General features: G+C 65.8%; 27 protein-coding genes. 17 read left to right on the top strand and 10 right to left on the bottom strand.

Features of this window, described 5'->3' with window-relative positions; translation table 11 throughout:
* The 8 genes from PO768_RS10580 to gspG all read right to left on the bottom strand — a co-directional run.
* The coding region (locus tag PO768_RS10580; RefSeq protein WP_272646041.1) for a secretin N-terminal domain-containing protein at nt 1–1,870 on the bottom strand (1,870 nt) is incomplete at its 3' end.
* The gene (locus tag PO768_RS10575; protein ID WP_262973455.1) at nt 1,863–2,396 is read right to left on the bottom strand and encodes a hypothetical protein; all 534 of its coding nucleotides are present in this window, start codon (nt 2,394–2,396) and stop codon (nt 1,863–1,865) included. The genes PO768_RS10580 and PO768_RS10575, both read right to left, overlap by 8 nt.
* Nucleotides 2,393–2,959 carry a hypothetical protein gene (locus PO768_RS10570; RefSeq protein ID WP_272646040.1) on the bottom strand — a complete coding sequence of 189 codons (567 nt, stop codon included), beginning with the start codon at nt 2,957–2,959 and terminating at the stop codon, nt 2,393–2,395. Before PO768_RS10570 ends, PO768_RS10575 begins: the two co-directional genes overlap by 4 nt.
* Complete coding sequence (locus PO768_RS10565) at nt 2,956–3,477, bottom strand: hypothetical protein (protein ID WP_272646039.1); 522 nt, start codon at nt 3,475–3,477, stop codon at nt 2,956–2,958. The genes PO768_RS10570 and PO768_RS10565 overlap by 4 nt, the downstream gene beginning before the upstream one ends.
* On the bottom strand, nt 3,474–4,223 hold the full coding sequence (locus PO768_RS10560; RefSeq protein WP_272646038.1) for a hypothetical protein: 750 nt from the start codon (nt 4,221–4,223) through the stop codon (nt 3,474–3,476). The genes PO768_RS10565 and PO768_RS10560 overlap by 4 nt, the downstream gene beginning before the upstream one ends.
* 4 nt (nt 4,224–4,227) lie before the next feature.
* Nucleotides 4,228–5,934 carry a GspE/PulE family protein gene (locus tag PO768_RS10555; protein ID WP_272646037.1) on the bottom strand — a complete coding sequence of 569 codons (1,707 nt, stop codon included), beginning with the start codon at nt 5,932–5,934 and terminating at the stop codon, nt 4,228–4,230.
* Complete coding sequence (locus tag PO768_RS10550; protein ID WP_272646036.1) at nt 5,931–7,115, bottom strand: type II secretion system F family protein; 1,185 nt, start codon at nt 7,113–7,115, stop codon at nt 5,931–5,933. Before PO768_RS10550 ends, PO768_RS10555 begins: the two co-directional genes overlap by 4 nt.
* Nucleotides 7,116–7,132: 17 nt before the next feature.
* Nucleotides 7,133–7,564: a type II secretion system major pseudopilin GspG gene (gspG, locus tag PO768_RS10545; protein WP_262973449.1), complete on the bottom strand. Its 432-nt coding sequence runs from the start codon at nt 7,562–7,564 to the stop codon at nt 7,133–7,135.
* Between the two features lie 234 nt (nt 7,565–7,798).
* On the opposite strand from gspG, the gene PO768_RS10540 reads away from it, so the two are divergent.
* The 17 genes from PO768_RS10540 to PO768_RS10460 all read left to right on the top strand — a co-directional run bounded on the left by PO768_RS10540 (nt 7,799) and on the right by PO768_RS10460 (nt 45,966).
* A complete protein-coding gene (locus PO768_RS10540; protein WP_272646035.1) occupies nt 7,799–8,335 on the top strand; it encodes a hypothetical protein in 537 nt (178 codons plus the stop codon).
* A 23-nt stretch (nt 8,336–8,358) separates the two neighbouring features.
* Nucleotides 8,359–25,656 carry a CARDB domain-containing protein gene (locus PO768_RS10535; RefSeq protein WP_272646034.1) on the top strand — a complete coding sequence of 5,766 codons (17,298 nt, stop codon included), beginning with the start codon at nt 8,359–8,361 and terminating at the stop codon, nt 25,654–25,656.
* Nucleotides 25,653–26,519 carry a choice-of-anchor A family protein gene (locus PO768_RS10530; protein WP_272646033.1) on the top strand — a complete coding sequence of 289 codons (867 nt, stop codon included), beginning with the start codon at nt 25,653–25,655 and terminating at the stop codon, nt 26,517–26,519. Before PO768_RS10535 ends, PO768_RS10530 begins: the two co-directional genes overlap by 4 nt.
* Before the next feature lie 39 nt (nt 26,520–26,558).
* Nucleotides 26,559–37,130 carry an RHS repeat-associated core domain-containing protein gene (locus tag PO768_RS10525; RefSeq protein WP_272646032.1) on the top strand — a complete coding sequence of 3,524 codons (10,572 nt, stop codon included), beginning with the start codon at nt 26,559–26,561 and terminating at the stop codon, nt 37,128–37,130.
* A gap of 13 nt (nt 37,131–37,143) precedes the next feature.
* Complete coding sequence (locus PO768_RS10520; protein ID WP_272646031.1) at nt 37,144–37,665, top strand: hypothetical protein; 522 nt, start codon at nt 37,144–37,146, stop codon at nt 37,663–37,665.
* Between the two features lie 171 nt (nt 37,666–37,836).
* Nucleotides 37,837–38,019, top strand: coding sequence for a hypothetical protein (locus PO768_RS10515; protein ID WP_272646030.1), 183 nt, complete (start codon nt 37,837–37,839; stop codon nt 38,017–38,019).
* Nucleotides 37,962–38,816: a hypothetical protein gene (locus PO768_RS10510; RefSeq protein ID WP_272646029.1), complete on the top strand. Its 855-nt coding sequence runs from the start codon at nt 37,962–37,964 to the stop codon at nt 38,814–38,816. Before PO768_RS10515 ends, PO768_RS10510 begins: the two co-directional genes overlap by 58 nt.
* Complete coding sequence (locus tag PO768_RS10505; RefSeq protein WP_272646028.1) at nt 38,813–39,538, top strand: hypothetical protein; 726 nt, start codon at nt 38,813–38,815, stop codon at nt 39,536–39,538. The genes PO768_RS10510 and PO768_RS10505 overlap by 4 nt, the downstream gene beginning before the upstream one ends.
* Before the next feature lie 230 nt (nt 39,539–39,768).
* Nucleotides 39,769–40,821, top strand: coding sequence for a hypothetical protein (locus tag PO768_RS10500; RefSeq protein ID WP_272646027.1), 1,053 nt, complete (start codon nt 39,769–39,771; stop codon nt 40,819–40,821).
* On the top strand, nt 40,818–41,462 hold the full coding sequence (locus tag PO768_RS10495) for a hypothetical protein (protein ID WP_272646026.1): 645 nt from the start codon (nt 40,818–40,820) through the stop codon (nt 41,460–41,462). Before PO768_RS10500 ends, PO768_RS10495 begins: the two co-directional genes overlap by 4 nt.
* A gap of 97 nt (nt 41,463–41,559) precedes the next feature.
* The gene (locus PO768_RS10490) at nt 41,560–41,718 is read left to right on the top strand and encodes a hypothetical protein (protein ID WP_272646025.1); all 159 of its coding nucleotides are present in this window, start codon (nt 41,560–41,562) and stop codon (nt 41,716–41,718) included.
* Entirely contained in the window at nt 41,719–42,039 is a 321-nt protein-coding gene (locus tag PO768_RS10485) for a hypothetical protein (RefSeq protein ID WP_272646024.1), read from the top strand.
* Between the two features lie 364 nt (nt 42,040–42,403).
* Nucleotides 42,404–43,360, top strand: coding sequence for a hypothetical protein (locus PO768_RS10480; protein WP_272646023.1), 957 nt, complete (start codon nt 42,404–42,406; stop codon nt 43,358–43,360).
* A gap of 18 nt (nt 43,361–43,378) precedes the next feature.
* Nucleotides 43,379–44,146 (top strand): hypothetical protein, encoded by a 768-nt coding sequence (locus PO768_RS10475; RefSeq protein WP_272646022.1) that lies wholly within the window; start codon nt 43,379–43,381, stop codon nt 44,144–44,146.
* Nucleotides 44,147–44,152: 6 nt separating this feature from the next.
* Entirely contained in the window at nt 44,153–44,398 is a 246-nt protein-coding gene (locus tag PO768_RS10470) for a hypothetical protein (RefSeq protein ID WP_272646021.1), read from the top strand.
* Between the two features lie 141 nt (nt 44,399–44,539).
* On the top strand, nt 44,540–45,565 hold the full coding sequence (locus PO768_RS10465; RefSeq protein WP_272646020.1) for an HNH endonuclease: 1,026 nt from the start codon (nt 44,540–44,542) through the stop codon (nt 45,563–45,565).
* On the top strand, nt 45,565–45,966 hold the full coding sequence (locus PO768_RS10460) for a hypothetical protein (protein ID WP_272646019.1): 402 nt from the start codon (nt 45,565–45,567) through the stop codon (nt 45,964–45,966). Before PO768_RS10465 ends, PO768_RS10460 begins: the two co-directional genes overlap by 1 nt.
* A 633-nt stretch (nt 45,967–46,599) precedes the next feature.
* Here the strand turns inward: PO768_RS10460 and PO768_RS10455 are convergent.
* Nucleotides 46,600–47,616 (bottom strand): IS110 family transposase, encoded by a 1,017-nt coding sequence (locus tag PO768_RS10455; protein WP_442953213.1) that lies wholly within the window; start codon nt 47,614–47,616, stop codon nt 46,600–46,602.
* Nucleotides 47,594–47,837 (bottom strand): integrase core domain-containing protein (locus PO768_RS10450; protein WP_272646017.1); only part of this gene is annotated, 244 nt, incomplete at its 5' end. The genes PO768_RS10455 and PO768_RS10450, both read right to left, overlap by 23 nt.

Raw genomic sequence — 47,837 nt, 5'->3', positions numbered from 1 at the left:
CGGCCGGCGTGGGCGCCGCCGCATTGCCCTCGGTCGCTGCCGCAGGCTTGGCCGCCGGCCCGGCGGGTGCGGCCGATGCAGGCCCGGCGCCCAGTTCCGCCCCGCGCGTGCGCAGATTCGCCTCGGTGCCGGACAGGAACTCGCCGATCACCAGGTCCGGCCGGAAGGCGGAGCGGATGATGCGCGGGGTGATGGACAGCACGATCTCCGACTTCTGGTAGTCGTTGTTGGTGTTGCCGAACAGCGTGCCGCCCAGGCCCGGTGTGTTCACCAGGCCCGGCAGGCCGGTGAGGGTGCGCCTGTCCTCATCGTTGATCAGGCCGGCCAGCACCTGGTTCTCGCCGTCGCGCAGGCGCAGCACGGTGTTGGCATTGCGGGTGCCGATCTCGTAGGCGATGGAGCCGCCCTTGGTCTGCACCTGGCGCAGGATGTTGCTGACCTCCAGCCCCACCTTGATGGCCACCTCGCCGTCGGGGGAAACGGTGGGCTCCACCTCCAGCTTCAGGCCTACCTCCACATACTGCACGGTCTCGGCCACGAAGCCGGTGGAGGTGGAGGTGGAGGTGATGTTGGGCACGCGCTGGCCGACCTGGATCTTGGCCTTCTCTCGGTTGCGCGAGCGGATGCGGGGATTGGCCAGCACATTCACATCGGAGTTGGTCTGGGTGGCCTGCAGACCCACGTTGACGCCGGTCACGGAGGTGGTGGAACCGCGCAGATGGCGCAGATCGCTGAGCGAGAGCTGCGCGCCGCTGGCCGCCGTCATCGGCGCCAGCGCCACCTGCGACGGGTATTGCACCCCCATCTGGATCAGGCGCGAGCGCTTCACCTCCAGGATTTCCACGTCCAGCATCACCTCGGCCTCGGGCTGGTCATGCAGGGCCACCACCTTCTCGGCCAGCTCGATGGCCTCGGGCGAGTCGCGCATCACGATCATGTTCTGCTTCTCATCCACCACCAGATCCTTGGCCTTGAGCAGGGTCTTGAGGCTGTTGGCCACCGTCTTGGTGTCGGAGGAGGAGAGCACAAAGGCTTTGACCGTGAGCTGCTGGTACTCGCGCACCTTGGCCGGCGTGTTGGGGAAGATCAGCACCGAATTGGCGTCCAGCACGCGCTGCTCCAGCTGATTGGTCAGCAGCGCCAGCGCGAGCGCGTCGGCGATCGTGCTGTGGCGCAGGAACAGGGTGGTGCGCTGATCGCCGCGCACATCCTTGTCCAGCACGAAGTTCAAGCCGGAAGAGCGCGACAGCACCTCGAACACCTGCTTGAGCTGGGCGTCACGGAACTCCAGCGAGATCGGGCGGCGAAAGGCTTCGGCCAGCTTGGCGTCGGCCGTGGTCTTGGGTTTGTTCTTCTGCTCCAGCAGCTGTGCCTGCAGGGCCAGCGCCTGGGCATGTTGCGGCCGGTCGATGAGTACGCTGCGCAGGCCGGCAAGGGCCAGGGTGGTGCTGCCCTGGGCGGCATCGGCGCGGGCGCGTGCCATCGATTCGGCGACGCGCTGCTCGCGCTCCACCTCCACCAGGCCTTCGCGGGCGCGGCTATTGTCCGGGTCTAGGTTCAGAGCGCGCTGGTAGAGGGCCCGTGCCTCGTTGCCGCGCTGCACATCGGGGCGCAGCTTTTCGGCCTGGTCCAGCCACTGCTGCACCGACTTGTCGCGCGCCGTCAGGTAGGCGATGCGGTAGCGCGCATTGGTGGGTTCATCCCGCAGCGCCTGCTGGTACTGGCTGAGCGCGTCTTCCATGCGATTCGCCTTGAGCAGGTCCTCGGCGCTGCGGAAGTTCTTTTCTGCAGCGCAGCCGGCCAGCACCAGCAGCGCGGCCAGCAGGCCCAGCGAGGGCGCCAGCAATCTCTGTTTCAGGGTCCTAGTCATGGAAGCCTGCCCCGATCTGCAGCGTCTGTTGTTCATTGAGTGGCACATAGACCAAGGTCATTTGCGTGGCCGTGATGGCCCGCACCAGATAGTCGTCCGACAGCCGCTGGCCCACAGTGGCAATAAAGTTCTGCTCGCCCTTGGCCAGATAGACCTCCCACTGGCCGCGCTCGAATTTCTTGCCGATCACCGTGAAGGGCAGGGCGGGTGCGACCGGCTTGGGCGGCTCGACCGGCGGGAGTTGCGTCTGCGGGGGCTGGGGCACCGGCGCTACGGTGGCCGGGAATACATCGGCGCCGGGGCGCTGGTAGTCGTCGCGTGGCCGTAAGGTCTGGATCTCGGACGGGCTGGTACCGGTGCTGGTCGGGCTCTGCGCGGGCTGCGCCGAACTTGGCGGCGCCGGCCGCTCCACCGCGCCGCTGATGGCCAGGGCGGGCGGCGAGGCCCGCAGCCGGTCCCAGGCCACCGCCACAGCGCTGGCAGCGAGCAGGCCGAACAGCAGAAACTTGCGAGTGCTCGGGCTCATGGCGTGGCGGGCAGGCGCTGCAGCAGCACCAGATGGGCGGTGGTCTCGACCAGGGGGCTGCTGCCCTGCTCGCGCTTCATGTCCAGCTTGAGTAGGGCCAGGCTGGGGTAGTCCGCCATCAGGCCGAAGACAAAATGCCGCACCGCCGGATAGGGCCCGGTCATGGGCAGGGTGATGGCCACGCGCCGGAAGCGACCGTTCAGGTCGATCTCATGCTTGTAGTCCACTTTATTGAATTGCAGGCCCGCGATGGAGCCCTGGGACCAGAGCTGGCGCATCAATAAAGCCAGGTCCTCGTCGCTGGCCAGGCTGGCCTCGAAGGCGGCGAGCTGTTCGGCGCTGCTCACCGTGCGCGGCGGCGCCGAAGCGAGGGGCGCCTTGGCCGCCTCCTCCAGCCGCTGGCGCTCCTGCGACAGGCCGCGCTCGACCAGCGGCAGCAGCAACAGCCACTGCAGCAGCACCAGCAGTCCCAGCAGGGTCAGCCCCAGGGTCCAGCGGTCCAGCCGGCCTAGCAGCAGTTGCAGGCGCAGCGGCCAGTTGTTGAGCGCGCGGGCCTGGCTCATGGCATCACGCTCCAGCGCAGCTCGAAACTGGCCTGGCTGCGTAAGCCGGCCGGCGTCATCACCAGTTCCTGGCGCAGTGGCGCGGCTTGTTCGAAGGGCGCCGTGCGGGCTAGCGTCTGCATGAAGGACACCAGCGCATCCATGCCCTCGGACTGGGCGGTGATCAGCACCAGCCTGTCCTTGGGGCGGGGCTCCAGATGGGTGAGCACGATCTCGGCGCCGCGCACCGATTCGATGGTGCCGAGCAGGGTGGGCCAGGGCATGTTGAGCGTGTCGATGGCCTCGTTCACCGCCGCCACCCGCTCCTTGGCCGGTAGCGGGCTGCTGGGCGCTGGTTTCTGCTCGGCGCGCAGGCGCTGCTGGCCGTGCAGGCGCTGGGCCTTCTCGGCCTTGGCTCGCTGCAGCTCCGCATAACGCAGGCCGCCCCAGGCCAGCAGGCCCAGGGCCAGCAGCAGCAGGGGCACAAACCAGACCGGCAGGCGCGCGCCGGGGCCGAAGTCCAGGCGGCTGAAGCTCATGCGCTAACCTCCTGGGCGCCCCAGAGCGCTCCACCGCTGGCCGCATGGATGGGATGGGCGGATGGCGTGCCGTCCGGCAGTAGGCCATGGCCGGCCAGCCAGACGCGGGCGCCAGGGTCGGCCTCGGCAATGAAGGCGCTTTCGCGAGCCAGCGCCGCCCGTACGCTCAGGCCGGGCGTGACGCGGATGCTGCGCGCCAGGTGGCAGTTGCCGTCACGCACATAGCCGATGGCGCCGGATTCACCGTCGCTGGCGATCAGCCAATGCGCACCCTTGCGGGTATGGCTGCGCCATTGCTCGGCCCAGGCCAACCAGTGCGGCCGTACCGAGCGCAGCCGCCAGCCGCTGCTGCGGCTGAAGCGCTTCAGCTCGTCCAGCAATTGCTGGTCGGCGCCCACCACGAAGTCCAGGTCGCCCAGGGGCGCGGTGGCCTGGCGCAGCGTCCAGCGGTCCGCGCCGAAGACGGCCTGGAAACGCCCGCGCAGCACCGCCGACAGCTCGCTGGCATTGCGCACGCCCTGCGGCCGGGGCAGCACCAGGTAGCGGCAGTAGGCGTCGGAGATCAGCACATCCATGGCATCGCCGCGCCACCATCGGCCACGCCGTGCCTGCAAGGCCTGTTGCGCCTGTGCCAGGTCCGGCCAGGCGCCCAGGCGAATGCGGCTGCGCTGGTCATACACCAGCACTTGGCTGGGTTGTAGGTAGAGGCCTAGGGACTGGCCCAGGCGTGGCGGGGTCTTGATCATGTGGCTAACCCTGCAGCGTCACGCGCAGCACTTCTTCCAGGGTGGTGTGGCCGCGCCGGGCCAGGTCCAGCGCCGCATCGCGCAGCAGCCGGGTGCCACCGCGCTTGGCCTCGGCCTTGATGTTGAGCACCGAGGCTTTGTTCACGATCAGCTCGCGCAGCCGGTCATTCAGCACCAGGATCTCGGCGATGGCCTTGCGACCGCGATAGCCGGTGCCGCGGCAGTCGCCGCAGCCCCGGCCGGTGCGCAGCGTGGCGCCGGACAGGAACTCCGCATCTAGACTCAGCAGCTCGATCTCCTCCGGGCTCGCCGGGTGTGGCTCGGCGCAGTTGTTGCACACGGTGCGCACCAGGCGCTGGGCCCAGATGCCGTTGAGCGCGGCGGTGAGCGCATGCGGATCGATGCCCATGTGGGTGAAGCGCGAGAACACATCGAACACGCTGTTGGCATGCACTGTAGAAAGCACCAGATGGCCGGTGAGGGCGGACTGCACCGCGATCTCGGCGGTCTCGGCATCGCGGATTTCTCCCACCATGATGCGGTCCGGATCGTGGCGCAGGATGGAGCGCAGGCCGCGCGCGAAGCTCAAGCCTTTTTTCTCGTTCACCGGGATCTGCAGCACGCCGGGTAGCTCGTATTCCACCGGGTCTTCGATGGTCACGACCTTGTCGTGGCCGGTCAGGGTCTCGGAGATAGCGGCATACAGGGTGGTGGTCTTGCCGCTGCCGGTAGGGCCGGTTACCAGCAGCATGCCGTAGGGCTCGGCGGCGAGCCGGCGCACCAGCTTGAGCGAGGGCGCGTCAAAGCCCAGCAGGTCCAGCGTGAGCTTGGCGCCCGAGGGCACCAGCTGGCGCTTGTCCAGGATGCGCAGCACCGCGTCCTCGCCATGGATGCTGGGCATCACCGAGACCCGCAGGTCGGTGGTGCGCCCCCCCACCGAGACGCGAAAGCGCCCATCCTGCGGCACGCGGCGCTCGGCGATGTCCAGCTCGGCCAGCACCTTGATGCGGGAGATGGCCTGCTCGGCGGCCTCCGGGCTGGCCACCGAGGTGGCAAGATTGAGCACGCCATCGATGCGGTACTTGACCTCGATACCGCCGGGGGTGGATTCGAAGTGGATGTCGCTGGCACCGGACTTGAGGCCGTCGTAGAGCGTGGAGTTGACCAGACGCACCACCGGGCTGGCGTCCTCCGCAATGCCCACCAGCGAGATCTCCTCGCCGCGTTGCTCGCCCTGGGCCTCGCCACCAGCCTGGGCAGGCGCGCTGTCCATCGCCTTGGCGGCCAGTTCGGCGCGGCCCAGCAGGGCCTTGAGGTCGCCATCGGTGCACAGGGCCAGGGCTACCGAGGCCGGCAGGTGATGCTCCAGCCAATTCAGCAAGTCCTGGTCGAAGGGATCGGCCAGCACCACATAGAGCTGCTCCTGCCAGCGCAGGCCCATGCAGGCGCGCTGCAGCGCGCGCGACAGGCTGATGTGGCTGAAGTCCGGCGTGGCGGCGATCAGGTCGCCGGTTTCCAGAAAGGGATAGTGCAGGCCACGCGCCAGCGCGCGTGCGGCCTCGCGTACATCGCCGCCCAAGGTCTCGGCCCAGGCGTCCAGCAGGCGGCTGCCGGCGCGCCGGGCCTGGGCGCGAGCGCCCTCCAGCAGTCGGGCGAAGTCCTGGCCCTGTTGGTGGTCTGGGCCGGGCAGGGTGGAGGTCGGCGCATTCATCGGAAGCTGCCCGCCAGGTCAAAGATGGGCATGTAGAGCAGGATCACGATGCCGCCGATGACGATGCCGATGGCGGCCATCAGGATGGGCTCGAACAGGCGCGAGAAGCGATCTACCCAGCGGCCCAGCTCGTTGTCGTGATAGCGGCCGGCACGTATGAACAGGTCGCCGATGCGGCCGGTGCCCTCGCCTGCGCGCAGCAGCCGCAGCGACACCGCAGTGGTGAGCTGATGCCGCTCCAGCGAGTCGCCGATGGCACCGCCGCGCTTGAGCGCATCGATGGTGGCGTCCAGCAGCGCCCGATGCTTGCCTCCCACCACGCCCTGAGCCAAGCCCAGCGCCTGCACCAGCGGCATGCCGCCGTTAAGCAGGGTGCCCACGGTGAGATAAAGGCGCGAGAGCCGGAACAGATGGATGCGCCGCTCCACACCGGGGAGGAGGGCCGCCGCGCGCTCCAGCGTGCCGCGTCGGTGCGCGCGCAGGGCCAGCAGCGCGATCAGCGCCAGCAGCATCAATGCGCCGATCACCAGCGGCTGCGCATTGCGCGAGGCAAAGGCGCCCCAGTCCAGCAGCAGCGAGGACAGCAGCGGCAGCTCGCGCCCGCCGCCGCGATAGACGCTGGCAAAACGTGGCACCACAAAGCTGAGCAGGAACACCACCACGCCGCCGCCCACCACCAGCAGGATGCTGGGATAGATGAGCGCGCTGACAATCTTGTTGCGCAGCGCGTCCAGCCGACCGCTGTATTCCATGTAGCGCTGCAGCGCGCCATGCAGATCGCTGGTGCGCTCGGCCGCGCGTATCAAGCCCACGAACAGGGCCGGAAAGCGCTGCGGCATGTGCTCCAGCGCCGCCGAGAAGGTCAGACCTTGGCGCAGCGAGCGCACCAAGTCCTGATAGACCTTGGCGACGTCATTGTGGCCACTGTGGCCTTGCTGATGCGCCAGGGTGTCGACAGCCTCCACCACCGACAGGCCGGCATCCAGCAGCTCTGCCAGCTCCTGCGCGAACAGGCTCAGGTCAAAGCGCTGCGGCTGCCGCCATGCGGTCTCGGCGCCGCGCACGGACAGCACTTCGAGGCGGCGCTCCAGGCCCAGTTGGCGCGCCTCGTCGGCACTCTGCGCCTCGACGGACAGCGTATCCACGACGCCCTCCCGCAGCACCCGCAGCTCATAGTTCATGGCAGCGCGCCGCCGCGTCAGTTGCTCAGGTCGGCGTCTTCGTCGGCGCCGCCGGGACGCCCGTCGCGACCATACGAGGTGATTTCGTAATCGCGATTGCCGTTGGTGCCGGGCCGCTTATAGACATAGGCCTGGCCCCAGGGATCCAGCGGCACTTCCTTTTGCAGGTAGGGGCCATTCCATTTGGGGCTGTCGGTCGGGCGCACCACCAGCGCCTGAAGACCCTGCGCCGGGTCGGGGAACCGCCCGGTATCGAGCCGGAAAGACTCGATGGCACGTGAAAAGGCCTCGATTTGGGCCCGCGCCGTGGTCACTTCCGACTTGCTCACATTGCCAAACAGACGGGGCCCGACAAAGGCCGCCAGCAGCCCGATGATCGCCACCACCACCAGCAATTCCAGCAGAGTGAATCCCCTCAAATGCCTGCGTTTCCAATCTTGTTTTGACATGGGCCTGCCATCAAATTTCGGCGTAGTGTAGCGGCGAGGGCTTGCATCCCGATGTGTGGAAACTACCCCCTTTGTGGGGGGCTCCAGACTTGGATGACTTGCCTAGAATCCGGCCGCAATAGCAAAAAGTAATAGGCAGGGAGTGGACATGGCAAAGATAAATTTGCTGGCTCTGTGGCTGCGCAATGCAGGTCTGACCGCAGGGCTGGTGGCAGGTNTAGGCAGGGAGTGGACATGGCAAAGATAAATTTGCTGGCTCTGTGGCTGCGCAATGCAGGTCTGACCGCAGGGCTGGTGGCAGGTCTGGCGCTGTTGGCGGTAGGCCCTGCCCAGGCGCAGCAGGGCCCGAAAACATCACCCCAAAAGACACTGTCTGCGGCGGCTTCCGCTCCCCAGGCTCAGCCGCAGGCGGCCGCCTCGGCGCCAGCGGCGGCATCCACCCGGCTGGAAGACTATGTGGTGCTGGCCCAGTCCCCCTCCGAAGGCGTGGTCGTGCTGCGCGGACCGGACCAGCGCCTGGTGACGCTGCGGGTGGGCACGGTGCTGACGCCGGCGCGCGCCCGGCTGGTCCAGATCCAGGGCGGCAAGCTCAAATTCGATACCGTGGATGGCAAGGGCGCGCGACAGACCGCCTGGATGACGCCAGCCGCCTCGCCCGACAAGCCTAGCGAAGTGCAACGCATCAGCTTTGAAGGCCCGCCGCCGCGCACTGCTGCGGCCCTGGTGCCGCTGAACGTGCCGCCGCCCTCAAACAGCAAGAGCTCCAAGTAACCGGCCTGCGCCAAGGGGATCCTATGGTCAAGGCCTGCGTGTCTGCTGCAGTGGGTGAGGTGCGTCGCTGGACGGCTCGTTTGCTGATGGGTCTGGGTGTCTTGGCCGCCGGTCTGGCGCTGGCCGATGCGCCATCGCCCACGCAATTCCCCAACACCGGCGCCTTCAGCGCCAAGCTCAAGCAGACTCGCAACAACGTCGCCGTGGTCGAGTTGACCGGCGATTACTCGCGCGACCTGCCGGCCGGCGGCGTGAACGTCGAGCCGCGCACCGTCATCGCCAAGGAGTTCTACCGCAGTTTCGCGGACAAGTACGACTTCATCGTTGCCTTCTCCAGCTTCGAGTTCAACACCGGCGATGCCAAGGCCTTTTACCTGGGCGTGAGAAATGACACCAAGGGCCTGGGCGAGCGCCTGTTCGACAACAGCGCCTATTTCGGCAGCAAGGGCGTGCTGCAGGGCTATGTGGATATGGCGGCGCTGAGCCGCTACAACCTGGACCCCAGCGACCCGCGCTTCGAGGAAGCGATGCGGGTGCTGTCGCACGAGATCATGCACCGCTGGGCGGCGCACATTCGCTACATCGACGGCAGCGGCCAGGCCAGCAGCGCGATGCTGGGGCGCGACGGCTCGCACTGGTCCTTCCTGCTGGACACTGGCGGCTCGGTGCAATACGGCAACCGCTGGCAGGACAACGGCAACGGCAGCTTCACCTCCAAGGCGGACCGCCAGTTCTTCAGCCCGCTGGACCTCTACCTGATGGGCATGCTGAAGAAGGAAGAGGTGCCGCCTTTCTTCCTGATTCGCAGCCCCGGCGTGGATGCGACCCGGTTGGGTGAACCCGGCGTGACCATCCAGGGCCAGCGCGAGGACATCAGCATCGATCAGGTGATCGCGGCCAACGGGCCGCGTGAACCGAATGCCGACGCCAGCCAGAAGCAGTTCCGCATCGGCTTTGTGCTGCTGACCCGGCCCGGCGAGGCCGCCAGCGACCTGCAGATTCAGCAGGTCAATGCGGTGCGCCAGGCTTTCGAGACGCGCCTGATCGCCCTCACCGGTGGTCGGGCGATGGCGCATGTGTTCATCGAACCCAAGGGCACGGCGCGTGCCGACGAGCCCACGCTGCCCGGTCCCCCGCCGGGCGCGCCCGGTACCACGGCCAGCCTGGTCTCGGCATTGGACTGGCTGCGTGCGCGCCAGCAGGCGCAGGGCTCCTGGTTCGACAACCCGCTTACCCGCATGCGCGATACCGCGGTGGCGACCGCAGCGCTGGCTGACCTCGGCTCGGCCGACCAGCCCAATATCGATCGCGCGCTCGCCTGGCTGAGCGCGCAGACCGTTCACAACACCGACTATGTGGCGCGCCGCACCCTGGCGCTGGGCAGCCGTGCCGCCGAGGCCGACTGGGCGCGCCTGGCCAGCCTGCAGAACGCCGATGGTGGTTGGGGCGTGGCCGCCGGCTACCAGTCCACGCCGCTGGACACCGCACTGGCGGTGAGCGCCTTCGCGCTCGACCCCAACAGCGCGCGCCAGACCGCGCTGCGGGCCAAGGCCAAGACTTTCCTGCTGGGCAAGCAGAACGCCGATGGCGGCTGGTCGCATGCCGTCAACGGCTCCAGTCGCACCGCCACCACCACCCAGGTGATGCGCGCGCTGGCCAGCCTGGATGCCGCGCCGCAATTGCAAGCTGCAGCCCTGTTCCTGGCCGGTCGCCAGAACATCGACGGCGGCTTTGGCGACAGTCCCAGCACCACCCACGACACCGCCAATGTGATGCTGACCCTGGCCGCCGCCGGGCAGCTCAGTGCGGTGCGCTCGCTGGACGCCTTCAATTTCCTCAACGCCACTCAGCAGCCCGATGGCAGCTGGGACGGCAGCGTCTATGCCACCGGCCTGACGGCTCGCGCGCTGGGTGCCAGCCAGACCTACAACTGGGCGGTCACGACCCTGAACGCCACGCCCGACGCGGTGCGCGACGGCCAGCGCGTGGCGCTGACGGTGACGCTCAGCAACACCGGCACCGTGGCCGCACCGGCCAGCAACCTGCGCATCTATGACGGCGACCCCAGTGCCGGCGTGGTGGTGGCCGATCTGCCGGTGCCGCCGCTGGATCCTGGCCGCGCCGCCGTGCTGCGCGGCAGCTGGTCCACCACCGACAAGCAGGGCAACCACCTGCTCACCGCCGTGGCCGACCCCGCCGCCACCGGCACCGAGATGACGCGCAGCGACAACAGCGCCACCGCCCGCGTGGCCGTGGCCGCTGCGCCGGCCCAGGCCGATCTGTCCGTCGCTGCGGGCGATGTACAGGTCATGCCGGCCGTCATCAACCGTCTGCCCACCACGATCTCGGTGCTGGCCCAACTCAGCAACATCGGCCGCACCGACGCGGCCGGGGTCAAGGTGCGTCTGCTGTCCGGTCCCAGCGTCGATGCCATGACGGTGGTGGATGAAAAAATGGTCAATCTGCTGGGACGCAGCAGCGTGCCGGTCAGCACCTCCTTCCAGGTCACCAAGCCGGGCCGGCAATTGCTGGCTGTGGTGCTGGACCCGGACGGCGCGGTGGCGGACATCGACCGCAGCAACAACCGCGCCGATCTGGTGATCGACACCGTCAGCTCCTACGACCCCGCCGTCGCCGCCAGCGACCTGGTGGTGCCGGCCCAGCCGGTGACGCAGGGCTCGGACATCCAGCTCAAGGCCACGCTGCACAACTACGGCACCGCCGATGCGCCGCCGTTCCAGGCGGTGTTCACCGTCAGTGACGGCACCACGGTGCGCGAGATCGATCGCCAGTCGGTGCAACTGCAGGCCGGCGCATCGCGCACGCTGTCGCTGCCCTGGCGTGTGGACCTGACCGGCGCCCTGACCTTCAAGGTGGTGCTGGACCCGGCCGCCACGGTGGTGGATCTGGATCGCAGCAACAACGAGGCAAGCTCAAGCTTCACCGCCACCGCGCCGCCCAGCGGCCCGAACCTGGCGGTCAACTTCCGCGACTTCAGCATTTCGCCGGACCCGGCCAGCGAAGGTCGTCCGCTCACGCTCAAGGCGCTGGTGCGCAACACCGGCTCGTTGCCGGCCAACCTGGTCGAAATCGGCTTCTATGAAGGCGATCCGGCCAGCGGCGGCGTGCTGCTGGCGCCGCTGCAGACCCTGCCCATCTTGGCCGCCGGTGCCTCGGTGGAAGTGACGACGCAGGTGCCCAACATCAGTGGCACGGCGCAGCGCCTGTATTTCGTGGCGCTGGATCCGGCCAACAAGATCACCGAGGCCAACAAGGAAGACAACAAGGCTTTCCGCGATGTGCTGGTGAACGCCATGGCCGACCTGGCCGTCTCCAGCGGCAGCATCGTGCTAACCCCGGTGATGCCGCGCCCTGGCGATGCGCTGAGCATCGCAGTCGAGGTGCAGAACCTGGGCCAGCAGGCCGCCAATGCGGTGCTGGTGCGCCTGCTGGACGGCGCCACGGTGCTGGGCGAGCAGACTCTGGCCACGGTCGCGCCGCAGGCCAAGAGCACGGCGCGCTTCAGCCTCAACCTGCCGGCGCAGTCGGCCGCGCGTTCGCTCACTGTCCTTGTCGATCCCGACAACGCGGTGCAGGAAACGAACAAGGGCAACAATAGCGCCACCCGCCTGCTGGCCGTGCAGGAGGGCAATGCCTATGTGACCGAGCCCTTCTTCTCGCCCAATGGCGACGGAGTGAAGGACACGGTGGGCTTTGCCTTCCGCGTTGACAGCCCGGCCGTCACCCGCGTGGTGGTGGTCGATGGCAATCAGCAGGTGCAGCGCAGCTTTGGCAATCTGGGTCAGGGTCCGGTGTCCGAGGGCAGCATCAACTGGGACGGCCGTGATGACGACCAGCGCCTGGTCAAGGATGGTGCCTACCGCGTCCGCGCCTTGGGCGTCGATGGCACGGTGCTGGCCGAGTCCGGCACCGTGCTGGACACCAACCGCACACCCATCCTGCGCGCTTCCGGCACGCCCGCTGAGTACTACCGCAACCTCAGTTGCCGCATGCCCAGCTTGGAGGAGTGGACCGCCACGCAGGATGAACAGTCGCTGTTCGCCTATTCTGGGGCGCAGAACCAGCAGGGCATCTACCGCATCGCCCTGCAGGGCGGCGAGATCAGTACCGTGGTGCCTGCCGCCTTCGTGATGGCCGGCGGCAACAGCCTGAACGGGCTGAGCGCCTCGGCGCGCGGCGAGCGCGTCGCGTTCCGGCGCTGGAACAACAACATCGGCGACGAAATCTGGCTGGTCAACGGCGACGGCACCGGCCTGCGTCAGCTCACCGGCAGCGCGATCGAAAACGCCAGTGGCTATATGTTCAGCCACAACCTGGTGATGGCGCATGACGGCAGCGCGCTGATCGCCAAGCTGCAGATGAAGCAGGACAACCGCGAGGTGATCCGCCGCCATCCGCTCACACCGGTGGGTGCGCCGCCGGTGATGCTGTACGACCCCCGGGACAACGACAACCGCTCGGTACAGGAGTTTTTTGTCGCGCCGAACCGCCGCCGCGCCCTGCTGACTACCTACAACAACGGTCACCACTTGGTGCTGCTGGACCTGGAGACCGGTGTCAGGACGCAGGCTCCGGCCGATCTTTACCGGGGTGGCAACTGGTGGACTGCGCGTGTCAGTTGGTCGCCCGATTCCCGCCATGTGGTGGTCTATGGCCAGCTTCATGACATGGGCGTGGAGTCCGGCAACCACACCGACTACGCCTTCGATGTATTCGATGTCGACTTCAAGCTGGTCAAGCGCTTCCGCACCAATGCCGGCCCCATGGACAGGGACTGTGACTGCTCCGGCGGCCAGGTGTCGTCGGTGGAATGGTCCAGCGACGGGCTGGAGATTCTGTTCGCCCATGAGGCCTCGCAATACGGTGGTGAACCCGCTCAACGCAGCGTCGCCCGCGTGGCCGGCGTACGAGCCGCCGGCGTGAGCGAAAACGGTACCGTGCGCAGCTTCTATCGCGCCAACATCGCCCAGGGCACGCTGACCCAGCTGGAGGTCGATCCCGAGCTGTGGCGCGGCAGCATTCCGGTGTGGTGGGCGCCGAACGACAGGCTCGCCGCCTTTGGCGCGAGCTCCTGGGGCTCGGAGCAGTACCATGCTCTGAAGGTCGACAGCAGCGAGACCTTCACGCTGTTCCCCACGTGGCGCGACGCGCGCAGCAATCCCAACACCGCCGAGAGGTCGCTGGCCAGTTTCGCGCCCAGCGGCCGGCGGCTGTTCTTCAGTTCCTACCGCGATTCCAGCAACATCCAGAGTGCCTGCTACAGCCCCGCCGGCTCCATGCAGCTGTATGCCTACGAGTCGCTGCAGAACCTGGTGGCCGACCTGCAGGCGCTGCGCGATCCGCGCGTCGGTGGCCTGCTGCTGAGCGGCACCGCAGCCGACATCAACTTCGCCAGCTACCAGCTGGAGTACGCCAACACCCGCACCCCCAATGACTGGCGTCCGGTCACCGTGCCGGGCAATGAGCAAAAGTTCGGCGCGCGCCTGAGCAACTGGATCCCGCCCAGCTATGGCAGCTTCTTCGTGCGCCTGAGTGTGAGCGACCGCGCCGGCAACAGCGCCGTCTCGCAGCGCCGCATCAACTGGAGCGACGCGCCCGCCATCACCGACGTCATCAAGGATCTGGACTACTTCTCGCCCAATGGCGACGGCGTCAAAGACAGCGTCAAGATCAGCTACCGCGTGATGGAGCCGGTGCACCTGGCCTTCGAGGTCACGAATGCCGAGGGCAAACGGGTGCGCCTGCTGGAGCGCGACCACGCCACCATCGGCGGCAGCTTCGTGTTCGAGTGGAACGGCCTGGACGATGCCGGCCAGGGCGTGCCGGACGGCAAGTACACCATCCGCGTGCTGGACTATGAATTCCCGGTCGAGCTCGATACCGTGCTGCCGGAGCTGTCGCTGCAGAACAGCGACCATGCCTTCGACTTCCGCTTGCCGTTCAACAACTTCCGCGGTCTGCTGAGCTTTGACCCCGCCGCCACCCTGGGTGCGGTGCCGGCGCTGGACTTCGAGGTGCTCAGCGGCGACGTCAACGTCACCATGCGCGACGGCCTGGGCCGGCTCTGGCGCAGCTACAACATGGGCACCGGCTCGCAGCGCCTGGAATGGGACGGCCAGGACGAGGCCGGCCGCGATCTGCCGGCGGGCGCCTATGAGGTCAGCTTCGAGCGCGGCGAAGCTCGCCTGGTGCGCTTCGTGGCCGAGCTGAGTCGCGGGCCCTCGGGCGTGAGCGTGGTGTTCCGACCCTATCGCCAGCCGGTGCAGCCGACGCCGCTGCAGCCCGGCTTCTCCGTTGCCTCCAGCGACCGCCTGCTGGACCTGGACAGCGTGCAGCTGGAGCATGGCTTTGGTGATCCGCCCGCGCAGTGGCAGTACCTGTTCAAGGAGCGCGCGGTGCAGTCGCTGCCGCAGGGCGTGCGCCTGAATGTGGGCACCTTCGGCGAGGACAGCGAGGGTCGCCTGACGGTAGCCAATCTGAGCGGCAGCACCAGCTGGCTGCAGTATTCCGGCTCGCGGGTGCGCGCCACCGCCATCGATAGGGCCGGCAATGCCGCCAGCCAGGTGAGCGACTACCACCCGGTGCGCGAGCTGGTGCTGATGGGCGCGGGCGCCGAATACTGGCCGCCGGAGAACCCGGCCAAGAACGTGCCCGTCGGCATGACGGTGGGCACTAATTTCACCGGCAGCGCCGTGCCCGTCACGCCAGTGTTGATCGACCCGCTGCCTCTGGCCTATCAGCTGGGCGCGGTGAGTCTGGCCTTCATGGACAACCTGCTGCAGCGCTCGCCCCGGGCGGAGCTGCGCTATGCCTTCCTGCGCAAGCCGGTGGCCGCACCGGGCGAGCCCGAGCCGGAGCCGCGCCCCATGCCCGCGCCCACCGAGCAGGACATGCGCCTGCTGCAGTGGAACGCCGTGCCGCTGCGCGGCCTGCTGCCCAGCGAGCGCAGCCTGGGGGTGAGTAATCTGAGCGACAGCGCCCAGCAACTGGCGCTGCGCTGGCAGCTGCCGCACCTGGACGCCGGTGTCTGGCTGCTGCAGATGGTGCAGCGCGACCAGGATGGTGCCGAGCTGCGCTCCAACCTCTACTGGGTGGCCCAGCCGGCGAGCCCGGGCTCCTCGACGCCCGCGCCCAAGGGGCTGAGCTGGAAGGCCTATCACGAGCCGGCGCTGAGCTGCGATGCGCCGGTGACCGAGATCGCCCATGTGCAGTACGCGATCCCGGCCTTCAGCGGCGAGTTCCCGACCAAGGTGGGCGGCGTGCGCCTGTACCGCCTGCGCCCCAGCGGCGAGCGCGAGCTGATCGCCGATGTGGCGGCCGACAACTTCGGCCGCGGCATCGACTTCCAGCCGCAGTTCTCTACCGCCGATTGGCCGGTGGGCCGGCATGACTTCGAGATCGATCTCAAGCTGGACGGCGGCTGGACCAGCTCCGCCAAGCCCTATATCTATGTGAATCACAGCGCGCCCAAGGTGCGTATCGGCGCGCCGCTGGACGGCCAGAAGATGTGCGCCACCCAGATCAAGGTGCCAGGCGTGGGCACCATCGGCTATGTGCCGATGTCGGTGCAGGTCGATGAGCCCTATGCGGCTCACCAGGATCTGCAGCGCCTGCTGCCCAACGGCTCCTGGCTGCATCGCGGCCCGGTGGGCGAGCGCGATGACGAGTTGGGTGCGGCCTCCACCAAGAGCAGCGGCAAATACAAGGTCTGCGGACTGCCCGGCGGCTGCGACGACAGCGGCCCGCTGGTCTGGCCGTCCAAGCCCGGCAAGTTCGTGCGTCCGACCAGCGGCCGGCTCTATGGCCTGGGCCAGGGCAGCAAGGACGACTACGAACTTGATCCGCTGGACGGCCAGGTGAGCGCGCGCCTGCGCGCCTACGGCCCCAGCGGCCACCTGGTCTGCACCCCGGTGACGGTGGATGTGGATGGCCGCGTGGATGGCGGCGCCAATCTTGACCGTGACTTGTTCTCGCCCAATGGCGACGGCCGCCTGGACGAGGTGCTGCTCAGCATCACCGCGCTGGAAGCGCTGACCGTCAGGATCGAGGTGGTGCGTGCCAGTCGCACCCTTGATGGTCGCCTGGTCGCTGCGGAAGGCCCGGCGCTGGCCACGCTGGTGGACAATCAGCAACTGGACAACGGCAGTCGCGACTATCCCTGGGACGGCCGCGCCGGCCAGGTGGTGGCCGACGGCCAGTACGCGCTGCGCGTCGCGCTCACCGACGGCTGCGGCAACGAGAAGATCGTCCTGCTGGGCGTGGTGGTGGATAACACCCCGCCGGCCATAGCCATCGACACACCGCGCCCCAACGCGCAGCTGCCGCTGGAGCTGAACATCCAGGGCACCATCTCCGACGTGCATCCGCTGCGCTACGAGATCGCCATCGTGATGGACGCCAGCCCCGATGCGCCGATCCCACTGCCCCCGCTGGGCGGCATGAACCGTCCGCATGTGGACCTGGCCACGCTCAAGGCCCTGGGCCTGACCGGCGCGGCCCGCCTGGTGGTGCAGGCCTATGACATGGCCGGCAACATCAACAGGCTGGAAGTGCCGGTGCAACTGGCCGAGCCCTCGGAGCTGATCAGCAGCTTCAATGCCGCGCCCGATCCCTTCTCGCCCAATGGCGACGGCCGGCGCGACAAGGTTTCTCTGTTCTACACGCTCACGCGCCCGGCCCAGTTGACGCTGGAGCTGCAGCGCATGCCCGGCGGCCAGAAGATCAAGACGCTGCTGGACAAGGTCGCCGGCAAGCAGGGTGACAGCGTGCTGCTGTGGGACGGCCTGAACGCCCAGGGTCTGGTGGAGCCCGACGAGGACGTGGCTGCGGTGCTGACCGCCGAGGTCATCAATGATGGCAATGTCACCGCCCGTCAGGTGGCGCGCGCCGGCTTTGTGCTGGACAAGACGCCGCCGGTCATCACCTTCAGCCTGCCCGACCGCCCGGTCAGCACCGGCGGCGGTGGCGTGGTGGTGCGCGCGGCGGATCCGCTCTTCAGCGATGCCGCGCTGTCGTTGTCCATCAACGGCGGTGGCTTCCTGGCGCTGGCCGAGACGCAGGAGGTGACCGGTGTCATCACCGCGCCGCTGGACGATCTGCCGGAAGGCCCGATCAAGCTGCGCGTGAAGGCCAATGACCGTGCTGAGAACACCAGCACCACGACGCTGGACGTGATCCTGGACCGCACCCCACCCAAGGTCACCATCACGGCGCCCAAGCCCGAGGCCTTCATCAGCGGCCGCTTGCTCACGCCGCAGGTGATCGAGGGCAGCATCGAGGAACTGCACCTGTCGCGCTACACCCTGACGCTGGGCGATCAGCCGCTGGGCAGCGCCACCGCAATGCCGGTAGGCCCCGCGCTGTTGAGCTGGAACCCGCTGCAGCATGCCGACGGCCCTTATGCGCTCAAGCTCAAGGCCGAGGACCAGGCCGGCCTGACCGGCGAGACCGCCGTCGCCATCACCGTTGACAACACCCCGCCGGTGGCCGTGCTCAAGGGCGTGGTCACGGGCACCAACTGGCTGCGCGTGGGTGCCAAGATCCTGGGCAGCGCCACCGACACCAATCTGCAGAACTACCGCCTGGAACTGTCGCCCGGCGGCGCCGCCACCGGGCGCTGGAACGAGCTGGGCCGCGGCAGCACCGCGGTGGCCGACGGCGTGCTGCTGAACGCCAACGCGCTGCCCGCGGACGGCGTCTATGGCCTGCGCCTGACGGTGCTCGACAAGGCCGGCAATGAATCCAGCGCCCAGATGGATGTGACGGTGGATACCACGCCGCCGCAGACCGTCACGCTGAGCGCTGAGCTGAAAAACAGCCGCGACGCCGACATCAAGTGGGCCGCCGCCAACCAGAGCGATGTGGCCGGCTACATCCTGATGCGCAACGGCAGCCGTGTCGGCAGCACGCTCATCAGCGGTACCAGCTATGCCGACACCAACCTGGCCCCCGGCACCTATGCCTATGTGGTCAAGGCGGTTGACTTTGCCGGCAACGAAAGCGAACCCTCCAACGAGGGCAGGGTGGTGGTCAGCTCCTCCGAGCCGGTGGCCCAGATCTTTGTGCCGGTGCGCGACGGCTATGCCGCCGGCCTGGCCGATGTGCGGGGCACCGCATCCGCGCCGACCGACTTCAAGGAATACCGCCTGTTCGTCGGCAGCGGCGCCGTGCCCACCACCTGGCAGCTGCTGCGCCGCTCGCCGGTGCCCATCACCGCCGATCAGCTGGCGCAGTGGAACACCGTGGGCAGTACCACCGACGGCACGCTCTACACCCTCAAGCTGGAGGCCGAGAACATCTCCGGCACGGTGGCCACCGACCGGGTCACGGTCAAGGTCAAGAACACCCCGCCCAAGGTGCCGCTGCAACTGCACGGCACCCTCAATGTGAACAATATCGCACTGGGCTGGACCGCCAACACCGACACCGACCTGCAGGGCTATCTGCTCTACCGCGATCAGCGTCTGGCCAATGCCAGCGGCGTGGTCATCGGCAGCCTGGTGCCCTATCTGATCAAGCCCACGGCCTACAACGACCTGGGCGTTCCGGACGGCCTGCACCGCTACGTGGTGGTGGCCATGGACGCGGCCGGCAACCTGAGCGACCCCTCCAACGAGGTGGAGTTCAAGGTGGACACCCGGCCGCCGCACGTGCCGGTCACCAAGCCGGCGGACGGCAACAAGGTCAGCGGGATCGTCACCCTGGTGGGTGAGTCGCCCGACAGCGACATCGCGACGGTGCAGTTCCAGCTCAAGCCCAGCGCCTCCGGCAACTGGACCAATATCGGTGCGCCGCTGACCAATGCCAGCGGCCCCTGGACCATCAGCTGGAACACCGAGGGCCTGGCCTATGGCAGCTATCAGGTGCGCGCCGTGGCCACCGACGATGGCAACAAGACCGACCCGACGCCTGGCTTCATCACCGTGCTGGTGACGGACCTGCGCAAGCCCGAGCCGGCCACCGCGCTGACTGCCCGCGTGGCGGGCGGCGATGTGACGCTGAACTGGCAGGTCAGCGCCTCCAGCTTCGCGAGCGGCTACCACGTGGACCGCGTCAACGCCGATCAGTCGGTGACGCGCCTGACCGGCTCGCCCATCACCGAGACCACGCTGAAAGACCTGGGCCGGCCCGACGCTAGCTATGCCTATCGCGTGGTCGCGCTCAGCCATGGCGGTACTGAGTCCGACCCCAGCAACACCGCCTATGCGGTGGTGTTCACACCGGAGTTCGAGCAGCCGCTCACCCCCACCGCCGATGTCAATCTGGTGCTGCAGGGCCTGACCCGCAACCAGCACCAGGTGCTGCTGCAGACCCAGGCCGGCCAGCCGGTGGCGGAGGTGCGCTCGGATGACAACGGCATTTACCAGTTCGCCAGCCTGCCGCTGGCGCTGGGCGACAACCGCTTCCAGATCGTCGCCCGCGACGACGAGGGCAATACCAGCAAGACAGTGTTCTGGCATGCACGCCGCGGTGTGGCGCCGGCCGCACCCACCGGCCTGAACGCCCAGGTGACGGACCACAACGTCAACCTGAGCTGGGCCGCCAATGCCGAGGCCGACCTGCTGGGCTACCTGCCGCTGCTGGAAGGCCAGGCGCGCGGCGGCGATGCCGGGCCCGGCAGTGCCACCGCGTCCAGTTCCGACCCGTCAGGCAACAACTACCAGCCGTTCCGTGCCGTGGCTGCCGACGCCAACACCGGCTGGCGGCCCCACTATGCCGAGCGCCTGCGCGGCCAGTGGCTGGAAGTGCAGCTGGGTAGCCAGCGCCTGATGGACAGCGTCAAGCTGCGCTGGAGCGAGCTGGCCTACGACTACCGCGTCGAAGCCTATGACGGCGAGGTCTGGGTGCCGCTGGCCCGTTATCAGTCCACCGACAACCCCTACGAGGTGGAACTGAAGTTCGCGCGCCCCTACCGCAGCGACCGGCTGCGCGTGCGGATCCTGGATCAATGGGATCACGGCGTGCAGCTGAACGATGTCCAGGTCCATCTGCTGGAGGTGGGCAGCGCCCGCAGCACCGCCTTCAACAACCTGCCGGACGGCAAGCCCAAGCTGGGCGTGAAGGCGGTCTCCACCCTGGGTCTGATCAGCCCGCTGGCCGAGATCACGCCCAATGTGGGCGATGTGACCCCGCCGGACGCTCCGGTGCTGCAAGCCGTGGCCCAGGGCGCCGACGCGGCCCTGAGCTGGACCGGCCCGAACGCGGCCGATATCGGCGGCTTCCGCATCGAACGCGACGGCGTGCTGATCGCCACCCTGCCGGATGGCAGCCTGCGCACGTATCTGGACCCTGGCCTGCCCAACGGCAGCTACCGCTATGTGGTGACCGCGGTGGATGCGGTGGGCAATATCGGCCTGCCGTCCAATAGCGCCAGCGTGACCATAGACCTGCAAGGCCCGAGCGCGCCCATCGTGGCCAGCGCCAAGGTCGCGCCAGCCGGTGGCGCGGTACTGCTGGACTGGACCGTGGGCGCCGGCCCGCAGCCAGCCCAGTTCCAGCTGCAGCGCAGCCTCAGCGCCGGTGGCCCCTATGACGTGCGGATCTCCAACCTGGACGGCGCGCAGCGCAGCTATGTGGATGAGACGGTGCAGAACGGCCAGCGCTACTTCTATGTGGTGCTCGGCCAGGACGCTCAGGGTCGTCCGGGCGCCAGCTCCAACGAGGTGAGCGCCAAGCCCGAGGACCGTGTCGCCCCTGGCCTGCCTTACTTCGTGCTGCCGGGCCGCAGTCCGGGTCCGGTGCTGACGCGCGACGCCCAGACCGACCTGATCGGTTATGCCGACCCCGGCAGCCAGGTGATGATCACTCTGGGCGAGCAGCGCCTGGGCGCCACCCAGGCCAGCAGCGACGATCAGAGCCGGTATTTCGATGGCAACCGCTATGTGTTCGACGTCACGCCGGACGGGCGCCTGATCTACTTCCGCAACAACGAGTCAGACCTGTTCACCGCCTATGGTGATCCGGTCGCCAGCCGCGCGCTGCAAAGCCTGAACTCCGTCTCCCGGCTGCGCCTGGCGCCGGACGGTGGCTCGGCGGCGGTGATCTATTACGACAGCTACCAGGGCCGCGACCAGCTGGGCCGGTGGGACCGCGAGCAGGACCGTGTCAGCACCATCCCCGTGGCGGTGAACGAGCAGAGCCCCCTGGCCTTCTCACCGGACGGCAAGACTCTGGCGCTGGGCGCTGTTGACGGCAATGGCATTGCTGGCCTGGTACTGATCGACTGGACCAGCGGCGCTCAGCGCCGGCTGGAGATGCAGGCCGATCACCTGGCCTGGTCGCCGGATGGCAAGACCCTGGCGCTGGCCAGCACCAGCGGCCTGGCGCTGCTGGATCTGGCTCAGGGCCAGGCGCAGCCCACGGCCCCTGTGGGCGCGGCTTACAGCAGCGCCTGGCTGCCGGACGGCAGCGGCCTGCTGGTGGAGCATGCGGGCGAACAGAATCAGCACGCCATCTCGCGTCTGGATCTGCCTTCGCAGGCGCTGCAGCGCCTGGCCGGCGACGCCGGCAACAGCTACAAGCAGCCGGTGCTCGCGCCGGACGCCAGCGGCTATCTGGCGCTGCGCAATGGCTATGAGCTGATGCTGCGCGGATTCGACGGCAGCGAGCGCATGCTAGACAACGCCACGGACAACTACGGCGCGCCGGTCTGGACCCAGGCCCGCACCATTGGTTATCTGCGTGGCTGGGGCCAGTTCATGCTGCATGTGCCGGCTGGCCAGTTCCAGATGCGCGGAGTGGCGCTGACGCCGGGCGCCAACCTGTTCGGCGCCTATGCGCTGGACGAGGCGGGCAATACCAGCGCGCCGGCCCTGCCGCTGGAAGTGCGCCGCCTGGCCGACACGCTGCCCGACTGGGCGGTGGGCGAGGACAGCTGGCAGGTCTTCCCGGCCACGCCGCAGGTGGGCGATAACGTCACCGTGGCGCTGACGGTCAAGAACCTGGGCGCCGCCGCCCCCGAGACCACCGTCAGCGTGGTGCTGGTGGATGCGGCCGGCCAGATCAGCCGCCTCTACAACGGCCCGCTGGCGGCGCTGGCGCGCGATGGCCAGCAGACCCTGCGTGCCAGCTGGAAAGCGACCCAGCCGGGCCGCTACCTGCTGATGGCGGTGGTGGATCCGCGGGACCTGAGCCAGGAACAGAGCAAGGACAACAACCAGACCGCCCGCGAGCTGCTGTTGGTAAGCGAGGCCGGGCGGCCCGAGCTGCAGGTGCGCACCGACAAGGCGCGCTACCAGGGCGGCGAGACCGTCAAGGCCGAGGTCAGCGCCGTCTATGCCGGTGCGCGCTTCGACGGCCAGCTGCTGGTGCGCCTGGTGGATACCGGCGGCTATGAGCTGAGCCGCTTCGAGACTCGCTCGGTGCAGAACCTGCGCTTCGGCACGCCGCAGACCTTCAGCTTCAGCTGGCCCTCGGGCGCCACCCTGGCGGGTGACTACCGTGTGCTGGCTGAGCTGTCGGACACCAGCGGCGCCGCCGTGGCCACCGCCCATGGCGACTTCATCCTGGCCGCCGGCGTGCTGCTGGAGGCCAAGGTGGCCACCGACCAGGCCGAGTATCTGCAGGGCGATGCGGTCAAGGCGCAGGGCAGCCTGCGCTATGTGAGCGGCAACCTGCCGGCGCTGGACAGCCCGGTGCTGCTGTCGCTGGTCTCCGCCAGTGGCGATGTGCTGGCCACCCGCGCGCTGGATCTCAAGGGCCTGCTGCCCGGTGCCGAAGTGCGCCTGGACCTGAGCTGGCTGACCAGCCAGACCGGCGACTTCAACGCGGTGCTGCGCGCCGGCCCCGAGGACGCGCCCACGGCCACGGCCCAGAGCGCCTTCCGTGTCGGCCCCCCGAACGCGCCGCTGGTGCAGGGCCGCCTGCAGCTCGCCGGTGAGGTGTTCAACACCGACGAGGCGATTGCCGCGCAGTTCAGCGTCAGCAACCGCGGCGCGCTGCTGGATCCGCTGCCACTGCGGGTGTCGGCCTTCGACGCTGCCGCCGGCCGGGTGCTGGCGGACTGGACCACCCAGCTGCCCGGCGTGGGCGCCACGCCGGTGCCCTCGGGCACGGTGCTGAACGGTCCCTGGCCGCTGGGCAGCTTCGAGCTGCGCCTGGAAGTCCAGGTGGGTGGCAACTGGTTGCTGCTGGACAAGGCGCGGGTGCGTGCTGCCGAGCGGGTCGCACCGGGCATCGCCTTCGTGCTGCCGGTGGCCAACACGGTGATGCGCTCCGACGCCGATGTGATGACCCTGGTCGCGACGCGCCAGAACCCGGTCAGCAAGGTCGAGCTGCAGGCCGCCGACGGTGCCTGGACCTCGATGGTGGTGCGCGACGCGGTCAACGGCCGCTACGTCAGCAACACCCTGCCCACGGCCGACGGCCCGCTGCTGCTCAAGGCGCGCGCCACCGACAGCCAGGGCAATGTGTCCACGCTGGCGCTGCTGAATGTGGTGATCGACAACACCCCGCCGGCCATCACCATCACCGGTGTCGCCCAGGGCCAGCGCTACAGCGGCAGCGCGCTGCCGGTGATCACCATCACCGACGCCCATCTGCTCAGCAGCGAAGTCCTGTTGGACGGTCAACCCTATGTCAGCGGCACGCCCGTGACCACGGCGGGCAGCCATTCCTTAAGCGTCAAGGCGGCGGACCGCGCCGGCAACGAGAGCCAGCAGGCGCTGAGCTTCATTGTTGATGCACAGCAGAGCTTGAGCGGCAGCCTGGGTGTGAGCCCGGCGCTTGCGCCCATTGGCGAGACGGTGGCCCTGGATGCGCGCCTCAGCAACGGCAGCAGCACCGCGCTGTCCGGCGTGCAGCTGACGCTGGTGCTGCGCGATCGGGCCTCGGGTCAGGTGCTGCAGAGCTTCAGCGAGGTGGCCAATCTGCCGGCCTCGGGCAGCTACCAGCATGCCTGGACCTGGGTCGCCGCCGGTACGGTGGGCGCCTATGTGGATGCGCAGCTCAGCGCCACGGTGAACGGGGTCACCACCCCGATCGCCAGCGGCAGCCTGCAGCTGGCCGCGCCCAATGCCCGCGTGGAACTGCAGACGCAGCTGGCGCCGCCCAACCGGCTGCTGGTCTATGTGAAGTGCAACCGCCTGGAGGACGACACCTGGGACAACTGCGCCACCGCGATGCGCAGCTACAGCGATCCGGCCACCGTGGCTTCCTGCAGTGCCGACCGTGCCACCTGGCTGGGCCAGTACCTGAACGTCCGTGGCGTCAACCACACCCTGGTGACGGACGAGGCCAGCTTCCTGCGCGAACTGCGCAGCGGACGCTACGGCCGCTACTGGCTGGGCGGCGGCGCCTTGGTGCTGGGCAGCATGGCCACGGCCGAGTTGCAGGCGGCCGTGCGCCGCGGCGACGCGCTGCTCACCGAGGGCTGGATGCCGGGCCACACCCTGGGGCTGGAGGGGCTCTCCAGCATCGGCTTCCTGGGCAAGTGGTCCTCGCAGCAGGCCAACGTCAGCACCAGCGGTCCGGTGCTGCCGGTCCTCACCCTGACGGCCAGCAAGCCGGTGCGCCTGAGCACCGTCAACGGCACCCGCCTGGCGGTGATGAATAACGGCAACGGCATCGTCTCGGCCAGCTACGGCCTGGGCCGCACCATGGCCTTCGCCTTCGATCTGTCGGGCACGCTGCGCGGCGCGGCCGACAACACCCTGCTGAGCTGGAACGGGGTGGTACAGGGCGCGCTGGAATGGCTGGCCCCGGCGGCGCGTACCGAGGTGGCCGCAGGCGGCGTGATCGAGCTGCGGGCCAGCCTGGCCAACACCGGCGGTCAGGCTCTGCTGCTGGACTACATCGCCAAGCTGCCGGCGCAAGGCCAGGCGCTGCAAACCACGCCCGAGGCCACCGCCATCACGCAGGAGGGCGGCCTGCCCACGCTGCGCTGGCGTGCCAACCCGGCCGCAGGCGAGAACCTGAAGTTCGGCACCACGCTGCGCGCGCCGCTGGTCGCCGCCGACTATGTGCTGCCGCACCAGGTCAACCAGGTGAACGCGGACGGCAGCAGCACCCTGGTGCTGAGCCAGCCGCAGAACCTGCGCGTGAACAGCGCCACCGGCCTGCTCAACAGCGCCTACGACCAGCTCCAGGCGTTGACCCTGACCGGCGCCGAGGCAGCCGCCAAGGCCGGCACCCTGGGCTGGCTGGCCCAGGCCAAGCTGGCGGTGGCGGATGCGCGTTGGGACGACGCGCTGCGTCAGCTGATCGCCGCGCAGGCCAGCCTGCAGGGCGTGGCCGGCAGCGCTGCCGAAGAGACCAAGCTCGCGCTGGCGCGGGCCATCGAAGCCGTGGAGCGCCGTCTATGAAACCGCAAGGCCCGACAACCTATCGGCCGACCCGCCTGCTCTCGGCAGCGCTCGCGCTCGCCGGGCTGGTCGCCATGCCGGCCCAGGCGCTGGAGATCAACCTGGGCAATGCCGCACCTTATGCCGCCCTGGTGTTCGAGGACCTGAGCGGCCTGCTCAAATCCGAGGGCAGGGTGGCGGTGGGCGGCAATCTGACGCTGGGCAGCGCCACGCTGGGGGCGGGCACGCCCAATCTGGCTGGCACGCCGACCCTGGTGGTGCGCGGCAACATCGTGTCCTTCACCGGCGGCGCGCTGTGGTCGGGCAGCAACCCGGGTTACGGGCTCTATGCGGGCACCAAGTCGGCCAACACCGCTGCGGCGCTAGATCTGCGCCAGGCCAGCATCCTGCCGCTGGACATCGAGGCCGAGCGGGTGCAGCTGAGCGTGCTGTCCGAGCAGCTGCGCGACCTGCCCAGCACCGGCACGACCAGCCTGGGCCCCACCCAGCTGACGCTGACCGGCAGCAATGCCAGCACCGAGGTGTTTGCGCTGACGGCCGAGCAGTTGGCCGGCAATCAGCGCGTGGTGCTGGCCAATGTGGCGCCCGATGCCCACATCGTGGTCAATCTGCGGGCCAATGCGCAGCGCCGCATCAGCGTCGGGCTAGACACCCTGGCGCTGGCCGGCTGGAAGGGGCGGGTGCTGTTCAACGCGCACGACGCCGAGACCGTGCAGTTCGCCGGCCAGACCCTGTGGGGCGGCCTGCTGGCCACCAATGCCTGCGTCTGCAACAGCACTGGCCGTCTGGAGGGCATCGTGGTGGCTCGCAAGTGGAGCGCCGCGATGGAGATTGCCTACACGCCGTTTGTCCCGAAACCCTGATCCTGGTCCGGGGCGCCTGAGCACAAAAAAATGATCCACATGACTGCTGTCCACCGACTCACTCACCTGCTGCTGTCCCTGGCGGCTGCGGCCTTGTTCAGTGGCCAGAGCCTGGCGCAGGGGGCTCAGCCCGCGTCCGCACCCGCCACTACGCCCACAGCGCAGCAAGCCGGGGAGGGCGATGCCGTGCAGCGTGTGCTGCGGGACCTGGCGCGCGGCCAGAACGCGCGCCCCGCCATCCAGGCGCTCAAGGACCCGGCGCCCGCCGGCCCTGGCACTGGCCGCGCCCAGGAGGCGCGCCAGTTCGACGCCGCCCAGCAGCAGTTGATCGAGGCGCTGCGCGCTTATCTGGCGCAGCGCGGCTCGCTGGAGGCGCTGCGCGCGCATTACGACGCCTGGCGTGCCGCCGCGCTGATCGTGCAAGTGCAGATGGACAGCCAAGGCGAGCGCCTGCAGCAGTCCGCCGACGGCGCCGCCTATGTGGGCAAGCATGCCCAGGCGCGCAGCCGTGTCTCGGCCGCGCTGGCCCAGGTGCAGGGTCTGCTGGATCCGATGCTGGTGGGCGGTACCGCGTCCGCCAAATCTGCATCGCAGCTGCTGGCGCCCACTGGCAGCCGCCAGAGCGCCGAAGACGCGCTGGCCGCGCTGCAAAAACTGCAGACCCGCCACCGAGAGACCTCCATCCTGCGAGCCCAGCCAGTGCCTTTTGGTGGCCTGAACCTGGCGCCGCGCCAGCCGGTCAGCGCGCCCACCGTGGTGCCCAGCTATGAGACCGCCGGCGAAGTCACGCCCATGCCGGCCGACCGCGACAGCAGCGCCCATGCGCCGCTGGACGAAGAGATCCTGGCGCGCGCCAAGGCGCTGGACAACGACTATGTGCGCATCTACGAATTCGTGCGCAACCAGACCCGCAACGAGTGGTATGCAGGCAGCGTCAAGGGCGCCCTGGGCGTGCTGCGCAGCGGCGCCGGCAATGATGTGGATCAGGCCAGCCTGCTGACCGCGCTGCTGCGTGCCGCCGGCCTCAACACCCGTTATGTGCAGGGTGTGGTGGAGGTGCCGCTGGAGCGCCTGGCGGCCGAACTCGGTGTGCCCGCGGGTGACGTCAATGCGGTGCCGCTGGCGCTGGGCAAGGCCGGCGTGGCCTTCAGCCCGGTGGTGCGCGGCGGCCGCGTGGCCGCTGTGCAGCTGGCCCGCACCTGGGTCAGCGCCTATGTGCCCTACACCAACTACCGGGGCGCCCTGGTGGATGCCTCCGGCAAGAGCTGGATCCCGCTGGACCCCTTTTACAAGAGCTACCAGTACCAGGCCTCGCCCGGCTTTTTCGGCCGCAGCTTCAGCGCCGCCGGCCTGAGCCGCGAGTTCCTGGCGCGCACCCAGACCGGCACCTTTGCCGACTTCCTGCGCACCAGGCTGGGCAATGCCCTGGCCACCGCTGGCACCGGCGGCCCGGCCGGCACCTGGCAGGGCCAGCGCGGCGTCGCTCAGTCGGACACACTGCAGCTGGACATCCTGCCCAACAGCCTGCCGTATTCGGTGGCTGCGGTCACCCGCGAGGGCGCGGACCTGCCCAGCACCGAGCTGGCCACGGTACGCATCCGCCTGCAGCAGGGCGCACGCGCCGATGATGCGGTGGTGCTGGACAAGACCCTGCCACTGGCGGCGGTGGGCAATGCGCGGCTGACCCTGTCCTATGGGCCGGCCAGCCTGGAAGACCACCGCGTGGCCCTGTTGTATGGCGGCATGGACGGCGTGCCGCTGTATCTGATCGGCCTGCGTGGCCAGCTCAAGCTGGGCGGCGAGCTGGTGGGCACCGCCACCGACAAGGTGGATCCGGGCGCCTCGCTGCGCCTGACGCTCACGCTCAAAGGCCCCTGGGGCGAGCAGGAGGTGGAGCAGACGGTGATGGCCGGCGCCCACCATGCGCTGCTGATCGGCAACGACCCGCAGCGGCCCGCCACCACGGCCGCCTCCGACAGCGACCACCAGGGCGTGAAGCTGCTGGATGGCCTGGGGCTTTATTACACCCGCCAATGGAACGAGGCGGACCGCGACATCGCCGGCTGGCTGGATGCCGGCCTGGTGCGCCCGCTGCCAGCGGTGACGCTGGTGAGCACCACGCTGCGCCCGGTCTATGTGGCCGGCGTGCCGGTGACGCTGGAATGGACCGGCGTGAGCCTGGATGCCGCCCTGCGCCCGGTCGATGGCGTGGGCGCGGGTGCGCCCGATGCGCTCACGCTCTCGGCGCTGGCCGGCTCCTCGCTGGAGCAGGGCGTGTTCCGCGACCAGTTCTCGGTCGAGGCCATGTCGGCCGACCGCGGCCTGCAGCTGGCGCGCGAGCGCGGCCTGGCCGTGCTGGAGCTGGACGGTGGCAACCTCGCACAGATTGACACCACCGACCATGCCGACAACGTCAAGCAGGCCGTTCGTGACCTGGTGGGGCAGGGCTTTGCGGTGCGTATTCCTGCGGCCACGCTGACGCAGCAGGCCTGGAGCGGCTCGGTCTGGCAGGCCTGGCAGGGCACGCGCGCCGGCTTCTTCCTGTCCGGCGGGCTGGCTGGCGGCACCTCGGTGGAGGCGCCGGAGGTCTGGACGCTCGGCTTCCTGGCGGATGTGTTCCGCAGCATGGAGACCGAGGAGGCCAACAAGGACCCACGATCAGGCGTGCGCGTGGTGGCGCTGGGCGCCTCCAGCGGCCAGCGTGGCGTGGCCGGTGAGGCGCTGCCGGTGCCCTATACGGTGCTGGTGACCGACAAGCTGGGTCGTCCGGTGAAGAACGCGCAGGTCACCTTCTCCGTGATTACCGGCGATGCCAAGCTCAACGGCGCTACCAGCGCGACCTTGCCCACCAATGTGATCGGCATGGCTTCCGTCACGGTCGAAATGGGGCAGAGCACCGCCATCAATCCGGTCTGGATCATGCGCAACCCGGGCGATGAGGCGCCCACCCAGGTGGGTGCCGTCAACGTGGATGTGCAGGCCGACAGTGCCATCGGTCCGCTGCGTCCGCGCGAGCCCATGAGCGCCTTGCTACTGCCTGGCCCGCTCTCGGCCTTGAACCCGAAACACGAGCCGGCCAGCAGTGGCCTGCCAGCAGCCACGGTGGATGTGCTGAGCCTGGGCACCGAGGACCAGTACGGCAATCCGATCGCCAATGTCAGCGTTGATCTCAGCATCACCGGCCAGGCGCAATCTTCCTGTGCCACCGGGCCTGGGGGCAAATACCGCCAGGGCGCTCTGTGGAATGCCTCTGTCAGTGCGAACGCCTGTCCCGGCGGGACGGTGCTGGGGCAGTGCGGCCAGCCCTCGCTTCAGCTCAAGTCGGTCTCCAACGGTGTGGTCTATGCCGGCGTGATCCTGAGCAATGAGATCCTGGGCACCAATACCGTCACGGCGCGAGCCGGCGGTGTGTCGCGTCAGTTCAGTTTCACCAACACCGGCTACTGCGTGCCCTATGCCGACAGTGCTGAGTATCTGGGCATGCTGAGTGTTCAAGGTGGAGAACAGGATGGCGAGGGCAATACGGTCTCCGCCGCTGCGCCCGGTCGTACCTATGGCGGCACTTTCCAGGTCAGCTTTATGCGGAGCGAATGGGCCTACTACATCGATGAGAAAGGCATCGTGCGCTTCGACCCTTATGCCAACTGGGTACCGGCCAGCGGCAGCCTCGGATCCGTCAACGTGAGTGCCGGGGGCTCGGCCGCCGTCGCCGGTCAATCCTATCGTGTCACCACCGGGCCCACCCCGGCACGCCATACGACTACGGTGAATGGCAGCGTCACAGTCACAGGCATCCGCAATACACGCAATGGCCCCGAGAACTTCAGCGCTACGGTGAACCCGAGCAGCTCCGGTGGCGAGGTCTTCGGTGTGCGTCCGACCATCCGCAGCATCACCTCGCGTGATGCCGGTGCTGCCGATCCCAGCAAGATCCATCTGGACGGCAATGGACTCAGCCTGTACCCGATCGATGTCAACTACACGGTGGAGCCCGAAGACTACAAGGTCGCGGGCTCCGGTTGGTTGGCCAAGCTGCTGAAGGATGGTCAGCTTGTCGACTATGCATCGGGCAACAGCCGTGCCAAGCAGGGTACGGCCACGCTGCCCCGCTCCCAGGTCTTTCAGCCGCTTCAGCACAACTACGAGGCACAGCTCGACAGCACACTCACCCACACCAAGCTGGAGAGCGACAAGTTCCGCCTGCCGCTGCGCCAGAAGCTGATTGCCGGCGCGCAAGCTGCAGGGGCCTCGCGGTATGTGGATGTGGTGAACAAGCGTGTCTGCGATGTGCGCGGCAGCATGGCCTTTGTGCTGACGCAGGATGCGGTTGCCAAAGTGACCTACCAGCGTCTGGGTGCCGGCGGCGAGTTGCTGGGCTCACCGATGGACCTGGAGCCGGAAAAGGACTACCCGGCCGGGGTCAACGAGGTGGAGATCGACGCCGGGAAACTGGGCGACGGCAAGTTCCAGATCGCCGTGCAGGCGCGGGCCAAGGCGGACCCGTCCATCACCGATGAGGCGGACTCGCGCACCGGTGTGAGCTTCAAGATGTCCAACAACTTGCCGGTGGGCCAGACCCTGGTGCGCGGCGTGAATGTGCGCAGCGGCATCCTGACCCACCAGACCCTGCCACTGAACCTGGCAGGCCGCGGCAATGCCTTCAATCTGGTGCTTTCCTACAGTTCATCGGGCTCGGGCGAGATCTCCACCGTGGGCGCGAACTGGGGCCACAACCACGATATGGGCCTGTTCATCAACAGCTGCGGCGAGGTGTCGGTCAACGCCGGTGACAGTGGTTCGGTGCGTTTCTTCCCGAAGCCGGACGGCACGATGACGCCGGACAAGGGCTACCACGGCACCCTGGTGGCCAACCGCACCGACAACACCTGGGACTATTACAGCAAGGACGGCACCCAGTACCACTACAAGTTCATCACCCAGCGCGTGCAGTGGAAGCTGATGTGGGTGCGTGACCGCAACGGCAACACGCTCACCTACGACTACGATCTGAACGCCTTCCCCGAGCCTGTGCTCAAGGCGGTGACGCACAGCGACGGGCGCAAGCTGAGCTTCAGCTACACCAGCAAGATGGTGCCCCAGCCGGCGGCCGGAACCAGCCAGCGCAATATGCTGACCGAGGTGAAGGGCAGCGGCGACCAGGTCGTCAAGATCGACTATGACGATCTGGGCAATATGGTCAGCCACTCGGTCAATGGTCGCAGCACCAACTATGCCTACACCATCGACGCGCCCAACCCCTGGGACCGCTACCGCCTGAGCAGCGCCACCGACGCCAAGAGCGACGTCACCTCCTACATCTACGGCGTGCATCCGGTCAATGTCGATACGCCGGACGGCATCGTAGCGTTCACCCATCCCTGGGTGTCGGATGTCACGACCAACCTGGGTGGCACCATGCGGCTGTCGATCGACCAACAGGCCTGGTCGCGATCAAAGCTGACGCAGACCCCCGGCGGTACGACCGAGTACACCTTCAACGCCTACGGCAGCCCGCTGACGGTGACCGACGAGGCTGGCACCACGACCATGACCTGGGCCGAGGATGACGTGGTGATGCTGTCCAAGCGCGATGCCCGTGGCGTGACAACGATGTATGACTACGACGCCGAGGGCAACGTCAGGTCAGAGACTGTGGACGGCAAGTCCAGCAAGTACACCTACGAGATACAGAGCAGTGCTCCCTTCAGCAAGTCGCGCATGACCAGCAAGGAGGACCGCAACGGCAACCGTTTCGGCTTTGTGCTGGACGGCGGCGGCAACGTCGTCCGCGAAACGCTGCCCATCGGGTCTTTGACGCACACCTACTCAGGTGTCGGTGACCGGATTTCCAGCACCGACGCCAATGGCAACACCACCCGCTTCGAGTACGACAGCGTGGGCAATCTCAGCGCCACCCGCAATGCGCTGGGCGCCCGCTTGGAAAGCAATCGCGACGCCCGAGGCCGAGTGGTATCCAGCACCGACGGCAAAGGCAATCGCAGCACTTACACCTACGACGGCCAGGACAACCTGGTCTCGCAGATCAACCCTGAGGGTGGCACCCGCACCATGACCTACGACGGCATGGGCAACAAACTGAGCGAGAAAGACGAGGGCGGGCGCACCACGACTTACACCTATGGCAAGGGCTCGCTGGTCACAGGCCTGCAGTTCACCGGCCCCGGCGGCGGCGCCAGCCGCAGCTTCAGCTACGACGGCGCAGGCAACAAGCTGACCGAGACCGACTGGAACGGCGCCACAACCAGCTATGGCTACGATGCGGTTCACCGTGTCACCAGTCGCACCGAGCCGTTGGGCAAGGTCACCAGCTACGCCTATGACGGCGTGGGCAATCTCACCAGCGAAACCACGGCGGGTCGCGGCAGCAGCCACCGCTACGACACGCTCGGCCGTCGCACCTCGACCACGGACGCCGAAGGCCAGTCCTGGGCTTATGAGTACGATGGCAATGGCAACCGCACGGGCGCGACCGATCCGCTGGGCCGGCGCACCGGCATGCGCTATGACGGCATGGACCGCTTGGTCGAAGTGTCGCAGCCCTTGGGCCGCACGACCGCCTACGAATACGACCCGGGTGGCAACAAGATCGCCGAAATCGATCCGCTCGGCAACCGGACCTCCTTCCGCTATGACGCGGCCAACCGCCTTGTCGCCATCCTTCGGCCCGACAGCACGACCGTGGGCCTTGAGTACGACCTGGCCAACAACCTGACGCGCCAGACCGACGAGGGTGGCGGCGTGACGCAGTTCGGCTACGACGCGATGAACCGCAAGACCAGCGCTCGCGACCCCGAGGGCGGCACCCACGGTTACGGCTATGACCGGCTGGGCAATCTGACCAGCGAGACCTGGCCCAACGGCAACGCGCTGAGCCATGGCTACGACCTCTTCAACCGTCGCGTCAGTAGCACGGACAGCATCGGCCGTCTGGGCAGTTGGCGCTATGACAACAACGGCAACCTGCTGTCGGAAGTCGATGGCAATGGCAACACCAGCACGCACGAGTACAACGCGCTGAATCTGCGCACCTCCAGCGCGCTGCCGGGTGGCCGTACGCTGGGCTACAAGCCCGACCTGTTCGGCAATGTGGAGGAGTTGACCGACGCCCGTGGCAACAAGAGCTTCGCGAGCTACGACAAGCTCAACCGCGTCACTCGCAGCACCCATGCCGATGGCGGGGTGGTCGAGTCGGGCTATGACGCGGCGGGCAACAAGACCTTGCAGACCGACCCGCGTGGCTTTGCCACCACCTTCACCTACGATGAGCTGAACCGTGTCAAGACGGTGAAGGATCCGCTCGACCAGGTGACGAGCAGCGACTACGACAAGGCCAACAACCTGGTGCGCCAGACCGACAAGCGCGGCACGGCCACCGAGTACCGCTACGACATGTTGAACCGCCGGGTGAGCACGACCAAGGCCGGCGTGGAACTGGAGGCGCTGAGCTACACCGCGCTGGGCAAGGTGGCCAGCAGCACCGATGCCAATGGCCAGGTGACGCGCTTTGCTTATGACCGGCGCGGTCTGTTGACGTCCACCGCAGCGCCGGAAGGCGCCACCACCCGCCAGCAACTGGACAGCATGGGTGATGTGGTGCAAAGCACCGACGCGGAGGGCCGCGTCAGCAAGACCGACTACGACAAGCGCCGCCGAGCCGTGCTGGTGAGCAATCCGGCGGGCGAGGCCACCGGCTTCGAGTACGACCTCAACAACAACCGCGTGGCCCAGCAGCGCCCGCTGGGTGGCCGCAGCATCTTCGAGTACGACGCCAGCAACTGGCTGGTCAGTGTCACCGAACCTGCCTCGCGCAAGACCCTCTACGAGCGTGACAAGAACGGCAATCTGACCAAGGTGAGCGACGGGGAAGGGCGAGCCGTCAGCTTTGGCTATGACACGATGGATCGCCGCTCCAGCATCACCCAGGCGGGCGGCGCTGCGCAAAGTTTCGAGTTCGACAAGGCTGGCAATCCGACCCTGCACGTGGATGCCAACGGCGTGGCCGTGACACGCACTTTCGACAAGATCAGCCGCGAGACGCTCAAGACCTATAGCGCCAGCTCCGACGGCCTGACAGGCATCGCCACCGGCTATGACGCCAACGGCAATCCGCTCACTATCACCGAGAGCTATGCCAGCGGTCCGGCGCGTGTCACCTCGCATGAGTACGACGCCTTCGACCGCCCGACCAGCAGCCAGGACGGCTATGGCGCCAAGATGGTGTTCAGCTACGACAAGAACGGCAACCGGACCATCCTGGCTACCCAGGATGCCAAGCAGACCCGCTACGGCTACGACGGGCTGAACCGCCTTACCGGCCTGAACAGCCCGGCCGGCGGCGTGCAGTACGTCTATGACCGCAGCGGCCTGACCCTGCAGCAGATCTGGAGCAACGGCACCGCGACCGAGAGTCGCTACGACGCGGCACGCCGCCCGCTGCGCATCACCCTCAGCAAGGGCAGCACCGCGCTCAACCTGACCGAGTACCTCTACGACAAGAACGGCAACCGGCTGGAAGAGCGCATCAACCGCCCGCACGCGGCCAACGGCGCCCAGCTCACCACCTACCGCTATGACGCGGCCGACCGGCTGGAGGGCACCACGCTCACGCGCGGCGCCGACAGCGTGGAAACCACCTGGAGCTACGACCGCGCCGACAACCGCCTGAGCGAAAAAGTGGTGAGCCGCGGTGCCACCAACAGCACGGTGGAGCGCAGCTACAGCTATGACGCGCGCAACCAGCTGCGCAGCATCGCCGACAGCGCGGCCGGCACTATCACGCTGAGCTATGACGCGCAGGGCAACCTGACCCAAAAGGCCAAGGGCGGCGACACCACCACCTATGCCTGGAACGCGCGCGACCTGCTCAGCAACGTGAGCCGCAATGGCACCGTGCTGGGCAACTACAGCAGCGACCATGCCGGCCTGCGCGTCAGCAAGGAGGCCATGAATCCGCTGCAGCCTGGCGCGCCCCCGCGCCTGCTGCGCACGCAGTGGGACGAGCAAAACGCACTGCAGGATCGCGACGCGGCCGGCGCTGTGCTGATGCGCTACGACTTCGCCCAGGGCCAGCCGGTGGCGCTGTGGAGCGCCGAGGACGGCCAGCAACTGCTGCATGCCGACGCGCTGGGCTCCATCGTGGCCACCACTGCGGCTGACGGCACGCTCAAGAGCGAGACCCTGTACGACGCCTGGGGCAATCCCATCGAGCGGCAGGGCCAGAGCGCGAACAAGTTTGCCTACACCGGCCACCAGGCCGACCCCGAGACGGGGCTGTACTACTTCAAGGCGCGCTACTACGACCCGGAGCTGGGCCGCTTCATCAGCGAAGACCCGGCCGATGGCCAGGAAGGCAAGCCGGCCAGCTATCACCGCTATCTATACGCCTATGGCAATCCGCTGGTGTATGTGGATCCGGATGGACGGGTGGCGCTGCTCAAGGACGGTGCGGACACCCTGAGCGATTTCAGTGGCTGGCTGCGCGGGCGCGCCGAGATGTGCAGCGACGGGGCGCTGTGCAAGGTGGCCGCGGGTGCCATCGGCGTGTCGCGCGCAGTGGTGGGGTTGGGCGAGGTGGGCTTGCGGGCCGGCAATGTGCTGGCGAACACGGCTTCGCTGGCGCTGGGCACGCTGGGCCTGAACAGTGAAGACAACGTCAACGCGCATGCGGCCGAGCTGGAAGGCACGGTCAATGCGACCAAGGCGGCCTTTGATGCGGTGACCACCAAGGCCGGCCGTCAGCAGATTGCTGACAAGGCCACGGGCACGCTGGACAAGGCGCTGGCGGGAGACAGCGGCGCGATCAGCGATGTGACGGAATTTGCCGCTGGTTTTGTGGGAGGTGGGGCGGCCGTCAAGCAAGGCGCGAACGTGGCGAGCACCGCCGGCTCGGTGGTCCGGCAAGTGGAGCGGGTTGCAGCGCGGGAGGCGATGGAGGGCACGGCCACGGTGGCCAAGGCCGGGGTGGAGGTCGGGGAAGCCACGGTGGTGAAGCAGACCGGGCGGCTGACGACCGAGGCGGTGGCCGGGCCTGGGGTGGAGGTGGCGGCGGGCAGGACGGTGAAGTCGGTGGAGGCCGTTGCTCCCACCGCCGTCGCCAAGGTGGATCAGCCGATGTTTGGCAGCGCTGGAGCAGCTTCGCTGACGCGGCGGCAGTATATTGAGGCGAATCTGCGCGAGAGTGCAGCGGCGCGGGAGAGTTCCAGTTTTGGCTTGGCGGCGGCTGAGGCGAGAGCCGCAAGAGGTGGTCGTGCTCCAACAGAAGCCGGTAGCAAAGGCGAACGTGTCTCATCCGAACTGACCGGCATGCCGAAGAACACGACACGTATTCCTTCGGCATCAGGAAAGAGGGCCTATCGCACGCCTGACCACATGACTGAAAATCAACGCTACATCGTTGAAACTAAGAATGTGAAGAATCAGCACCTGTCCAGTCAGATTCTGGACGATAAGGCGCATGTGCTGAGAGGCGGCGGACCTGGACGAGTAGATGTGGTAATTGACGAGCGAACTCAGATCACGCCGCAGCTCTTGAGGGAGCACTTGAATCCAGGTAGCCCCATAAAATTGCGTACTGCACCGCTTAATAAATGACAACGGAGAATCAGTGGATACCGAGCTGGCTCTAAAAATTATTGAAGGCTTGGAGCAGTGCACAAGTGAGGATGTGACGACCATCGCCGATGCCTTACGTGTGCTTGCCGAGCATTCTTTCGAAAGCCGAAAGGGAGTATCAACCCGTGGCGTCGCTGGTGCGCCGGATTGGCTCGGTTACGAAATGGCCCTGTGGAAGCTCAGCGAGAGAATTCGACTCTGGCTGAAGCCCAAACGCAAGCTGAAAGGCACAAAAAACCCGCTATTCGATGTCATGGAAAGCATTGTTCTCGATAGCCGATTTGGCAAAGGGCGCCAAGATTTTGTGCTTGTCATGGGAGAGTACGCGAGTCCGTCGTATGGCCCATCACTCGCCAAACTGGTCACTGATGTGGATGTGATGGGTCACGCCATCAAGGCTGTGACCAAGCTTGGTGTATCGGGGCTGAGCGCGCAAGTCAATGAGGTGTCAAATACATCGAAGACTGGCTGGGTTCGAGCCGCAGCAAGGAAATACCTCGAAAAATTCTCATAGCCGGCAGAAGCCTAGCTGCCCGCCCGGCACGAAGCGCCAGCGCCTTTGCTGCGGGCACTGGGGCCAGGTCACCCATTTCCAGTGCCCGAGAGCCCGTTGGGAAGTAGGTGCCAAGTCTTGACGCTGTAGTTCAGAACTGACTCTGACCCGGCGCGCAACCTGCTCGCCAGCGTGAGCCGCAACGGCACGGCGCTCGCCCGCTATGGCTTTGCCCACGGCCAGCCGGTGGCGCTGTGGAGCGCCGAGGACGGCCAGCAACTGCTTCATGCCGATGCGCTGGGCTTGATCGTGGCGCCGTGGGCGGCACGGTCAATGCCATCGAGCAAGCCGGTCAGGTTGCTGAACATCACCTGATCAGTGAAAAGCTGGGCCGCGAGAGCATCTCGGCCTCCGAGGTCGTGAAGACGGCAGCCCTCAGCGCCGTTGCTGCGCCAGTGATGTCGCGGGCGGCATCCGTGATCGAAAGCACGGTGTCGCGAGCCATGACCAAGCGCGGCACATCGCTGACGACGCAGGAGTCCGTGCAGGGCCCGGGTGCGTCGCCGAGCAAGATGGCCGAGCCGGAGTTGAAGTCGGTGGCGGCGGAGGCGTCGATCGATGTCACCCGGGCCCGGGTGGAGGCTAATATTGCGGCCAGCCGCAAGGGCCGCGAGAGCAGCAACTTTGAGGAGCATGTTCAGCGCGAGGCGACGGCCAGGGTGGCGAGTAATCAGCCTGTTGGCAATGCGCAGCCGAGTGCTCCAAGCAGTGCAGGACGTCCATCAGCAGGCTCACTATCTGACTTGGACTTTGTCCAGAAGATTGCTACGAAAGCCGAATCGACTGGTGTTCGCCTTGGCCATGGAGCCGCTGGAACTGGCCCTGCTCAGGGGATTTGGAAGCATGACTATGCTAAGCGTGTTCTCGAGCGATATCAAAGAATGACCGGTGAGAAGATCGACCTCCTAGCAGAAAAGAGTTATTTGGGAGGCGTGCGTGCTACGTATGGAACTGCCGGAAGCGCCCGCCCTGATGTATTTAATCCCGTTACCGGTCAAATATTTGACTATAAATTTGTTAAGAGTCCGGGGCGTGGCCTCAGTTCGGCACAGCGGGCAAAGAATGTGGCCAACGTTCCGAGTGTTAGTGCGCAGTATGAAATTAATCCATGAATAAGCCGGGAATATTGTCCGTATCGACCAGCAGGGAAATTACGAATGATTGGAGAGAGTCATTTCCTTTGTTAGGTATATATAAGTCTATGTGGCTACTGAAGCGTCACGGTCCACTTTTGATGGGTATCGCTCTAGATCGAACCCGATCAAATGATGTGTATTTGCCTACATTTCATGTTCATAATTTGCTTGTGCCGGCCCCTGCTATTTTGCTTTCTTTAGTTTATCCTGTTCCAGATATGCGCCAGGTCAAGCTGCCGCGGCAGATCAAGGTTTTGCGACACGCAGATGACTATCTATCTGCAGTTGCATTCCTGAAGCAGGCGGTTCCGGATCTGGACGCATCAGTTCTTTCATGGCGTCGACTCGTCCAGTTACATAGCGACTTCATCAGACAGAAACGTGATTACGCAATAGCAAAATCCTGCTCCAGATTATTCTTGGATGTAATCTTGTTGGCCTATTGGTGTGGGCATGAAGACTATGCTCGCCATTGTGAGGCCGAAGCTGTTCGATTGATGAAGGACTGGAATCCGTCTGTCGATGTTGCAGCATGGCAGACATCCCTTCATGGTCTGCTTGATCGTGGGGTTATGCAACGTACTCTAGATTCAGAAATATCCAGGCACAAACTAGCACATCTCCCTGTTTGTGAACTCAGCGGTGACGGTGAAGCGGAGGCTATAACCGTCGCCTATACCTCTGCTTGGGCTAGTTGAGGGGCTTGGGGTCGGGGGTAGCGGCCATGTTGGCCTGCGCGTCAGCAAGGAAGCGCTGAACCCGCTGCAGCCGGGGCCCCACCGCGCCTGCTGCGCACACAGTGGGATGAAGAGAACGCACTGCGGGATCGCGATGCCGCCGGCACGGTACTGACCCGCTATGACTTCGCCCACGGGCAGCCGGTGCCATCGGCGTCTCCCGCGCGGTGGTGGGGTTGGGCGAGGTGGGCTTGCGGGCCGGCAATGTGCTGGCGAACACGGCCTCGCTGGCGCTGGGCACGCTGGGCACGCTGGGCCTGAACAGCGAAGACAACGTCAACGCGCACGCTGCCGAGTTGGAAGGCACGGTCAATGCGACCAAGGCGGCCTTTGACGCGGTGACCACCAAGGCCGGCCGTCAGCAGATTGCTGACAAGGCCACGGGCACGCTGGACAAGGCGCTGGCGGGAGACAGCGGCGCGATCAGCGATGTGACGGAATTTGCCGCTGGTTTTGTGGGAGGTGGGGCGGCCGTCAAGCAAGGCGCGAACGTGGCGAGCACCGCCGGCTCGGTGGTCCGGCAAGTGGAGCGGGTTGCAGCGCGGGAGGCGATGGAGGGCACGGCCACGGTGGCCAAGGCCGGGGTGGAGGTCGGGGAAGCCACGGTGGTGAAGCAGACCGGGCGGCTGACGACCGAGGCGGTGGCCGGGCCTGGGGTGGAGGTGGCGGCGGGCAGGACGGTGAAGTCGGTGGAGGCCGTTGCTCCCACCGCCGTCGCCAAGGTGGATCAGCCGATGTTTGGCAGCGCTGGAGCAGCATCGCTGACGCGGCGGCAGTATATTGAGGCGAACCTGCGCGAGAGTGCAGCGGCGCGGGAGAGTTCCAGTTTTGGCTTGGCGGCGGCTGAGGCGAGAATTGGTGCAGCCGCAAAGGGCGCATCGGTTGGCTGGAACAACGGTTGGCGAACCGCCGATGGTAAGTTCGCTAGCCCGTTGGGTGGAGGGAGCGCAGGAGCGGCTGCCGAACAGAGCGTATGGAACGCGGTAGCCCAAAAGCCAGGCTGGAGAGCGATCGAAGGCCGTGTTTCCGTTCGAAATGCCGCGGGCGATCTGCGTGTCTATGATGGTGCTGCAGTGAGCCCGAGAGGCCGCGTCATTGGGCTTGAAGTGAAATCGGGTGGGGCTCCATATGGGGGCTCTCAGGCCGCATTCGACTCAGGAGTGAATACGTTCAATCCTGCTTTTGGTGTTGGTCAAAATCTTGGTCTTGAAGTTGGGCGGTCACTCTTGATTCGGCGGCCATGACGACTGCGAAAAACTCACAATCAGATCTTCTGGCGGCACTCTCTCAAGTGGCTGATGAGCCACTTGGCTTGGACGGTTTTAGGCGCAGGGCGGGAAGCTTCACCTACATGCGCAAGCTGAACGGCTCACAGCAGGAAGTTGCTTTCGTTGCCGATTGGAACCCTAAATATCAACCGGGAGTCGCTGCGCATTTGCATCCGATGATTCGCCAAAAAATGCCGATCATTAGCAAACGGGCTCTCGAACTCGTGAAGGGAGACGAATTGCTCCTCGCGAGAGCGCCCGAGGTTGTTCTGAATCAGCCAATCCAGTTCGCGGCCCCAAAGGAAGTACATGTCCGATGGTTTTCGACGGGCGCAAAAGAGTTTGTTGAAACGTGTGAATCGATTGTCGCCTTCGTGCGGCAATGGGTGTTGCCACTACTCTCCGAACTCTCGACGCCTGAGGGTTTGGTTCGAGCCTATGAGTCCAACGATACCCGCGTGATGAAGCAGAAGCACTGGCACGTCTTTGTTGTTGCAGCATATATAGAATTGGGTCGGTTGGATCTTGCGCGTGAGGTTGTCGCCGAGCAATTCGGAAGCCCGGGAATGCGGAGGCAATATTCCTCGCTCTTCGACATGGTTGGCGACACAATGTAATGTGACTGATCAACCATGCTGCGGGTCACCCATTGATGCCCTTGGGCGTGAAACCTTTGAGACCCCCTATCTCGTTCATTAATTCGGATCGCAGATCATGAAGAACGAGTCCTTGCGGCATGCGATTGCGGATCAAATGCTGGAGGCGGCTCTTAAGGAGGCTTCAGAATCAGCTGAGTCGATATTGTTTTTTGCCAAGAGCTTGGGGTTGTCCGTGGAGGATTGCGTCAGCTACGACGAAGCAGGCTTGATTTAGGTGGAGGGTATTTATCGTAAGCTTTGTAATGAAGAAAAATTCTCTGCATCTCTTGATCGGGCTCACTTTGAACAGCTGATGATGTATTTCCTCGGTCAAACTCTTGTGCGTTGTCAAGATGCGCGGTGGGTTGCCTACAAAGGTCGCGATCATGTCGTGCGACCGCTATTGATACGATTTACCGATACGGGCAAGGGCCTCGACATTGCCGCCATTTGTTTTGACTTGATCGGCAGTTCGGGTTTGGCAGGAGCTAATGTTGGGCAGGCGCTGGCGCGGTATTTCAATAGGGCCAAGAGAATTGCGCTAATTTCGACGTGAACTGATGGTCCCAAGTCTGGAGCGGCTCGCAGGCCTTGGGGGCGAACGCGACGGACGTGGGTCTCAAGAGCGCCTCGTGGTCACGCATCAGCCATCCCCGTCGTTGAACTCACCGGCACTTGGTTCTCGATTCACGGCTGCGCCACCATTGCCCTGGGGCAATTCCCCCGTTTCCCATTCACGAGCGTTCGCCGGAGGCAGGTGTCAGGTCTTGACGCTGTAGTTCAGACCTGACCCTGTTGGCGGGCTGACCCTGCACGAGGTCTGGAACTTCGCCTCCGGGGGCTTCGTCAAACGCCATGATGCGCGCCTGGAACTGCGCGACTCGGGGCAGATCACCCAGGAGCAGTACGAGAAGTCGCTGGTGCTGGACGCGACCGTGTCGGTGGTGGCCAATCTGGCCGGCGGTGCGGTGGGCGGCAAGGTGGCCGGCGCCGTCGGTGGCCGGGTCGCCGGCAACGCGGCGGGCCGCGTGGCGACCGAGATGGCGACGGGTGGCGCCGTGGGCGGCACGGTCAATGCCATCGAGCAGGCCGGCCAGGTTGCTGAGCACCACCTGATCAGTGAGAAGCTGGGCCGCGAGAGCATCTCGGCCTCGGAGGTCGTGAAGACGGCAGCCCTCAGCGCCGTCGCTGCGCCAGTGATGTCGCGGGCGGCATCCGTGATCGAAAGCACGGTGTCGCGAGCCATGACCAAGCGCGGCACATCGCTGACGACGCAGGAGTCCGTGCAGGGCCCGGGTGCGTCGCCGAGCAAGATGGCCGAGCCGGAGTTGAAGTCGGTGGCGGCGGAGGCGTCGATCGATGTCACCAGGGCCAGGGTGGAGGCTAATATTGCGGCCAGCCGCAAGGGCCGCGAGAGCAGCAACTTTGAGGAGCATGTTCAGCGCGAGGCGACGGCCAGGGCGGCGAGTAATCAGCCCGAGGTCGCCAGTGCAGCACCGCCGCGTGTCGTGGACAAATCTTGGAAGGACAAGATTGACGGCATTGCGCAAAGAACGGGTAACGACAGTGCTCACCAAATTAGGACATATCGCGAAGCAATTGCCTATGCAAAGGATCCGGATGTAGTGAGTGTCCATTTGGACCATGGATACAATCGAGCGCTCGGCTTGGAGCCGAAAACAATTGCTCCGAATCGTCGGCCTGATGTGGTTGCTGTCTATGGCGATGGTCGAGTCGCCAGAGTGGAGGTTCAGTCGAAAACGGATTTCGCCTCGATTTTGCGCGGTAGAAATGCGGCCTTGGATAATCAATTGCAGGCGCAAGGTTATACGCCTTTGACTCCCCGTGTGGTGGTGCCGACTCGGCGCCCAAAATAGCTACCGATAGTTGAAATTATGGATGCGTGGGCTCTTGGTTTGTATTGCTATACGGATCGGATTTCGTCAGATCTTTTTGTGAGATTTCATGACGCGGCTATTGCCATATTTGGGCAAGCTGGCATCAAGCCAACATACTTTTCTGCTGATGGTGATGGCTATGATGGCCGGGCTACAAAATTTGGAAAGAGAGTTCACGCGCGGGCCTTGAAGGAAGGGTTTTCTGGCGTCCAAACATTGACTCTGGTCGCCAACCCCGAGGGCAGTGATGAGCCGGCATACGACAGCTTCGCTTCTGCTTCAATTAGCTACATTCAAGACTCAGGCGAGCTGCTGGTCTGTGTCTATATTCGAGATGATCTCCTGCAATTTCGCGGAGAAATTTTCAATAGCATGTTGCAAGAGCTAATTCGCTTGCAGGCCTGGGACTTTGGATATGCGTTTAAGGCTCCAGTTGAGAAGAAGCCGGAATTCCACGTCCTTGCATTGGATGGGGGGGGCAACAGCCGGGAGGAACTTCGCAGGCTGAATGCGTGGTATGCCTCCAAGGCTGGGGACCGACTCTCTCGTTTGAGGGACGTCTATCCGATCTATTTCCTCAATGAGAAACAGCTTTCTGGACTTGCGACCGCTGATTTGAGTTTGAGAGCCTTTGCTCAAGGGCATCCGGGCTCGTCATTGACGCCGCTGGATGGCTCGACACTGTCGCTCTGGGAACTTTCCTCTGATGAGGTGGAGAGCGTTCGGGAACACTTGCTCCCCAGTGGACTCCTGATCACCCGGTAGCTGAGCTTGCCTGCGTTCGCAGCGGTTATCCACCTGTTCTTCAACGGCTTGGTGCAATTCCTGCTGCTGCCTCTGGTGCTGAGTTTGGCCGTCTGGGCCGGCCTGCCGTACCTCGTCTTCGATGCCGACTGGAAGACGGTGGCTGTGTCTGCCTGGGCGATTCTGAGCAGCAACGACCAGCAATGGCACACGATCTTGGGCCGGCCGTGGGCCGTCGGCACGCTGCTGATGGCCTGGCTGTTCGCCGGGTAGCCCCCCGTGTCAGGTCTTCCCTTTCCTATGCCAGCCAGAGAGCCTGTCGGGGAAGAAGTGCCAAGTCTTGACGCCATAGTTCAAACCTGAGCCTGCTGGCGACTTTGACCTGCCCCCTCCCGCCGTACCAATCAGGTGGGCTTGCGGGCCGGCAATGTGCTGGCGAACACGGCCTCGCTGGCGCTGGGCACACTGGGCCTGAACAGCGAAGACAACGTCAACGCGCATGCGGCCGAGCTGGAAGGCACGATCAATGCGACCAAGGCGGCCTTTGATGCGGTGACCACCAAGGCCGGCCGTCAGCAGATTGCTGACAAGGCCACGGGCACGCTGGATAAGGCGCTGGCGGGAGACAGCGGCGCGATCAGCGATGTGACGGAATTCGCCGCTGGTTTTGTGGGAGGTGGAGCGGCCGTCAAGCAAGGCGCGAACGTGGCGAGCACTGCCGGCTCGGTGGTCCGGCAAGTGGAGCGGGTGGCAGCGCGGGAGGCCATGGAGGGCACGGCCACGGCGGCCAAGGCCGGCGTCGAGATCGGGGAAGCCACGGTGGTCAAGCAGACCGGGCGGCTGACGACCGAGGCGGTGGCCGGGCCTGGGGTGGAGGTGGCGGCGGGGAAGACGGTGAAGTCGGTGGATGCGATGCCGAGTAGCCCGCCCGGCATTCAAGTCGCTCAGAAATTGCCAGCCTCGATTGGGAATGACGTCCCCTACTCATCGAGAGCCATGCGTGAAATGCTCGAAGACAGGTATGGGAAGGGCAATGTATCTTCAACCACAGTGCCGCCTCAAGGCCAGGGGCTGCCGAACCTAAAATTGGCTGGGTCAATGCATCGCGCTGGTGTGCCATTCGATGCGAAGGGATTTCCAATCTTCGATAATGTTGCTGCCTTTGACACGAGACTGGCTGTTGACGCCTTTAAATCAGCGTCCTATAAAGGGCAGATGCGTATGGCTACGAGAGATTTGCGTGAGGCGATAATGCGCGGTGAGGCCTCACCGGCGCAATTCAACGCCAATCAGCTGAAGCAAATTCAGAGTGGCTCACACAAAATCCAGGGTCTTACTTGGCATCACCATCAGGATACAGGACGTATGCAGCTTATTAATCAGAAGCTTCACAACGCAGTTGGCCATGTTGGCTGGGAAGCCATGTCAAAGGGGTTGTAATGCAAAGCGGAATTGGTTTGCAAAAGGATGATGATTCGGAGATCGCTTTCGTTGTTGAGGCCCTGTTCAGTGGTGCAATAACCATTCCGGAATTGCGTGAATGGTGTTCGCACGTCATCGAGGTATCGAACGTGTCGGATATTCCTCCGTATATCTATGATCTACTGGATTACGATGGGGGGGTTGCTGGTGTAAACAGGGCAATAGGTTTTTTTCCGGTTAGTGGCCTTTCCTCTAGCGAGATTTCGGCGCTGAATGGAATTGCCTATGTGCGGGGGCTTCAGCCCTTTGACAACGCTGCGAAAGCGGGTGTCGCCCAAAAGGCCCTTGCCCGGAATGGTCATGTGGCTGAGAGATTCGCCTCTATTTTTCCTTTCTTGCGCACGAACGTGAGTCCGTGATCTTGCATAGGTGTTGGACCCCATGTGATCATGTCTCATTCATAGTTGGGCCTTGTTCAAGGCCAGGGATATGCTGTGGTGCGGCTTCAACACCGAAGCGCAACAGAAGTGCGGTCTCAAATCTGAAGTGCAGTACCGGGCTGTCCCAATGAATCACCGTCTGGCCTCGGGGTCCTCTGGCCTCGGGGTCACCCATTAGACGTCCCCGTCAAGTAGCAAACACACGCTCCTGCACTGCAAGAGCGCACCCTTTCCCTCAAGACTGCATTCCCCGTCGCTGAACTCACCGCGCACTTGGTTCTCGATGCATGGTTGCGCCGCAGCGCACCAGTCACCCATCAGGATCAAGGCGGCCCGTGTTGCCACAAGTGCCCCTGGCGGCATTCACCGCCCCAGAAAACCCTCTGTGCCGCAGCCCGTCCATTCATTGCGAGCCCTGGACTCGTACAGGTCTTGTGGCTGCCTGCCCGTGACCGCTCACGCTGGCTGGCTCCAACCCCATCTGGCTCGTGCTGCGGGCGCTGCGAACTTCTTCAACTCAGGGGGATCGGCGCGAGCAGGCATTCAAGTCTCATGGTTGTGCCAACCCCTTCGCGGCCTTACCAGCGCCGTCCCTTCACTCGTCAACTCCTGTCAGCCGAAGGCGCGTGCGGCATCGAACGGCGCCCCCGTCTTCATCACATGAAAGCAGGCCCGGGCCAGCTTGTGGGCCACCGCCTTGATCGCCACCACCTGCAGACTCTTGGCGCACTTCTTCTGGAACCAGCGCCGTATCGTGTCGTCGTAGCGCACGGCAAAGTGCGCCGCCTCGATGAACGCCCAGGCCAGGTGCTTGTTGCCGCACTTGGCGTTGCCGCTGCCCTTCTTCTTGCCATTGGATTCACGTCGGCTGTCCACCGTGCGCGCATAGGATGCAAAGTGGCCGGCATCGGCAAAGCGGGCCATGTCGCCGCTCTCCAGCGCGATAGTCAGCCCCAACGCCTTGCCGATGCCTGGCGCTGTGTGCAGCGCCTGATAGTCGGCACGCTCGCGTGCTTGGGTCAGGATCGCACTCTCCAGCCGTTTGACCTGCTCGTCCAGGCAATCCATGACAGCACGGTTGGTCATGAGCGCCAGACGCTGAGCCGGCAGCATCGGCATGGTGGCGATGTCCTGGTCCGTCCAGCGCTTGATCTCGTTGCCGCTGGCGTTCGTGCCCAGGTTGCGTGCTACGAGGTTTTGTATGCTCAGGATCTGGCTGGTGCGCTGGCGCGCGAGTTGACTGCGCTTGCGAAGCAGGTCACGCAGCGCTCGCTCGTGGCGTGGATAGATGTAGCCGGTGGGCAGGATGCCCAGGCGCAGCAGATGTGCCAGATGGCGCGCATCGTCGAGATCGCCGCTGTGCTTGAGGCCGTCGTACTGCTTGACGGCACAGGTGTTGACCAGGTGGATCGTGAACCCGGCGTCCTGCAGGCCATCGACGAGCCAGTACCAGTTGTAGGTGGACTCGATGGCAATGCCCTGGATTACGCCCGGGCAACCCCGAAGCGCCTGCTCGATCTTGGCAAGGTCATTGGGAAGCCGCTTGCTGAACACGATCCGATCCGTCTCATCCAGCACGCACAGCACGCTGTTGTTGCTGTGCAGGTCAATCGCTGCGTACAGTGTCATGTCGGTCTCCTTCGCGGGCTCGCCCGCTTGATCTGGAAACCAAACGGTAGGCCCGTGAACGGGGATCGACAACTCGGGCTAGATGATTCTTCAAGTATTGCAGGCTGCTGTGAGGGCGGACCTCGTTGTAGTGCTGGCGCCAGGTTTCGATGACCACGGCGGCCTCGCGGCGCGAGCGGAACCACTCGATGGACAGGCACTCGTCTCGGAATTTGCCGTTG

Origin of the sequence: Paucibacter sp. XJ19-41, assembly GCF_028462495.1 — a bacterium.
Classification (GTDB): domain Bacteria; phylum Pseudomonadota; class Gammaproteobacteria; order Burkholderiales; family Burkholderiaceae_C; genus Roseateles_E.
This window is presented reverse-complemented; position numbering and strand designations above follow the sequence as displayed.

Excerpts from the sequence above, each read along its gene's own strand:
- PO768_RS10575 (WP_262973455.1), bottom strand. The coding sequence starts at position 2,396 with ATGAGCCCGAGCACTCGCAAGTTTCTGCTGTTCGGCCTGCTCGCTGCC.
- PO768_RS10570 (WP_272646040.1), bottom strand. The coding sequence starts at position 2,959 with ATGAGCCAGGCCCGCGCGCTCAACAACTGGCCGCTGCGCCTGCAACTG.
- PO768_RS10565 (WP_272646039.1), bottom strand. The coding sequence starts at position 3,477 with ATGAGCTTCAGCCGCCTGGACTTCGGCCCCGGCGCGCGCCTGCCGGTC.
- PO768_RS10560 (WP_272646038.1), bottom strand. The coding sequence starts at position 4,223 with ATGATCAAGACCCCGCCACGCCTGGGCCAGTCCCTAGGCCTCTACCTA.
- PO768_RS10555 (WP_272646037.1), bottom strand. The coding sequence starts at position 5,934 with ATGAATGCGCCGACCTCCACCCTGCCCGGCCCAGACCACCAACAGGGC.
- PO768_RS10550 (WP_272646036.1), bottom strand. The coding sequence starts at position 7,115 with ATGAACTATGAGCTGCGGGTGCTGCGGGAGGGCGTCGTGGATACGCTG.
- gspG (WP_262973449.1), bottom strand. The coding sequence starts at position 7,564 with ATGTCAAAACAAGATTGGAAACGCAGGCATTTGAGGGGATTCACTCTG.
- PO768_RS10540 (WP_272646035.1), top strand. The coding sequence starts at position 7,799 with ATGGCAAAGATAAATTTGCTGGCTCTGTGGCTGCGCAATGCAGGTCTG.
- PO768_RS10535 (WP_272646034.1), top strand. The coding sequence starts at position 8,359 with ATGGTCAAGGCCTGCGTGTCTGCTGCAGTGGGTGAGGTGCGTCGCTGG.
- PO768_RS10530 (WP_272646033.1), top strand. The coding sequence starts at position 25,653 with ATGAAACCGCAAGGCCCGACAACCTATCGGCCGACCCGCCTGCTCTCG.
- PO768_RS10525 (WP_272646032.1), top strand. The coding sequence starts at position 26,559 with ATGACTGCTGTCCACCGACTCACTCACCTGCTGCTGTCCCTGGCGGCT.
- PO768_RS10505 (WP_272646028.1), top strand. The coding sequence starts at position 38,813 with ATGAATAAGCCGGGAATATTGTCCGTATCGACCAGCAGGGAAATTACG.
- PO768_RS10495 (WP_272646026.1), top strand. The coding sequence starts at position 40,818 with ATGACGACTGCGAAAAACTCACAATCAGATCTTCTGGCGGCACTCTCT.
- PO768_RS10490 (WP_272646025.1), top strand. The coding sequence starts at position 41,560 with ATGAAGAACGAGTCCTTGCGGCATGCGATTGCGGATCAAATGCTGGAG.
- PO768_RS10475 (WP_272646022.1), top strand. The coding sequence starts at position 43,379 with ATGGATGCGTGGGCTCTTGGTTTGTATTGCTATACGGATCGGATTTCG.
- PO768_RS10460 (WP_272646019.1), top strand. The coding sequence starts at position 45,565 with ATGCAAAGCGGAATTGGTTTGCAAAAGGATGATGATTCGGAGATCGCT.
- PO768_RS10455 (WP_442953213.1), bottom strand. The coding sequence starts at position 47,616 with ATGACACTGTACGCAGCGATTGACCTGCACAGCAACAACAGCGTGCTG.